This window comes from Castellaniella sp., assembly GCF_049650445.1.
Lineage (GTDB): Bacteria > Pseudomonadota > Gammaproteobacteria > Burkholderiales > Burkholderiaceae_B > Castellaniella.
Genome location: NZ_JBASAD010000001.1, coordinates 1 through 57360, shown reverse-complemented (window position 1 = coordinate 57360; position 57360 = coordinate 1). Strand labels below are relative to the sequence as shown.

General features: G+C 65.5%; 49 protein-coding genes and 1 pseudogene (1 of these 50 only partly in view). 24 read left to right on the top strand and 26 right to left on the bottom strand.

Going from position 1 to position 57360, the window contains the following annotated elements; genetic code table 11:
* A protein-coding gene (locus tag WA983_RS00250; RefSeq protein ID WP_424249066.1) for a homogentisate 1,2-dioxygenase crosses the window boundary here: on the bottom strand, positions 1–338 show its beginning. The gene continues 793 nt to the left of window position 1, outside the view; only the first 338 of its 1131 coding nucleotides appear in the window; it begins with the start codon at positions 336–338; its stop codon lies beyond the left edge, outside the window.
* 81 nt (positions 339–419) lie between these two features.
* Here WA983_RS00250 and WA983_RS00245 point away from each other — a divergent pair, with 81 nt between their 5' ends.
* Positions 420–1196 carry an IclR family transcriptional regulator gene (locus WA983_RS00245; protein ID WP_424311447.1) on the top strand — a complete coding sequence of 259 codons (777 nt, stop codon included), beginning with the start codon at positions 420–422 and terminating at the stop codon, positions 1194–1196.
* A gap of 68 nt (positions 1197–1264) precedes the next feature.
* On the opposite strand, the gene WA983_RS00240 is transcribed toward WA983_RS00245, so the two are convergent.
* From WA983_RS00240 to paaN, 7 genes are read right to left on the bottom strand one after another with little or no spacing between them, the layout of a single operon-like run.
* A complete protein-coding gene (locus WA983_RS00240; protein WP_424311446.1) occupies positions 1265–2410 on the bottom strand; it encodes an ABC transporter substrate-binding protein in 1146 nt (381 codons plus the stop codon).
* Positions 2407–3630 (bottom strand): 3-oxoadipyl-CoA thiolase, encoded by a 1224-nt coding sequence (gene pcaF, locus WA983_RS00235; protein ID WP_424251588.1) that lies wholly within the window; start codon positions 3628–3630, stop codon positions 2407–2409. The genes WA983_RS00240 and pcaF overlap by 4 nt, the downstream gene beginning before the upstream one ends.
* 10 nt (positions 3631–3640) lie before the next feature.
* The gene (paaK, locus tag WA983_RS00230) at positions 3641–4963 is read right to left on the bottom strand and encodes a phenylacetate--CoA ligase PaaK (RefSeq protein ID WP_424251590.1); all 1323 of its coding nucleotides are present in this window, start codon (positions 4961–4963) and stop codon (positions 3641–3643) included.
* Positions 4964–5003: 40 nt separating this feature from the next.
* Positions 5004–5459, bottom strand: coding sequence for a hydroxyphenylacetyl-CoA thioesterase PaaI (paaI, locus tag WA983_RS00225; protein ID WP_424251592.1), 456 nt, complete (start codon positions 5457–5459; stop codon positions 5004–5006).
* The gene (locus tag WA983_RS00220; protein ID WP_424311445.1) at positions 5449–6975 is read right to left on the bottom strand and encodes a 3-hydroxyacyl-CoA dehydrogenase; all 1527 of its coding nucleotides are present in this window, start codon (positions 6973–6975) and stop codon (positions 5449–5451) included. Before WA983_RS00220 ends, paaI begins: the two co-directional genes overlap by 11 nt.
* A gap of 4 nt (positions 6976–6979) precedes the next feature.
* The gene (gene paaG, locus WA983_RS00215; protein ID WP_424251596.1) at positions 6980–7774 is read right to left on the bottom strand and encodes a 2-(1,2-epoxy-1,2-dihydrophenyl)acetyl-CoA isomerase PaaG; all 795 of its coding nucleotides are present in this window, start codon (positions 7772–7774) and stop codon (positions 6980–6982) included.
* 30 nt (positions 7775–7804) lie between these two features.
* Positions 7805–9472, bottom strand: coding sequence for a phenylacetic acid degradation protein PaaN (paaN, locus tag WA983_RS00210; protein WP_424311444.1), 1668 nt, complete (start codon positions 9470–9472; stop codon positions 7805–7807).
* A gap of 364 nt (positions 9473–9836) precedes the next feature.
* Here paaN and WA983_RS00205 point away from each other — a divergent pair, with 364 nt between their 5' ends.
* The 11 genes and pseudogenes from WA983_RS00205 to WA983_RS00155 all read left to right on the top strand — a co-directional run bounded on the left by WA983_RS00205 (position 9837) and on the right by WA983_RS00155 (position 20306).
* Complete coding sequence (locus tag WA983_RS00205) at positions 9837–10862, top strand: hypothetical protein (protein ID WP_424251599.1); 1026 nt, start codon at positions 9837–9839, stop codon at positions 10860–10862.
* 80 nt (positions 10863–10942) lie between these two features.
* Positions 10943–11974 carry a 2Fe-2S iron-sulfur cluster-binding protein gene (locus WA983_RS00200; protein ID WP_424251601.1) on the top strand — a complete coding sequence of 344 codons (1032 nt, stop codon included), beginning with the start codon at positions 10943–10945 and terminating at the stop codon, positions 11972–11974.
* Positions 11975–12160: 186 nt separating this feature from the next.
* Positions 12161–13117, top strand: coding sequence for a phenylacetic acid degradation operon negative regulatory protein PaaX (gene paaX / locus WA983_RS00195; protein WP_424251603.1), 957 nt, complete (start codon positions 12161–12163; stop codon positions 13115–13117).
* A gap of 339 nt (positions 13118–13456) precedes the next feature.
* The gene (locus WA983_RS00190) at positions 13457–14332 is read left to right on the top strand and encodes a branched-chain amino acid ABC transporter permease (RefSeq protein ID WP_424251605.1); all 876 of its coding nucleotides are present in this window, start codon (positions 13457–13459) and stop codon (positions 14330–14332) included.
* 2 nt (positions 14333–14334) lie between these two features.
* Positions 14335–15267: a branched-chain amino acid ABC transporter permease gene (locus WA983_RS00185; protein ID WP_424251607.1), complete on the top strand. Its 933-nt coding sequence runs from the start codon at positions 14335–14337 to the stop codon at positions 15265–15267.
* Between the two features lie 4 nt (positions 15268–15271).
* Positions 15272–16033 (top strand): ABC transporter ATP-binding protein, encoded by a 762-nt coding sequence (locus tag WA983_RS00180; RefSeq protein WP_424251609.1) that lies wholly within the window; start codon positions 15272–15274, stop codon positions 16031–16033.
* A gap of 11 nt (positions 16034–16044) precedes the next feature.
* A pseudogene (locus WA983_RS00175) lies at positions 16045–16440 on the top strand (hemerythrin domain-containing protein); the annotation flags it as partial.
* 216 nt (positions 16441–16656) lie between these two features.
* Entirely contained in the window at positions 16657–17358 is a 702-nt protein-coding gene (locus tag WA983_RS00170) for an ABC transporter ATP-binding protein (protein ID WP_424251617.1), read from the top strand.
* Between the two features lie 20 nt (positions 17359–17378).
* Entirely contained in the window at positions 17379–18347 is a 969-nt protein-coding gene (locus WA983_RS00165) for an MBL fold metallo-hydrolase (protein ID WP_424251611.1), read from the top strand.
* Between the two features lie 61 nt (positions 18348–18408).
* Positions 18409–20076: an FAD-dependent oxidoreductase gene (locus tag WA983_RS00160; protein WP_424311443.1), complete on the top strand. Its 1668-nt coding sequence runs from the start codon at positions 18409–18411 to the stop codon at positions 20074–20076.
* Between the two features lie 5 nt (positions 20077–20081).
* Positions 20082–20306 (top strand): DUF2783 domain-containing protein, encoded by a 225-nt coding sequence (locus WA983_RS00155; RefSeq protein ID WP_424251613.1) that lies wholly within the window; start codon positions 20082–20084, stop codon positions 20304–20306.
* A 55-nt stretch (positions 20307–20361) separates the two neighbouring features.
* Here the strand turns inward: WA983_RS00155 and WA983_RS00150 are convergent, their stop codons facing one another.
* From WA983_RS00150 to WA983_RS00140, 3 genes are all read right to left on the bottom strand, one after another.
* Positions 20362–20907, bottom strand: coding sequence for a cytochrome b (locus WA983_RS00150; RefSeq protein WP_424251615.1), 546 nt, complete (start codon positions 20905–20907; stop codon positions 20362–20364).
* 118 nt (positions 20908–21025) lie between these two features.
* Positions 21026–21619 carry a phosphatase PAP2 family protein gene (locus WA983_RS00145; protein ID WP_424248458.1) on the bottom strand — a complete coding sequence of 198 codons (594 nt, stop codon included), beginning with the start codon at positions 21617–21619 and terminating at the stop codon, positions 21026–21028.
* 153 nt (positions 21620–21772) lie between these two features.
* The gene (locus WA983_RS00140; protein WP_424248463.1) at positions 21773–23083 is read right to left on the bottom strand and encodes a nucleobase:cation symporter-2 family protein; all 1311 of its coding nucleotides are present in this window, start codon (positions 23081–23083) and stop codon (positions 21773–21775) included.
* Between the two features lie 455 nt (positions 23084–23538).
* Between WA983_RS00140 and WA983_RS00135 the strand changes: the two genes are divergently transcribed.
* The gene (locus tag WA983_RS00135; protein WP_424248459.1) at positions 23539–25020 is read left to right on the top strand and encodes a diguanylate cyclase domain-containing protein; all 1482 of its coding nucleotides are present in this window, start codon (positions 23539–23541) and stop codon (positions 25018–25020) included.
* 36 nt (positions 25021–25056) lie between these two features.
* Here WA983_RS00135 and WA983_RS00130 read toward each other — a convergent pair whose 3' ends face one another.
* Positions 25057–25674 carry an FmdE family protein gene (locus tag WA983_RS00130; RefSeq protein ID WP_424248461.1) on the bottom strand — a complete coding sequence of 206 codons (618 nt, stop codon included), beginning with the start codon at positions 25672–25674 and terminating at the stop codon, positions 25057–25059.
* Between the two features lie 218 nt (positions 25675–25892).
* Here WA983_RS00130 and acnA point away from each other — a divergent pair, with 218 nt between their 5' ends.
* Together acnA and WA983_RS00120 are read left to right on the top strand one after the other, a co-directional pair.
* Positions 25893–28568 (top strand): aconitate hydratase AcnA, encoded by a 2676-nt coding sequence (gene acnA / locus WA983_RS00125; protein WP_424311442.1) that lies wholly within the window; start codon positions 25893–25895, stop codon positions 28566–28568.
* 22 nt (positions 28569–28590) lie between these two features.
* The gene (locus WA983_RS00120) at positions 28591–29988 is read left to right on the top strand and encodes an MFS transporter (RefSeq protein WP_424311441.1); all 1398 of its coding nucleotides are present in this window, start codon (positions 28591–28593) and stop codon (positions 29986–29988) included.
* 33 nt (positions 29989–30021) lie between these two features.
* On the opposite strand, the gene WA983_RS00115 is transcribed toward WA983_RS00120, so the two are convergent.
* On the bottom strand, positions 30022–30861 hold the full coding sequence (locus WA983_RS00115; RefSeq protein WP_424251061.1) for an aldo/keto reductase: 840 nt from the start codon (positions 30859–30861) through the stop codon (positions 30022–30024).
* Positions 30862–30961: 100 nt separating this feature from the next.
* Between WA983_RS00115 and panB the strand changes: the two genes are divergently transcribed.
* From panB to WA983_RS00090, 5 genes are all read left to right on the top strand, one after another.
* Positions 30962–31789 (top strand): 3-methyl-2-oxobutanoate hydroxymethyltransferase, encoded by an 828-nt coding sequence (gene panB / locus WA983_RS00110; protein ID WP_424251059.1) that lies wholly within the window; start codon positions 30962–30964, stop codon positions 31787–31789.
* 112 nt (positions 31790–31901) lie between these two features.
* The gene (locus WA983_RS00105; RefSeq protein ID WP_424311440.1) at positions 31902–32873 is read left to right on the top strand and encodes a LysR family transcriptional regulator; all 972 of its coding nucleotides are present in this window, start codon (positions 31902–31904) and stop codon (positions 32871–32873) included.
* Between the two features lie 75 nt (positions 32874–32948).
* The gene (gene rmuC, locus WA983_RS00100) at positions 32949–34337 is read left to right on the top strand and encodes a DNA recombination protein RmuC (protein WP_424251055.1); all 1389 of its coding nucleotides are present in this window, start codon (positions 32949–32951) and stop codon (positions 34335–34337) included.
* The gene (locus WA983_RS00095; protein ID WP_424251053.1) at positions 34337–35329 is read left to right on the top strand and encodes a 5'-methylthioadenosine/S-adenosylhomocysteine nucleosidase; all 993 of its coding nucleotides are present in this window, start codon (positions 34337–34339) and stop codon (positions 35327–35329) included. Before rmuC ends, WA983_RS00095 begins: the two co-directional genes overlap by 1 nt.
* Before the next feature lie 128 nt (positions 35330–35457).
* The gene (locus WA983_RS00090) at positions 35458–36474 is read left to right on the top strand and encodes a magnesium and cobalt transport protein CorA (protein WP_424311458.1); all 1017 of its coding nucleotides are present in this window, start codon (positions 35458–35460) and stop codon (positions 36472–36474) included.
* An 88-nt stretch (positions 36475–36562) separates the two neighbouring features.
* On the opposite strand, the gene WA983_RS00085 is transcribed toward WA983_RS00090, so the two are convergent.
* From WA983_RS00085 to WA983_RS00070, 4 genes are all read right to left on the bottom strand, one after another.
* Positions 36563–39937 (bottom strand): DUF748 domain-containing protein, encoded by a 3375-nt coding sequence (locus WA983_RS00085; protein WP_424311439.1) that lies wholly within the window; start codon positions 39935–39937, stop codon positions 36563–36565.
* Between the two features lie 175 nt (positions 39938–40112).
* Positions 40113–41741 carry a GMC family oxidoreductase gene (locus tag WA983_RS00080; RefSeq protein WP_424250406.1) on the bottom strand — a complete coding sequence of 543 codons (1629 nt, stop codon included), beginning with the start codon at positions 41739–41741 and terminating at the stop codon, positions 40113–40115.
* Positions 41742–41764: 23 nt separating this feature from the next.
* Positions 41765–43258, bottom strand: coding sequence for an aldehyde dehydrogenase family protein (locus tag WA983_RS00075; protein ID WP_424250404.1), 1494 nt, complete (start codon positions 43256–43258; stop codon positions 41765–41767).
* 7 nt (positions 43259–43265) lie between these two features.
* Positions 43266–44375: a mandelate racemase/muconate lactonizing enzyme family protein gene (locus WA983_RS00070; RefSeq protein WP_424250402.1), complete on the bottom strand. Its 1110-nt coding sequence runs from the start codon at positions 44373–44375 to the stop codon at positions 43266–43268.
* A gap of 136 nt (positions 44376–44511) precedes the next feature.
* On the opposite strand from WA983_RS00070, the gene WA983_RS00065 reads away from it, so the two are divergent.
* Positions 44512–46002: a PLP-dependent aminotransferase family protein gene (locus WA983_RS00065; protein WP_424250400.1), complete on the top strand. Its 1491-nt coding sequence runs from the start codon at positions 44512–44514 to the stop codon at positions 46000–46002.
* Here WA983_RS00065 and WA983_RS00060 read toward each other — a convergent pair.
* From WA983_RS00060 to WA983_RS00045, 4 genes are all read right to left on the bottom strand, one after another.
* A complete protein-coding gene (locus WA983_RS00060) occupies positions 45999–46817 on the bottom strand; it encodes an ABC transporter permease (protein WP_424250398.1) in 819 nt (272 codons plus the stop codon). The genes WA983_RS00065 and WA983_RS00060 overlap by 4 nt on opposite strands.
* Positions 46814–47698, bottom strand: coding sequence for an ABC transporter permease (locus WA983_RS00055; protein ID WP_424250396.1), 885 nt, complete (start codon positions 47696–47698; stop codon positions 46814–46816). The genes WA983_RS00060 and WA983_RS00055 overlap by 4 nt, the downstream gene beginning before the upstream one ends.
* A complete protein-coding gene (locus WA983_RS00050; protein WP_424250408.1) occupies positions 47691–48764 on the bottom strand; it encodes an ABC transporter ATP-binding protein in 1074 nt (357 codons plus the stop codon). The genes WA983_RS00055 and WA983_RS00050 overlap by 8 nt, the downstream gene beginning before the upstream one ends.
* 88 nt (positions 48765–48852) lie before the next feature.
* Positions 48853–49923, bottom strand: coding sequence for an ABC transporter substrate-binding protein (locus WA983_RS00045; protein ID WP_424311438.1), 1071 nt, complete (start codon positions 49921–49923; stop codon positions 48853–48855).
* A gap of 256 nt (positions 49924–50179) precedes the next feature.
* Between WA983_RS00045 and WA983_RS00040 the strand changes: the two genes are divergently transcribed.
* Positions 50180–51589 carry an NAD(P)/FAD-dependent oxidoreductase gene (locus tag WA983_RS00040; RefSeq protein WP_424247767.1) on the top strand — a complete coding sequence of 470 codons (1410 nt, stop codon included), beginning with the start codon at positions 50180–50182 and terminating at the stop codon, positions 51587–51589.
* A gap of 99 nt (positions 51590–51688) precedes the next feature.
* Here WA983_RS00040 and WA983_RS00035 read toward each other — a convergent pair whose 3' ends face one another.
* A complete protein-coding gene (locus WA983_RS00035) occupies positions 51689–51859 on the bottom strand; it encodes a plastocyanin/azurin family copper-binding protein (RefSeq protein ID WP_424247770.1) in 171 nt (56 codons plus the stop codon).
* A 171-nt stretch (positions 51860–52030) separates the two neighbouring features.
* Here WA983_RS00035 and WA983_RS00030 point away from each other — a divergent pair, with 171 nt between their 5' ends.
* On the top strand, positions 52031–52540 hold the full coding sequence (locus WA983_RS00030) for a hypothetical protein (RefSeq protein WP_424311437.1): 510 nt from the start codon (positions 52031–52033) through the stop codon (positions 52538–52540).
* Positions 52541–52569: 29 nt separating this feature from the next.
* Here the strand turns inward: WA983_RS00030 and WA983_RS00025 are convergent, their stop codons facing one another.
* A complete protein-coding gene (locus WA983_RS00025; RefSeq protein ID WP_424247819.1) occupies positions 52570–53295 on the bottom strand; it encodes a uracil-DNA glycosylase family protein in 726 nt (241 codons plus the stop codon).
* A 229-nt stretch (positions 53296–53524) separates the two neighbouring features.
* Here WA983_RS00025 and queG point away from each other — a divergent pair, with 229 nt between their 5' ends.
* A complete protein-coding gene (gene queG / locus WA983_RS00020) occupies positions 53525–54574 on the top strand; it encodes a tRNA epoxyqueuosine(34) reductase QueG (protein WP_424247862.1) in 1050 nt (349 codons plus the stop codon).
* Here the strand turns inward: queG and arfB are convergent, their stop codons facing one another.
* From arfB to WA983_RS00005, 3 genes are read right to left on the bottom strand one after another with little or no spacing between them, the layout of a single operon-like run.
* Positions 54575–54985 (bottom strand): alternative ribosome rescue aminoacyl-tRNA hydrolase ArfB, encoded by a 411-nt coding sequence (arfB, locus tag WA983_RS00015; protein ID WP_424247821.1) that lies wholly within the window; start codon positions 54983–54985, stop codon positions 54575–54577.
* A gap of 25 nt (positions 54986–55010) precedes the next feature.
* A complete protein-coding gene (locus WA983_RS00010) occupies positions 55011–56153 on the bottom strand; it encodes a diguanylate cyclase domain-containing protein (RefSeq protein ID WP_424247822.1) in 1143 nt (380 codons plus the stop codon).
* A complete protein-coding gene (locus tag WA983_RS00005; RefSeq protein WP_424311436.1) occupies positions 56153–57043 on the bottom strand; it encodes an amino acid ABC transporter substrate-binding protein in 891 nt (296 codons plus the stop codon). Before WA983_RS00005 ends, WA983_RS00010 begins: the two co-directional genes overlap by 1 nt.
* Between the last annotated feature and the right edge of the window lie 317 nt (positions 57044–57360).

Genomic DNA, 57360 nt, shown 5'->3' with positions numbered 1-57360 from the left:
AACAGGATCATGTCGCCGTCGCCATTGCGCGCCAGGTCCGGCATGGAGACGTCGAATTTCCAGAAGCAGACCTGGGTCTGGGCGTTGTGCATGAAGCGCCGTGCCTTCCAGGGGCAGGGGGCGCTGTCGTCCAGGCGGTTCAGGTCCAGCAGGGTGAGTTCCAGCGGGCCTTCCCATTTCGTCCAGCCGGTGGGCTTGTGCGTGTGCAGGATGTGGCTGGCCGGGCCGAAGAAGCCGTTGCGGCCGTGTTCGCGTTCGTACAGGCCGTCAGGGATGTCACAGTGGGCCTGACGGGTGTAGATGCCTTCGGCCTTGGGGAACGTAATCGGGTTTTTCATGGAGGTCTCCGCAGGGTTGTTATGCAATAATTAACAATGTTATTATTTAAGCAACATCGATAATCTAAGGCCAGGCGAAGGATGCGTCCAACAGTTTTTCCCCATGAATCGATCGGTCCGGCTTCTACCGATACGACTGACACGGACGGCCGATCCGGTGAGATTCAGGGCATTCAATCGGTGGAGGTGGGGCTGGACCTGTTCCGCCGGCTGGCGGACGGGGGGGCGCCGTGCGGCCTGTCGGACCTGGCCCGGCGCGCGGGCATGCACCGGGCCAAGGCCTACCGCTATCTGGTCAGTCTGGTGCGCATGGGCTGGGTCAGTCAGGATGCGCGCACGGGTCAGTACGACGTCGGCCCCGCAGTGCGCGATCTGGCGCTGGCCTGGCTGTCGCGCCAGGATCCCTTGCAACGGGCTGGTGAAGAAGCCCGTGCGCTGGCGCAGGCGCTGGGGGAAACGTGCTTCGTCGCGGTGCGTGGGCAGGGTGGGGTGACCGCCGTCCGGGTCTGTCAGCCCGGTCAGGGGGTGTCCATCGGCGTGGCCGAGGGTGCACTGTTCGACCTGGAATCATCAGCCACGGGGCGCGTCTTTGCCGCCTGGCAGGACCCGCCGATGCGGCGGTTTCCGGCCGACGTGCGGCGCGACATCCATGCGCGTGGCCTGGCGGTGGTGGAAGGCGAACACGTCCCGGGCATCAACGCGCTCAGCGTGCCGGTGCTCGATGCTCAAGGCCGGCTGCTGCTGGCTTTGACTCTGGTGGGACCCGCCGCGTCCCTGCGGGCCGATCCCGACAGCCCGGCCGCCGAGGCGCTGCGTGCGGCCGGCCGCCGGGTTTCGGCGGCGTCGGGGCATCCATAAGATAAACAATAAAAAACCCGGCCGCATCGTACAGAGCGGCCGGGTTTTCATCGCCTGGGTGGGTACGCTCAGTCAGCCAGCGCCCAGTCGCCCTTGCGGATTTCGAGCATGCGGAAGGCGCTCAGGTCCAGGCCCATGTGGTCGGTCGCGGACATGTTCACGACACCGCCCGTGCCGACGTAGCCCTTGGTCTGCTCGATCGCGTCGCGGACCTTGGCCTTGTCGGTGCTGCCGGCCCGCTTGACCGCGTCGGCGTAGATCATCAGGCCGTCATAGGCGTGGCCGCCGAAGGTCGAGACCTCGGACTTCCAGCGTTCCTGGAAAGCCTTGGCATAGGCCGTGACGACCGGCTTCTGGGGGTCGCTGTCGGGCAGCTTGTCGGAGACGACCAGTGCCGCGCAGGGCAGACGCACGCCTTCGGCCGCGTCGCGGGCCAGCTTGATGAACTCGTTCGAGCACACGCCGTGCGCGTGGTAGAGCGGCAGTTTCACGTCCAGTTGCTTGTAGTTGCGGGTGACCAGCGCCGGCCCCTGGCCCAGGCCGAAGACCAGCACCGCCTGAACGTCAGGCGTGTTCTTGATCTTGGTGAGCTGCGGGCTCATGTCGGTGTCCTTGGGACCATAGGTCTCGTTGGCCACGATCTGGATGCCGTAGTTGGGCGCGACCAGTTCGGTTTCCTTCTTGCCGGACTGGCCGAAACCGCTGGTCTCGCTGAGCAGGGCGATCTTGGTGTAGCCGCGCTTCTTCATGTCCTCGAAGACTTTTTCGGCGGCCATGCGGTCGGTGTGCGGCGTCTTGAACAGCCATTTTTTTACCGGATCGATGATGACGACCGCGCCCGCCAGGGAAATGAAGGGAATCTCGGCCTTTTCGGCCAGCGGGTCCATGGACATGGTGGAGCCCGTCGTGGTGCCGCCGATGATGACGTCGACCTTGTCGTCGTAGATCAGGCGTTTGGCGAAGCTGTTGGCCTTGTTCGCGTCGCCGCCGTCGTCATAGTGCACGAGTTGCAGTTGCCGGCCCAGGATGCCGCCCGCCTTGTTGATGGACTCGACGTACATTTCCAGTGTCTTGACTTCGGGGTCGCCCAGGAAGGCGGCAGGGCCGGTGGCCGACAGAACGGAGCCGATCTTGATGGGATCGGCGGCTTGCACGGTCAGCCCGAAGGTGGCCAGCGCGATGCCGGTCACCCAGCGGCAGGTCGTTGATTTCATGGTGTGTCTCCTTGGTTGTGGATATTTTCTAGGATCAGGGCGATACCCTGGCCCACGCCGATACACATGGCGCACAGGGCGTAACGGCCGCCGGTCCGGTTCAGTTCGGCGACAGCGGTGGTAATCAGCCGGGCACCACTCATGCCCAGCGGATGGCCGATGGCGATCGCGCCGCCATTCGGATTCACGTGCGGAGCGTCATCGGCCAGCCCCAGTTCACGCAGCACCGCCAGCGACTGAGCGGCGAAGGCTTCGTTGAGCTCGATGACGTCCATTTGTTCCAGTGTCAGGCCGGTCTGGGCCAGGACTTTGCGCATGGCCGGGACCGGGCCGATGCCCATGATGCGCGGCGCCACGCCCGCCGTCGCCATGCCCAGGATGCGGGCGCGGGGCGTCAGGCTGTGCTGGCGAGCGGCTTGGCCGGAGGCCAGCAGGACGGCGCAGGCGCCGTCGTTGACGCCTGAGGCGTTGCCTGCCGTGACGGTGAGGTCCGGGCCGTTGATGCCGCGCAGCCGCGTCAGAGCCTCGGCGGTCGTGTCCGGCCGGGGATGCTCGTCCGTGTCGATGACCAGATCGTCGGCCTTGCGGCGCGGGATGCGCACCGGCACGATTTCGTCGGCAAATCGGCCGGCCGCCTGCGCGCGCGCCCAGCGTTGCTGACTGCGCAGGGCGAAGGCGTCCTGGTCGGCGCGCGAGATACCGAATTCCTGGGCGACGTTGTCCGCCGTTTCCGGCATGGAATGCGTGCCGTGCGCCTGTGCCATGCGCGGGTTGATGAAGCGCCAGCCGATGGTGGTGTCATACATCGCCGCCTGGCGCGACCAGGCCTGTTCGGCCTTGGGCACGACAAAGGGGGCGCGCGACATGGATTCGACGCCGCCGGCGATCATCAGGTGGGCTTCGCCGGCACGGATGGCGCGAGCGGCCGTGCCGATGGCGTCCATGCCCGAGCCGCACAGGCGATTGATCGTGGCGCCGGGCGCGGACAGGGGCAGGCCGGCCAGCAGCGCGGCCATGCGGGCCACGTTGCGGTTGTCCTCGCCCGCCTGGTTGGCGCAACCCAGGAGGACGTCGTCGAGGGCCGACCAGTCGAGGCCGGGGTGCCGTTCCATCAGGGCCCGCAAGGGCAGCGCAGCCAGGTCGTCGGCGCGCACACCGGCCAGGGCACCGCCGTAGCGGCCGATGGGAGTGCGCACGGCGTCGCAGAGAAAAGCGTCCATAGGTGTTTCCTTATGCCTGCTTGGGGCGTTCGTCGAACACGCGGCGGGCCTTGCCGGTCTGGGTGCGCGGCAGTTCGCCGTAGCGGTGGACGGTGATCCGGGTCGAGATGCCGATATTGGTCTTGATGTGATGCTGCAGGCGGTGGACCGCCTGGTCGATGGCCTCGGCGCTGGCGCTGTTGGCCTCGTGCTGCAATTCGCAGCGGATTTCGACCTGATCCAGGTGGTTGGTACGCGACACGACGATCTGGTAGATGCCGTTGAAGATCGGGTCGCGCAGGATCTGTTCCTCGACCTGGGTGGGGAACACGTTCACGCCCCGGATGATCAGCATGTCGTCGCTGCGACCGGTGATGCGGCCCATGCGACGGAAACTGCGGGCGGTGGGCGGCAGCAGCCGGGTCAGGTCGCGGGTGCGGTAGCGGATGATGGGCAGGGCTTCTTTGGTGAGCGAAGTGAAGACCAGTTCGCCTTCTTCGCCGTCGGCCACCGGTTCACCTGTGGACGGGTCGAGGATTTCGGGATAGAAGTGGTCTTCCCAGATCACCGGGCCGTCCTTGGTCTCGATGCATTCGGAGGCGACGCCCGGGCCCATGACTTCGGACAGGCCGTAGATGTCCACGGCGTCCAGGCCCAGCTTGCGCTCGATGTCGGCGCGCATGCCTTCGCCCCAGGGCTCCGCGCCGAATATCCCGACTTTCAGCGAGATGTCTTCCGGGGCGATGCCCTGACGGTCGAATTCCTCGGCGATGACCAGAGAATAGGACGGCGTCACCATGATGATGTCAGGCCGCAGGTCCATGATGAGCTGCACCTGCTTTTCAGTCTGGCCGCCGGACATGGGGATCACCGTACAGCCGGCGCGTTCCGCCCCGTAGTGGGCGCCCAGCCCGCCGGTGAACAGGCCGTAGCCGTAGGCGACGTGAACGGTGTCGCCCGCGCGGCCGCCGGCGGCGCGGATCGACCGGGCGACCACGTTCGCCCAGGTGTTGATGTCATTCAGGGTGTAGCCGACGACCGTGGGTTTGCCGGTCGTGCCCGACGAGGCGTGCAGGCGGGCCAGGCGTTCCCGGGGGACGGCGAACATGCCGAAGGGGTAGTTGCGCCGCAGGTCCTCTTTGGTGGTACAGGGGAATTTGCGGATGTCTTCCAGGCGCTGCAGGTCGTCGGGGTGGACGCCGCGAGCGTCGAAGGCCTTGCGGTAGTGCGGAACGTTGTCGTAAGCGTGGCGCAGGGTCTGGCGCAGGCGTTCGAGTTGCAGCGCAGCGATTTCGTCGCGGCTGGCGGTCTCGATGGGCTCCAGATCCCCGGCTTGGGCGGTCTTGACGGGCATGATGTTGTCTCCTGGTCTTGTAATCGATGCGCGGGCGGTTTCAGCCCGGGGGCAGGGTGTCGGTCACCATGCCCTGAATGCGGTGGGACTTTCCCCGGAACAGCGCGACGTCGCGGCCCGCCGTCAGATTGTGCACCGTGATGTCGTACACCCCGGTACGTCCGCCCTGGGTACGCGCCTCTGCGCGCGCCTGCAGACGGTCGCCTTCGCGGGCGGGTGCCAGGAAGTCGATGTGGCAGGCCGAGGCCACCGTGTTGTGATTGTCGCTGTTGCAGGCGTAGGCGAAGGCGGTGTCGGCCAGCGTGAAGATCATGCCGCCGTGGCAGATTCCGTGGCCGTTGAGCATGTCGCCGCGCACGGTCATCGACAGCCGTGCGCTGCCGGGTGCGATGGAGTCCAGACGCATGTCCAGCGACTGCGCGGCATGGTCGCGAGACCACATGGCGGCGGCCACGGTTTCGGCCAGAGTCTGGGGGGCGAGTGCTTCATGCGTCATGGAGTGATTTTCCCGAGTGGATGGCGGATTGCAAGGCGCCGCAAGGACGGTAGCGTTCGCCGTCGCTGCTGCGTAGATGGGTCAGGACCGTGCCGATCATGCCGGCGCCGATGCGATCGCACCAGTCCAGCGGGCCCAGCGGATAGTTCACGCCCAGCCGCATGGCCAGGTCAAGATCGGCGGCGCTGCACACGCCCTGGTGGACCGTGTCGGCGGCTTCGTTGATCAGCATGGCGACGGTGCGCATCACCACCATGCCGGGCGCGTCCTGGGTCGGAGCGACCCCGAAACCAGCCGCCTGAAGCAGGCCGATGGCGTCCTGGCGCGCTGTGTCGGGGCACTGCCGCGCGGCGGCCAGCGGCAGGCAGGTGGCCAGCATCGGGTCCAGCACCAGGTCCAGCAGCAGCGTGGCGGGTCGGTCCAGATCGTGAGCCCGCCGGGTGGCGCTGCGGCCGTCGGTCAGGTACAGGACGGCCTCGCCGGCCTCGGCGATGCGCTGGTCCTGGGCTGCGGATGTGGTGTGGAACGCGATGCCGCGCGTCTGCAGGCGCGCGCGCAATGCCAGCGCCAGAGGGCTGTCGCCGTGGATCGTGATCGAGGTCGGACAGGTCTGAGGGGCGGCCAGGTGGGGCGTGGGCGCGGGTGCGCCTTCGCGGTAGTCATGAAAGCCGCGCCCCGACTTGCGTCCCAGGCGACCGCCGTCGACCAGCTCTTGTTGCAGCAGGGACGGTTCGAAGCGCGGGGCGTGATGGAAGGCCGTCCAGACGCTGCGGGAGACGGCGGCGTTGATGTCCTGACCGATCAGGTCGGTCAGTTCGCAGGGGCCCATGCGAAAGCCGCCGCAGCTCCGCATGACGTGGTCCAGCGTGGCCGGGTCCAGGACTTGTTCTTGCAGCAGGCGCAGGCCTTCGGCGTAGAAGGGGCGGGCCACGCGGTTGACGATGAAGCCGGGTGTGGAACGGGCGTGGACCGCAGTCTTGCCCCAGGCCGTTGCAGTGTCGGCCAGCGTGGTGGCCGTGGTCGGGGTGGTGTCCAGGCCGGACACGATCTCGACCAGAGGCATGCGCGGCGCGGGGTTGAAGAAGTGCAGGCCGCCCAGGCGTCCGGGATGGCGCAGGCCTGCGCCGATGGCGGTGACCGGGATGGACGACGTATTGGTGGCCAGCAGGCAGTCGGGGGCCACGATGGCCTCGAGCGCGTCGAACAGGGCCGCCTTGGCGTCGAGCCGCTCGACGATGGCTTCGATGATCAGGCCGCAGCCGCCCAGGTCCGCCAGGGCGTCGGCGGCGCGCAGACCGTCGAGGGCGGTTTCAGCGAGGCTGGCGTCCAGCCGGCCCTTGGACACCAGCGCGTGCAGACCCTGCTGGATGCCGGTGATGGCCTGGGCCGCGGCTTCCGGCCGGGTGTCGTACAGGAAAACGGGATGGCCGGCCAGGGCGGCGACCTGGGCGATGCCGGCGCCCATGGTGCCGGCGCCGATCACGGCGACGGTGGTGCGGGGGGCCAGGGCGGTCATGCGCTCATTCCCCCGTGAAGCGGGCGGGGCGTTTTTCCAGGAAGGCGGCGACGCCTTCCGCATAGTCGTGACGCCAGCCCAGTTCGCGCATGATGCCGGCTTCCATCGAGAGCTGTTGTTCCAGCGTGTGCGAGGCGGCGGCCTGCATGGCCTGGCGGGTACGCACCAGCGCCCGGGTCGGCGCCTGGGCCAGTTGCGTGGCCAGCCGTTCGATTTCGGTGTCGAAGGCGTCGTCGGCGACGCAGGACCAGATCAGGCCCCAGTCGGCGGCCTGGCGCGCGGGCAGTCGTTCGGCCAGCAGGGCCAGACCCATGGCGCGTGCCATGCCGATGCGCTGGGGCAGCAGCCAGGTGCCGCCGGTATCGGGGATCAGGCCGACTTTGCTGAACGCCTGCAGGAAGTAGGCGGATTCAGCGGCGACGACCAGGTCGCAGGCCAGGGCGATGGATGCCCCGGCGCCGGCGGCGATCCCCCGGACGGCCGCCAGAGTCGGCACCCGCAGATTTTGCAGTGTCAGGATCAGCGGCTTGTAGAAGCCTTCGACTGTGGCGCCCAGGTCGGGCGTCTGCCCCGCGTTGATCTGCATGGCGCGGTCGCCCAGGTCCTGGCCCGCGCAGAATCCGCGTCCGGCGCCGGTCAGGACCAGCACGCGGGCCGTGGCGTCACGCTGGACCTGGTCCAGCGCGTCGCGCACTTCGAGGTGCATGGCCTCGGTGAAGCTGTTGAGTTTGTCAGGGCGCGCCAGGGTCAGGCGGGCGATGCCCTGGTCGATGGAAAAATCGATGTTCTGGTAGGTCATGCCGAGTCTCCGAGGGGCGAGGGACGGATGTCAGGCGTGGGCGCGGCGCTGAACGACCCGGAAGCGGTTGGCCACGAAGGCCGAATCCGCGTACGAGGCATTGGCTGCCGGGTTGCCGCCCGTCCCGTGGAAGTCGGAGAAAGCCGCAGACTGGTTCACGAAGACGCCGCCCGTCAGGTTGAGGGACAGGGCGACCTTGGCGCGCCAGGACATCTGAACGGCCGCGTCCAGCACGGTGTCGCGGGTGCTGTAGACCGCGAGGGTCAGCGCGCCGTGCTTGCGCGTCAGGTCTTCGGCCAGCGCCAGCGCGGCGTCCGTGTCGTCGGCGCGTACCAGGAAGCTGATGGGGCCGAATTGTTCCTGGGCGTAGTGTTCGGTGTCTTGCGCGTCGCAAGCCAGCAGGACCGGCGTGCGGGTGCGCGCCTGCGGGAATTCCTCGTAGTGCAGCGCCTTGGGTGCCAGCACGACCCGACCCATGCCGCCGCCGGCTGCCTGGTCGATGCGAGCCAGCGTGGCGTCGGACTGGATCGCCCCCAGGACGGCCTGGGCGACTTCCGTTTTTTCCAGGAAGCGCTCGATCGCCTGGGCCAGATCCTGGCCGACCTGATCGAAGGTCTTGTGACCGTCGTTGGTATCGATGCCTTGCGCCGGGATGACGATGGCCTGTGAGGTGGTGCACATCTGGCCGGAATAGAGCGACAGAGTAAAGGCCAGGTTGCGCAGCATGCCTGCGTAATCGTCCGTAGAGTCGATCACGATGCTGTTGACCCCGGCGAGTTCTGCGTAGACCTGGGCCTGACGGCAGTGGTCCAGCAGCCACTGGCCGAAGACGTTGCCGCCGGTATAGTCGATCGAATGGACGTCGGGATGGGTGTACAGCGCGTGTGCCGTCTCGTGATCGGGCGGCAGGCACAGCGTGACCAGATTCGGGTCCAGGCCGTTTTCAGTCAGCACGGCGCGGATCGTGCGAACCGTGATGGCGGCGGGCAGGACGACGTGGCCGTGCGGCTTCAGGATCACGGGGTTGCCGGTCGCCAGGGCTGCGAACAGACCCGGATAGGTGTTCCAGGTGGGGAAGGTGGCACAGCCGATGACCACGCCGACGCCCCGGCCGACGATTTCGTAGTGCTTGCGCATCACCAGGGACGGATGTTTGCCCTGCGGTTTTTCCCAGACGGCCTCGGCGGGGATGGCCGACATTTCGCGCCAGGCATAGGCCACGGCTTCCAGTCCCCGGTCCTGGGCATGGGGGCCGCCTGCCTGGAAGGCCATCATCCAGCCCTGACCGCTGGTCATCATGACCGCGTGGGCGATTTCGAAGCTTTGGCGGTTCAGCCGTTGCAGGACTTCCAGGCAGATACCGACCCGGCCTTCGGCGCCCAGCGCCTGCCAGGCCGGCATGGCCGCCAGGGCCGCCTGCACCAGGGCCTGGGGATCGGACTGGGGATAACGGATGCCCAAGGGGGCGCCGTAAGGCGAGGTCTCGCCGTCATGCCAGCCACATTGGCCCGGCTGGTCGATTTCGAAGGGTTTGCCCAGATGGGCTTCGAAAGCGGCGCGACCGGCTTCGGGCGCGCCTTCGCCATAGGCCTTGGGACTGGGGGACTCGGCATAGGCCGACCAGTAGCCGCGCGTGGCAATCGTGTCGAGCGCGCGTTCGAGCAAGGGACGGTGCTGGTCCAGCAGAGGGTGTGACATGGTGCGTCTCCGGCGCCGGCCTGGTGGCGGCGTTTCTTTTAAAAAAATACGAAACTTTGAATTTGATGTCGATTAATGTATCACTTCAGGAAGGTGATTTTCCAAGTAGAGGTGATTTATCTGATTTCGTGATGGATTCATAGTTAAATCGAATAACAAGGAAAATCAATGGTTTCATAGGGTGGATTACATGGGATCGGCTGCATTCAAGTGATCATCCAGGAAAACCCTAGGCTTTAAGCGATACAAATAATTTGACATTATGGCTGTTAAAGTAACATGATGGCGTGGTGCCCGACTGAATCGGGTCCAAAGGACACAAAATCCGTCCGCCCCCCGTACATCACCCCAAAGGAGTCTTTACATGTCCAGCAAGGAACGCTTTGCCGACAAGATGGAATTTCCGCCGGAAATTGAACAACCCAACATCTATCCCCTGTCCTGGCACCGCAAGACAGAAAAACTGCAGGAAGTCTGGGAAGCTTCGCTGCGCGAGTACTGGAAGCCCGAAGAACTGCCCTGGGACACGTTCGACGTCGAGAGTTATTCCTGGGAAGAACGCGAATGCATCGCCTACTGGTGGACGCTGCTGTCGGTGTTCGATGCCTCCGCGCCCCCGGTGTTCGCCGAGGCCCTGATCAAGACCTACGAGGTCCACGAAGAAGACCCGGTCCGCAAGTGCTTCTTCTCCGTCACCAGCGATGAACAGAACCACGAGATCATGTGCGGCCTGGCGATCACCAAGCTGCTCGGCCATCCTGATCCCATCACCTACGAACCCAAGACCGACATCGGCCGCCGTCTGCAGAAAAACGCCAAGTGGCTGTATTTCAACGGCGCGCGCTACTGGACCGGCTACAAGACCGCCGTGCCCAAGTATGATCTGGCGGTGCTGTTCAGCTCCTTCCTGATGGGGGAAATCGCTGCAGCCACCATCTTCAAGCAGATGTACGAAAATTCGCGTGAGCCGGTTTTCAAGGAAGCCTTCAAGAACATCGGCCGCGACGAAGGCCGCCACATGGCGATCTGTATGGCGGTGATGGAACGCGACTACCCGGGCCTCAGCGATGAGCACAAGGCCGTCGTCACCAAGCAGATCCGCGCCGGCTACCTGTTCCTGTCGGCCGTGTTGTACGAACCGCCCGCCGACTTCTGGGACTTGCCTGCAGACTTCATCGCCACGCAGCGCGAGGCCGAGGCCATTGCGCGTGACGCCGGTTTCGGCATCCCCACCGTCGACGCCAAGCGTGAAAACTGGCGCCAGGCCATCATCAACCTGAAGGGGGTTCTGGATCACTACAACATCCCGTTCCCGGCCATCCCCGAAGTCGGGATCACCGGCCAGGAAATCTCCGACGTCGAGATGGACGACATCATCCCGGTGTTCTGACCGGACGGCAGCACCCGGCACCGGTCGCGTTTGCGCGGCTGGTGCCGTTGCCTTGATAGACAAAAGAAACGGAAATACTCATGTCACGCATCATCATCCAACCTTCCGGCAAGACCGTCGAATGCAAGGGCAGCGACACCGTTCTGATGGCCCTGGAAAAGGCCGGCTACGCGCTGCCCAACAACTGCCGGGCCGGCGCCTGTGGCGAATGCAAGGTCAAGGTGCTGGAAGGCCAGTACGACCAGGGCATGGTGCTCGACATGGCGCTCACTGCCGAAGAGCGCCGCCAGGGCATCGGCCTGATGTGCATGGCCAAGCCGATTTCCGACGAGATGGTCATCGAATGGGGCACGGCCGACGCGCGCCCCAAACTGTTCCCGCCCCGCGAAAACGCGCTGTTCGTCCTGATCGATCGCCGCGAGGTGGCCAATCGCACCCTGGAAATCCGCCTGCGCCCGGTGGGCCAGCCGATCCGCTACTGGCCGGGCCAGTACGTCACCATCGGTGACGATCGTGCCGGCATTCCCCTGCGGGCGTATTCGATCGCCAATGCGCCCCGGCCCGATGGCGAAATCATCTTGCAGGTCGCGCGCGCCGATGACGGTGTCACCAGCGCCTGGATCCATGATGTGTTGCGGATCGGCGACAGCGTCAAAATCAATGGCGCCTACGGCACCTTCATCGGCGATCCGTCCGCGGAAACCCCTGTGCTTTGCCTGGCGGCGGGCACGGGGTTGGCGCCGATCATGGATCTGGCCGAGGCCGCGCTGCGGCGGGGTTACCGCAAGAAAGTCGACCTGATCTTCTCGGCGCGCACCGTGGCCGACGTCTATGGCCAGGGCATGATGGCGTGGTGGCGCACCAAGCATCGTAATTTCGACTATAAAATAACCCTCACGCGCGAACAGCAGGAAGGCTATCTGGCAGGCCGCATCGACACGATCCTGCCCGGTTTGTACCCTGATCTGTCCGCGCATAGTATTTTCATCGCGGGCAGTCCCGAATTCGTGGACGCCTGTGTCGCGGCGGTCAAGGCCCTGGGCGCAAAGGACGAACTCATCCACAAGGAAGGGTTCTTCGCCATCCAGAACGCCCGCTCCGAGGGCCGCTAACCTGACCTCCATGTTCTGACCATTGGAACCTCTGAACAAGTCCTCACGTCGCGTACATCTGCGGACTCGGGCGGTCTGCTGCGTTGCTCATCCTCGCGATAGCTACGGCTATCGCTGCGGTTCGCGCCTTGCATCCCATCCCGATCCGCAGCGTCCGCTTTCCGCTCGACTTGTTCAGAGGCTCCTTTGATCCCCGCCATCCAGCATCGCATCGACAGTTTCCGCCAACAGCAGCGGGTTCGCGCGGGTTCGCTGATCATGTCGGTTTTCGGTGACGCGGTGCTGCCGCGGGGCGGGCGGATCTGGCTGGGCAGCCTGATCCATCTGCTCGAACCGCTGGGCCTGAACGAACGCCTGGTGCGGACCTCGGTATTTCGCCTGGGCAAGGAAAAATGGCTGCGGGCCGACACGCACGGGCGCCGGGCGGAATACGTGCTGACCGATTCCGGGCGCCTGCGTTTCGAAGAAGCCTCGCGCCACATCTATTCGTCCCATGCGCCGATCTGGGACCGCCGCTGGCGCCTGATTCTGGTCGTCGGCGACCTGGATGCCCGGCAGCGGGACCGCCTGCGCCAGGCCTTGTTGTGGCAGGGCTTCGGCAGCCTGGGCAGTGATTGCTTCGTGCACCCCTCGACCCACCTGGAGGCCGTGCACGATACCCTGGAGGCCGATGGGCTGGGCGACATGCTGGGCAATCTGCTGCCTCTGCTGGCGGCCGATGCGCGCATCGCCCTGACTGCATCCGACGCCGATCTCGTGGCCCGGGCCTGGAACCTGGAACGCCTGGCTGAATCCTATACTGCTTTCGTGGCCGACTATCTGCCGATCCTGGCGGAACTGCGGCGCGACCGCCGGGTCCGCCTGGAGCCCGAAGAGGCCTTTCTGGCGCGGGTACTGATGATTCACGATTACCGCCGCCTGTTGCTGCGCGACCCGGAACTGCCGGAAGTCCTGCTGCCGGCGGATTGGCCCGGACAGTCCGCGCGCATGGTGTGCCGCGAGCTGTACCGCCGCCTGGCCGAACCCTCCGAGTGGCATCTGGATGCCCACATGCGGCTGGCCGACGGCACCATGCCCGTGCGCCTGGAAGATGGTTTCGAGCGTTTCCCCTCCGACGATCCGCTGGTCTCGATCTCGCTCTGATTCTTTTCGATGCATCCTGAGCCCGTGCGGGCTCGGGCATCCTGTTTCAGGCTTTAATGATACATAATTAAATTAAAAAAACTGATTTACGTATTGTTCAGATATGCCTTGATCCAGAGGTTGATCTGATGAATGGATGAGTTGAACTTTGGTTTGTATTGATGGTTTTCCCCAATGACTGTGGGTTACACATCAGATAGACTTGCTCATTCGGCTCAAGTCCTCTATGTTTTCTCTGATACCAAATCCTATGTTTAAAAAATGGATTTGTAATACATCTGGATCGGACATCTCCCACCTCGGGCGGAATGGCACCGAATCCGGGCGAGGAGACATGCCGTGCATGCGGAATTCTTGCAGTTCCTGTTTTCGGGGTTGACCGTCGGGGCTACCTATGCCTTGGCCGCCCTGGGCTTCAACCTGATCTATAACGCCAGTCACGTGATCAATTTCGCCCAGGGCGAATTCATCATGCTGGGCGGCATGCTGGCGGTGTTCTTCACCCAGGCGGGCCTGCATTGGGCGCCCGCCTTTGCGCTGGCCGTGCTGCTGCCGGCCCTGGTCGGCGTGCTGCTCGAAAAGTGCGCCATCGAACCGGTCAAGAACGCCGACACGGTCACGCTGATCATCATCACCATCGGCGCCTCGCTGGTGCTGCGCGGCCTGATCCAGGTCTGGCTGGGCAAGGGGGCTCATAGCCTGCCGCCGTTTTCCGATCATGCGCCCCTGTCGGTCATGGGCGCGACCTTGTTGCCCCAGAGCTTCTGGGTGTTCGGGGTGACGGCCGTGGTGGTGGCGCTGCTCTGGTATTTCTTCAGCCGCACGATGTCGGGCAAGGCCATGCTGGCCACGGCCTACAACCGGGTCGCCGCGCAGTTGGTGGGCGTAAGCACCGGCTGGGTCCTGCTCATGAGTTTCGCCCTGGCGGCCGCGCTCGGCGCGCTGGGCGGCATCCTGATCACGCCGATCACGCTGACGTCCTACGACGTGGGGATCATGCTGGGCCTGAAGGGCTTCGTGGCGGCGGTGGTGGGCGGCCTGGGCAGCGGCCTGGGCGCGGTGGTGGGCGGTCTGCTGGTCGGTGTGCTCGAGGCCATGGGCGCGGGCTATATCTCGTCGGCCTATAAGGACGCCATTCCCTTCGTCCTGATTCTGCTGATTCTGTTCTTCATGCCGCGCGGCCTGTTCGGCGGTCTTTCCACAGAGCGGGTGTGATCATGCGCGGACGTTCCTTCATCGGTCTGGCCATCCTGGCCCTGGCCTTGATCGCAGCGCCCTTTGTGGTGCCTAACAGCTACTACCTGGACATCATCATCCGCATGTGCATCAATGCCGTGATCGTCCTCAGCCTGAACCTGCTGATCGGCTACGCCGGCCAGATCAGCCTGGGCCATGCCGGCTTCGTGGGCCTGGGGGCCTATGCTTCGGCGGTGCTGCCCAGCCATTTTGGCTGGCATCCGCTGCTGGCCCTGGTGGCCGGGGCCGTGGGTACCGGGCTGCTGGCGCTGCTGGTTGCACGGCCGATCCTGCGCCTCAAGGGGCACTACCTGGCCATGGCGACGCTGGGCCTGGGCATCATCATCAACATCGTGATCCGCAACGAGTCCGCCTGGACCGGCGGTCCGGACGGCATGCCGGTGCCGTCCATGGAACTGTTCGGCTACGAACTGATGCGTGATACCCAATGGTACTGGGTCGTGGCGGTGCTGCTGTTGCTGAGCGTCTGGGGTGCGCTGAACCTGATCGACTCCCCCTTCGGCCGTGCCCTGCGAGGCTTGCACGGCTCCGAGATCGCTTCTCAGGTCGTGGGGGTGGACGTGCCGCGCTACAAGACGGTCGTGTTCGTGCTGTCGGCCGTCGTGGCCAGCATCATGGGCAGCGTCCTGGCGCATTACGTCGGTTTCGTGACGCCCGAGGTCGCCAATTTCTTCCATTCGATCGAACTGGTCACCATGGTCGTGGTGGGCGGCATGGCGTCGGTCTTTGGCTCGGTGCTGGGGGCCGTCCTGCTGACGGCGTTGCCGCAGGCACTGGCGACGTTCGAGGGTTGGGAAATCGTGGTCTTCGGCGCGATCCTGATGCTGTTCATGATTTTCCTGCCGCGCGGCCTGGTGCCGACGCTGGCGGCTCGCCTGCGCCTGGGAGACTGACATCATGACCCTGCTCGAAGTCGATCGTCTGTCCATCCAGTTCGGTAACGTCCGTGCTGTTCAGGACGTCAGTTTTTCCGTGGACGCGGGGGTGGTGTATTCCGTGATCGGCCCCAACGGTGCCGGCAAGACGACCCTGTTCAATCTGATCACCGGGGTCTATCGGCCCACATCGGGCGTCGTCCGCCTGGACGGCCAGGAAATCCAGGGTCGCACGCCCTATGAACTGGCCAGCCGGGGCATGGCGCGCACTTTCCAGAATCTGCAGATCTGGATGAACATGAGCGCCTTGGAAAACGTCATGGTCGGGGCTCATCTGCACCTGGACGGCAGCCTGTTCAAGGCGCTGCTGCGCACCCCTGGTCTGCGGCGTCGCGACCAGGCGCTGCGCGAAGAGGCCGCCGACCTGATGGCATTCGTCGGCCTGGAATCCTATGTGCGATCGCGCGCCGACAGCATGCCCTATGGGGCGCTCAAGCGTCTGGAGATCGCCCGGGCGCTGGCCATGAAACCGCGCCTGCTGTTCCTGGACGAACCAGCCGCAGGACTCAATCCCAAGGAAACCCAGGAGGTCGACATCCTGGTGCGCCGGATCGCCGAGACCGGCGTGACCGTCGTCCTGGTCGAACACGACATGAAGATGGTCATGAACCTGTCGGACCGGATTCTGGTACTGGACTATGGCAAGCGCCTGGCCGAAGGCTCGGGGGAAGAGGTCCGCAGCAACCCGGACGTGATCGCGGCCTACCTGGGCGGCCACGCCTGATCGGGGACATCATGCACGCATTGGACATCATTCAGGAAGAACACCGCAATCTCTGGCGCATTGCCACCACCATGGACTGGGTGGCCGGCGAATTGCAGGCGGGCGAACCAGTCGAGGAAGGTTTCTTCCACGCTTTGTTCCACTACATCCAGGAATTCATGGATGGCTGCCACCATGCCAAAGAGGATCAATATCTGTTCCTGGCCATGCGGCGGCGCGCTCCAGAGGCCGCCGCCCCCATCCTGGACGCCCTGGAGGCGCAGCACCGTCAGGGGCCTGACAGCCTGCAGACACTGCGCAGCTTTCTGGGGCGCGGGAACCTGCTGGCGGAACAACCCGCGTTCATCGACGGTCTGCGCCAATACGCGGATCAGTTGAAGCAACACATCCGGATCGAGGAAAAGGACGCCTTTGCATTGGCTCGTGAAGTCCTCCTGCCCGAGGACTGGGCCGGGATCACGGCGGCGTTCTCCGATCACCGCGATCCTCTGTTCGGCGACCAGGCTCGCGCGGAATATCGCGAACTCTATCACCGCATCGTGTCGCTCGCCCCGGAGACGATCGGCCTGGGGGGCAGTCAGGCGGGGGCTTTCAGCCATCTGGCTGCAGCCGCGCGCGAACCGCTGCTCGAAGTCCGGGATCTCGAGTCCTGTTACGGACGCATCCAGGCGCTCAAGGGCATCAGCCTGGAAGTCTTCAAGGGCGAGCTGGTGGCCCTGGTTGGTGCCAACGGGGCGGGCAAGACCACCTTTCTGCGCACACTGTCCGGCATTCAGCCCATGAGCGCCGGACAGATCCGCTTCGCGGGTCGGGATCTGTCCCGAGTGCGGGCGGATCGGCGGGTGAAGGCCGGCATCTGCCACAGCCCAGAGGGCCGTCAGGTCTTCGGCCCTCTGTCGATCGAGGACAACCTGCGCCTGGGGGCCTACCTGCGGCCCGCTGGCCAGGTGGACGAAGATCTGGAACGTGTCTATGGGATGTTCCCCGTCCTGCGCGAAAAGCGCCGTCTGCCCGCCGGGACACTGTCCGGGGGACAGCAGCAGATGCTGGCCATCAGCCGGGCCCTGATGGGGCGGCCGCGCCTGTTGCTGCTCGACGAGCCGTCCATGGGTCTCGCGCCCCTGCTGGTCGAGGAAGTATTCAATGTCATCCGTACGCTCAAGGCCCAGGGTATTACCATTCTGTTAGTCGAGCAGAATGCCTTCGCTGCGCTGGGCATCGCCGATCGAGCCTACGTCCTGGAGACCGGCAATATCGTGTTGTCGGGCACCGGTCAGGACATGATCCGCAATGAACAGGTGCGCGCTGCGTACCTGGGCATGTGAAACACCAAGAGGAATCCGTCATGAGCAAGCAATTCGCATCCGTCGCCGATCTGGAGGAAAAGCAGGCCACTTTCGCCCGACTGTCCGAGCACTGCTGGTCCTATACCGCCGAAGGCGATCCGAACACCGGCGTCATCATCGGCGACGAGTCCGTCCTGATCTGTGACACGCTTGCCACCCCGGTGATGGCGCGGCGGCTGATCGCGGAAATCCGCAAGGTCACCGACAAGCCCATCAAATACGCCGTGCTGTCGCACTATCATGCCGTGCGGGTGCTGGGCGCCTCGGCCTATCGCGACGAGGGCCTGCAGGAAATCATCGCCAGCCAGGGCACCTACGAGATGATCGTCGAACGCGGCGCGCAGGACATGCAGTCCGAATACGAGCGCTTTCCGCGCCTGTTCCAGGCCTTCGAGTCCATTCCGGGCCTGACCTGGCCGACGCTGGTCTTCCAGGACGGCATCAGTCTGTGGATGGGGCGCGACCTGGAGGTCCGCATCTTCCATCCCGGCGCAGGCCATACTCGGGGCGATACCGTGGTCTGGGTACCGTCCGAAAAAGTCCTGTTTTCCGGCGACCTGGTCGAATACGACGCCGCCTGCTACACCGGCGACGCACAATTGGCCGACTGGCCGGCCACGCTGGATGCGCTGGCCGCCCTGGGGGCCGAAAAACTGGTGCCGGGCCGGGGCCCTTCGCTGGACACGCCAGAGCGGGTCGCCGCCGGCCTGGCTTATACGCGCGACTTCGTGTCCACGCTGTACACCTCTGCCCGCGAGGCGCATGCGCAAGGCATGGACCTGAAGCAGGCCATGGCGCACATCCGTGGCGCCATGGACCCGAAGTTCGCCCAGGTTTTCATCTACGAGCATTGCCTGCCCTTCGACGTGGTCCGAGCCATGGACGAGGCCAGCGGCATCCGTCATCCGCGGATCTGGACGGCCGAGCGCGACCAGGAAATGTGGCACGGCCTGCAATCGGGCAACTGACACGCGCAGCGGGCATCGCGGCACAAAGACCGCGACCCGCGCCGGTCCGGAGGAGACAGACATGCTCAGCACGTATCAGTACCAGAAATTCGAATACCGCCCGCCGCGCGAGCCGGGGGCGAGCACACCGGCCCGTCACCCGGTCGTGGTCGTGGGCGCGGGTCCGGTCGGCCTGGCGACCGCCATCGACCTTGCCCAGCAGAACGTGCCCGTACTGCTGCTCGACGATGACGACACGGTCTCGGTTGGCTCGCGCGGAGTTTGCTATGCCAAGCGGGCCCTGGAAGTGCTGGACCGTCTGGGGGTGGCCGACCCCTGCGTGAACAAGGGCGTCAGCTGGAACGTGGGGCGCACCTTTTTTCGCGGCGAAGAGGTCTACAGCTTCAATCTGCTGCCCCAGCCCGACCATCATCGTCCGGGCATGATCAATCTGCAGCAGTACTACCTGGAAGAATTCCTGGTCAAGCGGGCCCAATCCCTGCGGTCCCTGGACCTGCGGTTTCGCCACAAGGTCGTGTCCATGCGTGCGCGCGACGACGGCGTGGCGTTGCAGGTCGAGACGCAGGACGGTGCCTACGCGGTCGAGGCCGACTGGCTCATCGTGGCCGATGGCGCGCGCAGCTCCATCCGCCGGATGATGGGCCTGGAAGCCGAGGGCAAGGTCTTCATGGACCGTTTCCTGATCGCCGACGTGGTCATGAAGGCCGATTTTCCCGCCGAACGCTGGTTCTGGTTCGACCCTCCTTTTCATCCCGGTCAGTCGGTCCTGCTGCACCATCAGGCCGACAATGTCTGGCGCATCGACTTCCAGCTCGGCTGGGACGCCGACCCCGAAGAAGAAAAACGCCCGGAGCGCGTCATTCCGCGCATCAAGGCCATGCTGGGCGAGGAGCGCGAATTCGAGCTCGAATGGGTCAGTGTCTATACCTTCCAGTGTCGGCGCATGAGCAAGTTCCGTCATGGCCGGGCGTTGTTCGTCGGCGATGCGGCCCACCAGGTGTCGCCTTTCGGCGCGCGCGGCGCCAACTCCGGCATCCAGGACGCGGACAATCTGGCCTGGAAACTGCGGCTGGTGATGGAGGGCAAGGCGCCCGAGCGCCTGCTGGACAGCTATTCCGACGAGCGAGTCGTCGCTGCAGACGAGAACCTGCTGAATTCCACGCGCTCGACGGATTTCATCACCCCCAAGACGAAGACCTCGCTGGCCTTCCGCAATGCGGTGCTGGGACTGGCGCGCCACTATCCATTTGCCCGGGCGCTGGTGAATTCCGGCCGCCTGTCCGTGCCGACGATTCTGGCGGATTCCGCCCTGAATACGCCTGACGAGGCCGTGTTCGCCGGGGACATGGTGCCGGGCGCGGCCTGCGACGACAGTCCCATGCGGGCCCAGGTGGATCATTTCTGGCTGCTGGAGCGTCTGGGCAATCGTTTCCAGTTGCTGGCCTACGTGGACAAGCCGAGTGACGTCGCCCAGGCCGAAGCCCTGCAGGCGCTGATGTCCGGCCCCCTGCCGGTGGACGTCATCCTCGTGACGCCGTCGGGCGGGCGTTCGCCGCACGGTTTCCGGGTCTTCGAGGACTACACCGGCCGCTTCGCCGAACGCTATGACGCCCGGCCGGGGTCGGCCTGGCTGATCCGCCCCGACCAGCACGTCGCGGCCCGTTGGCGCACGCTGGATGCCGGGCGGGTCCGTCAGGCGCTGGCCCGTGCCACCTGCAACCAGGAATGAATCCCATGGGACTGAATCTGAACCTGAATTTCGGCGAGCCTGGCCACCGCTATGTGCGCGCCTATACCCCGGGCGATGACTTCTACGAGGCGCTGATCGAGCTGCACCGGGATCTCAGTGACGAGCAGAGCGCGCAGGCCAATGCCCGTCTGATCCTGCTGCTGGCCAACCATATCGGCGACCTGTCCGTGCTGCGCGAGGCCATGGCGATCGCGCGCCAGGACCTCTGAGATCGCGTCCGTCCGGCCCGTCCTGATCGACGTTGCCGGGCGGGGCGGCCGTTCGTCAGCCCCGGGTGCGGGCCGGCAGCATGCGGCGCAGGGTGTTGTCGCGGCTGATGTAGTGGTGTTTCAGGGCCGCCAGGGCGTGCAGGCCGATCAGGGCGTAGCCGATGTTGGCGATCAGCTTGTGGGTGTCGATGAGCGTGCGGCCCAGAGCCTTGTCCTCGCCGGTCAGGGCAGGCAGCGCGAAGCCCCAGGCCTTGACCGTGCCACCGAAGGAATTGATGCCGAACCAGGCCAGCAGGGGCATCGCGATCAGGAACGCATACAGCGCCACGTGCATCAGGCGGGCGCCGGCCTGTTCCCAGGCGGGAGGTGCCGGACTGATGGCCGGGCTGCGCTGGAACAGGCGTGTCGTCAGACGGATCACGGTCAGCGCCAGGATGGTCAGGCCACAAGAAGCGTGCACCATCTTCATGAGGGCGCGCTCGGGGCTGTCCTTGGGAAACAGACCTTTGAACTCCATCATGGCGTAGACCACGATGATCAAAAGCAGGGTGAGCCAGTGCAGGCTGATGGACAGGCGGCTGTAGCGGGCGGGTGCGGACATGCGGATTCCAAAGACAGTATGCAACGGGCGCATGATCGCCCATGTTGTATGAACCGAAGATGAACGCGGGTTGCGTCCATCCGCGCGTCCCTGGCGCGTGTCGCGCCCGGAGCTGCCTTCAGGCGTGCGCCCAGCCCTGGCGGATCGGCCAGGCGAAGACTCGCCGGTAGATGGGTTCGATGCAGCGTCGCAAGGAGGGAATCAGCGTGCCGCGCAGCGGCAGGCTGATCGCGGCGGCCACCAGGCCCGTCAGCAGGGCACCGGCCATGTCCAGCGGGAAATGCACGCCCATGTAAATGCGCGCCCAGGCGATCGGCAGTGCGATCAGGGCCAGGATCCACGCGGCCGTGCGGCGGACCGGATGCAGGGCCAGGCCGGCGCAGATCGACCAGGCGAAGCTCAGGTGATTGCTGGGGAACGAGGCGGTCGGTGCATGGGGCATGTACTGGTGCCCCAGGCCGACGACGAAGGGGCGCGGGTGGAACCAGGCCTTGGAAATCGCCCAGGACAGCAGCATGGCGATCATCGCGCTGATGGTCCCCTGCAACAGGGCTTCGCGGCCGGCGGCGTCCGCCCGCAGCCAGCTCAGTGCCAGGTACAGGGGGAACAGGTAGATCAGGCCGTTGGCCAGGACGCGGCCCAGCAGCAGGGCGGTGGCCGAGGGGTCACTGGCGTTGATCCACAGAAACAGGGTGTTGTTCAGGGCTTCCATGGCGGCGGTCGCGTCGGTGTCGTGTCGAGGGAAAGCAGCATAGCACCGGCCAGGCCCGGACAGCGTATCGGGATGAAAAAGAGGCTCCCGCGCTGCGCTTTTCACCTTGGGGCGGCCCCGCGGCGGCAAGCCCCCCGCGCCGCCGCGAGGCGGTCAGTGATTGTGGCCCGTGCCGGCGACGAAGACGGACGGCTGATCCGGATTGCCGGCGGTCAGATGATTGAACAGCAGGTTCAGGCTGATGGCCATGATGGCGGCCGAACTGATGCCGGAATGGAAGATGGTCGCGACCCAGGCCGGGAAGTGGGCGTAGAACTGGGGGGCGGCGATGGGGATCATGCCGAAGCCGATGGAGGTCGCCACGATGATCAGGTTCATGCTGTTTTCGTAGTTGACCCGGGCCAGGGTGCGGATGCCGCTGGCGGCCACGGTGCCGAACAGCACCAGGCCGGCGCCGCCCAGCACGGCCGTGGGTACGGCGGCGATGAAGCGTCCGATGACCGGCAGCAGACCCAGAGCCAGCAGGATCAGGCCGCTGGTGGCGACCACATAGCGGCTTTTCACGCCGGTGACGGCGACCAGTCCGACGTTCTGGGCGAAGGCGCTTTGCGTGAACGAACCAAAGACCGGCGCCACGACACTGGAAACCATGTCGGCGCGCAGTCCGTCACCCAGGCGGTGCGAGTCGATGCGGGTGTCGATGATGTCGCCCACCGCCAGGATGTCGGCCGAGGTTTCCACCAGCACCACCAGGATGACGATGAACATGGACACGATGGCGGCAGGATGGAATTCGGGCCAGCCGAAGTGGAACAGGGTCGGCAGGGCAAAGGCCGGACCGTTGGCGGCCTGGGAAAAGTCGGTCATGCCGGCGGCCCAGGCGATGATCGTGCCCAGCACCATGGCCAGCAGGATCGACAGGCGCGAGATCGTCGCGTTGCCGACTTTGCTGAGCAGCAGCACGATGAGCAGCGTGACGGCGGCCAGGCCGATATTGGCCATGCTGCCGAAGTCGGCCGCCTTGGGGTTGCCGCCCATGGACCAGTTTGCCGCCACCGGCATCAGCGACAGGCCGATGGTGGTGATGACCGACCCGGTCACCAGAGGGGGGAAGAAGCGGATGATGCGGGAAAAAATCGGGGTGATCAGCAGGCCGATCAGGGCCGCCGCCATGACGGCGCCGAAGACCGAGGCCAGGCTGCCGCCCGCACTCAGGATGGCCACGATGGTGGACACGCTGGCAAAGGACACGCCCTGAACCAGTGGCAACTGGCAGCCGAAGAACGGGATGCCCAGCGTCTGCAACAGTGTGGCCAGGCCGCCCATGAACAGGCAGGAGGCGATCAGCACGCCGATTTCCGCGCCGCTCAGGCCGGCTGCCTGGCCGACGATCAGCGGCACGGCGATGATGCCGCCGTACATGGTCAGGACGTGCTGGAATCCATACATCAGATTCGCCGTCATCCCCAGGGCTTCGTCTTCGGGGCGCGGCGGCGCGGTGCGGGCGGGTGTGTTCAAGGCGGTCTCCATCCTCTTGGTTCTGTCGTGGGCCGGACTCGATGCGGGCCGAGGGGGCGGGCAAATCCGGTTGCATGGCCTCCGGCCAAGCCGGGCCGGGGCGGGTGTTCAGGCATGAGGGTCGATGGACTCATTGTGGACCGCGCGTCCGGGTCCCGGGTGACGGCTCCGTCATATTGATCATCTTCATGTGTTTATGAGAAACCCTGTCCATTGGTATTTACGCTAGTCCGGCTCCGGGGCAACCGCCAGGCCGCCATCGCGCGACCGCTGTGTCATCGGGGCGCACCCCGCGCGTGGTCGATCGCCCTGTTTTTGGGCCTGCTTGCCTTGGGGGTAAGGGGCGCTGATCAGGGGATTTCATTTAGAATGCCCGTTTCTGAAGTGCGAGTGAGGCCAGGATGGACGAAGGGCAAGTGGTGCCGGCCGGATGGCAGCCTCTGGATAGGGAGAGCGGCCTGCCGGACTTCTTCGAAGCGACGCCGATGCCCTTATGGCTGGAGGACTATAGCGGCCTGCATGCGCAGTTCGCTCGCTGGCGCACCGAGGGCATCGTGGATTTGCGGGCCTGGCTGCTGCAGGATCGCGAACGGCTGCGGCATTGCGCCGGTCTGATCCGCATCCTGCGTGTCAATCGCCAGACCCTGACGCTGTTCGGTGCCCGTTCCCAGTCGGAATTGATGGATCGGCTTCCCGAGGTGTTGCGCGACGATACCTACGAAGGGTGGGCGAACGAACTGGAGCAGCTCTGGCGCGGCCAGGGAGGCTTTCAGAGTCAGACGGTGAACTATGCGCTGACCGGCCGGCGCCTGGACCTGTCCCTGAGGGCCGTGATCCTGGCCGATGATCGTCAACCCTGGGACCGGGTGCTGGTCGCCATGGAGGACGTCACCCCGCTGCAGGATGCGCGTCGTCAGGCCCAGGCCAGTGCGCGCGATGCCCGCGAGTTCTTTCAGCAGGCGCCCGTGTCGCTGTGGGTCGAGGACTTCAGCGCCATCAAGCTGCTGTTCGATGAACTGCATGAAAAGGACATCAGCGACTTTCGCACCTTCCTGGACGTGCATCCCGATTTCGTCGAACGCTGCCAGCAGGAAATCCGCGTCCTCGACGTCAACGACTACACCCTGACGTTATTCAAGGCGGAATCCCGGGCCCAGTTGATGGAGCGGCTGGGCGACGTGTTTGGCGAGGGCTCCCGCGCCTTTTTCGCCGAGCAATTGATCGATCTGTGGCACGGGAGGCTCTTTCACCAGAGAGAGGTCCGCAATCACACGCTGACGGGCGACGCCCTGCACATCCATCTGCAGTTGTCGGTATTCCAGGGGCATGAAGACGATTGGAGTCTGGTGCTGGTTTCCCTGACCGACATCACCGCCCGCAAGAAGGCCGAGGCTTACCTGGAGTACCTGGGCAAGCACGATGTGCTGACCCAGTTGAAGAACCGGTCCTATTTCGTCGACGAGTTGGGCCGGCTGCAGCGCAAGCACGCGCCGCTGGTGTCCTTCATCGCCCTGGATCTGAACAATCTCAAGCAGGCCAACGATGAGAGCGGTCACGCGGCCGGCGATGACCTGTTGCGCCGTTTCGGCGAGGTCCTGAACAAGGCGGTCGACCGCCCCTGTCAGGCTGCCCGTATCGGCGGCGACGAGTTCGTGGTGCTGTTGCCCGGCTACGACGAAGCGGCGACCCGCGCGGTGCTGGACAACATCCGTGCCCTGATCGAACTGAACAATCAGTACTACGGCGGCATCCCGCTCAGCGTGGCGGCCGGAGAGGCCACCTGCCGGGACGCCAATGCACTGGAGCAGGCCCTGAAGGATGCCGATCGGGGTTTGTACGCGGACAAGCGGCGGTATTACGCTATCCACGAACGCCGCAGGTAATCCGACGACTGCGCCGGCCGGCCGTGGGTCCGGAGTTCAGACCGCGCGCGGCAGCGGGTTGACCGTCACCAGGCCGGGCTGATCGATCGCCTCCAGGATGCGGCGCACGCGGTCTTGCCACAAGTGTCCGAAATCCTGCCGTTCGGCATCGCTGGCGCCGCCCGCCAGGATTTTTTGCAGCAGCGGCATGGCGGCGGGAGAACCCGGTACACCCTGAGCGCTGAAAGACACTGCCACCCGGTCGCCCGTGTCGCGGCGAGTGAAGACGATTTCACCCGGGACGTCGCCCTGGAAGTGCATCAGATCGCGCCGGTCGTGCCGGCCGCCCAGGCCCTTGAAGCCGGTGTCCGTGGTGGCACCCGTGACCAGACCGACCACATTGGCGATGACGCCGGTCACGCCGCGGGTCGCCTCGTCGGCGAAGATGACGTCGATGTCGCCGCGTTGCGGCACGGTGTCGGGGTACAGAGCGCGCAGCGCGCGCACTGTCATCAGCCAGGCACCGGCCACGGTGGGGCAGGAATGGCCGGCCAGCCGTACGGCGTCTTCGTAGCCGTATTCGATCAGGCCATCGTCGGACGCGCCCAGCAGCCCGGCCAGCGGGTCGTGCAGCGCGACCCGGGGGGCCTGGGCGAAGAATGCGGGAAATGCCATGATGGAACTCCGGAGAAACAGGGATCGGTCCAGTGTAGGCCGGCGCATCGGGGAAACCGTGCTTAACCCTGGGCGGCGTCCGGTCGTTGAGCGCTGACCAAGCCCCCGTGGTGCCGCACGCGGCCCGTGTGCGCAGGGGGGGTGTAAGATGGACCGGATCAGCGGCCCCGGGGCGCAGACGCCCCGGGGCCCGGGCTCGAACCACAGGAGGACACTTCATGGCACACCCCAACAGTTTCGGCGCGCGCGCAACCCTGGATGTGGGGGGCAAGTCCTACCGCATCTGGCGGCTGGACGCCTTGAAGGATCACGGACTCGATCCGAGCCGTTTGCCTTACGGCCTGAAGATCCTGCTGGAAAACCTGCTGCGCACCGAGGACGGCGTTGCCGTCCGGGCCGACGAGATCCGCGCCCTGGCAGGCTGGGACCCGGATGAGGAACCCAATCGCGAGATCGCTTTCACCCCGGCGCGGGTCGTGCTGCAGGACTTCACCGGCGTGCCCGCTCTGGTGGACCTGGCTGCCATGCGCGATGCCATGCGTGTCCTGGGGGGCAAGCCGGAGCGCATCAATCCCCTGGCGCCGGTGGAACTGGTCATCGATCACTCGGTGATCGTCGATGACTTTGGCCACAACCAGTCGTTCCGCCGCAACCAGGAAATCGAATACCGGCGCAACGTCGAACGCTACAAATTCCTGCGCTGGGGCCAGACGGCCTTCGACAATTTCCGCGTCGTGCCGCCGGACACCGGCATCGTCCACCAGGTCAATCTGGAACACCTGGCGCGCGGTGTGTTCACCCGCCAGGCCGATGGCGTGACCGAAGCCTATCCCGACACCTGTGTGGGCACGGACTCGCACACGCCCATGGTCAATGGCCTGGGCGTAGTCGCCTGGGGCGTGGGCGGGATCGAGGCCGAGGCGGCCATGCTGGGCCAGCCCATCTCGATGCTGATCCCGCGCGTGGTCGGCTTCAAGCTGTCCGGCGCCTTGCCCGAAGGCACCACCGCCACCGATCTGGTGCTGACCATCACCGACTTGCTGCGCAAGCATGGCGTGGTGGGCAAGTTCGTCGAGTTCTACGGCCCTGGTGTGGCCGCCGTGCCGCTGGCCAATCGCGCCACCATCGGCAATATGAGTCCGGAATACGGCTCCACCATCTCCATCTTCCCGATGGACGAAGAAACCCTGGCCTATCTGCGCTTCACGGGGCGCTCGGACGAGCAGGTCGCTCTGGTCGAGGCCTACGCCAAGGCGCAGGGCCTGTGGCACGACCCGGCGCACGAACCGAACTATTCCGAACGTCTGGAACTGGACCTGGGCACCGTGGTGCCATCGATCGCAGGGCCCAAGCGGCCGCAGGACCGGATTCCACTCACCGATGCCAAGCCCGCACTGGCCAAGGCTCTGGCCGCGCTGCCCGGCGCGGTCAAATCCAATCCGGCGGCCGTGCATCTGCCGGACGCGGGTGACTGCATGGTGGACCACGGTACCGTGGTCATCGCGGCCATCACCTCGTGCACCAATACCAGTAATCCGGCGGTCATGATGGCGGCCGGCCTGCTGGCGAAAAAGGCCGTGGAACGCGGGTTGCGCCGCAAGCCCTGGGTCAAGACCAGCCTGGCGCCGGGTTCCCGCGTGGTCACCGATTACTATGAAAAGGCCGGCCTGACGACCTACCTGGACCAGTTGGGCTTCAATCTGGTCGGCTACGGCTGCACCACCTGCATCGGTAATTCGGGCCCCCTGATCCCCGAGGTCTCCAAGGCCGTGCGCGACAACGATCTGGCGGTCGCTTCGGTGCTGTCGGGCAACCGCAACTTCGAAGGCCGCATCCACGCCGAGGTCAAGCTCAATTACCTGATGTCTCCGCCGCTGGTGGTCGCCTACGCACTGGCCGGCACCATGAACATCGACCTGCTCAACGATCCATTGGGGCAGGACGCCGAGGGGCGGGACGTCCGCCTGCGCGATCTCTGGCCGACGAGCGAGGAAGTCCAGGCCGCGATCCGGTCCTGCATCTCCTCCGACATGTACACGCGCGGCTACGCCAGCGTGTTCGATGGCGGCGAACTCTGGCGCGGCCTGGATACACCCGAAGGCAGCCTGTTCGACTGGCAGGACGACTCCACCTATGTGCGCAATCCGCCCTATTTCCAGAACATGCCCCGTCAGCCGCAGCCGGTAGGCGACATCCGCGGCGCGCGGGTGCTGGCGCTGCTGGGGGATTCGGTCACCACCGACCACATCAGCCCGGCCGGCTCCATCGGCAAGGACACGCCCGCCGGACAGTACCTGCGCGCGCACGGGGTCGAACCCCAGGATTTCAATTCGCTGGGATCGCGGCGCGGCAACCACGAAGTCATGATACGCGGCACCTTCGCCAACGTGCGTCTGCGCAACCAGATCGCCCCGGACACCGAGGGCGGCTGGACGCGCGACTTCACCCGCGATGGCGCACCGGTCGCCACGATCTTCGAGGCCTCGCAGAACTACTTGAAGGCAGGGACGCCGCTGGTGATCCTGGCCGGCAAGGAATACGGCTCCGGCTCTTCGCGCGACTGGGCGGCCAAGGGGACGGTGTTGCTGGGTGTGCGCGCGGTGATTGCCGAATCCTACGAGCGCATCCACCGCTCCAATCTGATCGGCATGGGTGTGTTGCCCCTGCAGTTCCCGACGGGCCAGAGCGCGGCCTCTTTGGGTATCCGGGGCAAGGAAACCTTCGAGATCACAGGGGTCCAGGCCTTCAACGGCGGCGGCATGCCCAAGACCGTGCGCGTCCGGGCTGGCGACGTCGAATTCGATGCCCTGGTGCGGATCGACACCCCCACCGAGGCTGCCTACTACCGCCACGGCGGCATCCTGCAGTATGCCTTGCGGCAACTGCTGGAATAGCGCGGACGGTTATCATGAGGGGATGAATCCATCATCCCCTGCCGCCTCCTGGGGCGACCTGCTGCGGGGCCGAAACGGCCTGCGTTCGCTCGCTCTGGCGGGCGGTGTGGCCGTGCATGCGGTCAATATGTTCATCGCCACCACCATCCTGCCTTCGGTTGTCCAGGACATCGGTGGTCTGCCCTGGTACGCCTGGAACACCACGCTGTTCGTGGCTGCCTCGATCATGGGGTCTTCGTGCGCGCCGCTGGGCATCCGGGGCTACGGCCTGAGGCGCACTTTTCTGCTGGCCCTGCTCGTGTTCATGCTGGGGACCGTGGTCTGCGGCCTGGCGCCCAGCATGCCCTGGCTGCTGTGCGGCCGGGTCGGGCAGGGCCTGGGCGGCGGCATGCTGCTCAGCCTGAGCTATGCCACCGTGCCCCTGGTGTTCGATCAGGCCCTGTGGTCGCGGGCCATGGCGCTGATCTCCGGCATGTGGGGCGTGGCGACCTTGTCGGGGCCGGCCGTCGGCGGCTTGTTTGCTGAATCCGGCCACTGGCGCTGGGCGTTCTGGGCCGTGCTGCCGGTGTGCGTGCTGCTGGGCACCTTGCTGGTGACGCAACTCGACTCGGAGGGCCGGGATCGCAGTGCCCCGCGAGAGGCGCCGTTGCTGCGCATGGGCTTGCTGGTGGCGTCCGTGCTGGTGGTGTCGGCGGCCAGTCTGTACACCTCCTGGGTGGTCCAGGCCGCCGGCGTGGCGCTCGGTCTGCTGCTGGCCTTTTGCCTGTCACGCCTGGATGCTCGGGCGCGACGGCGTTTCCTGCCCGAGGGTGCCTGGTCTCTGAGCCATCCCTTGGGCCGCCGCTATGCCATGATCGGGCTGCTGAGCATCGGTGTGACGACGGAAGTCTTCGTCCCCTATTTCCTCCAGGTTCTGCACGCGCAGTCGCCGCTGTATGCGGGGTATCTGTCGGCGCTCATGTCGGCCGGCTGGTCTCTGGGCACCTTCATCAGTTCCGGACGCGGGGCGTCGGGCGCCGGCCGTCTGCTGGCGCTGGGGCCGATCCTGTCGGCGGCGTCCCTGGCGGGACTCTACGTGCTCATGCCCAATCCCGCGGCGCCGACGGCCGTGCTGGCCGTGCTGCTGCTGGGCGTGGGGGTGGGTGTCGGCTTGTGCTGGCCGCACTTGCTGACCGGTGTGTTCCGCGCCGCGCCGCCGGAGCAGCAGAACATCGCTTCGGCGGCGATCACGACCCTGCAGTTGTACGCGATCGCCCTGGGCGCCAGCGTGGCGGGCATGGTCGCCAACGCCGCCGGGTTCACGGACCCGGGCGGCTGGCAGGGTGCGCAACGGGCCGCCTGGGCGGTCTATGGCGTGTTCGCGGTCGCGCCGGCCCTGGCGATCCGCCTGGGATGGCGCGCGCGGCGCGATGGCGTGTGAAGCCCTCGGGCCCGTGCGCGGGTCGGTGAGGGCTTATTTCAGCAGGTAAAACGTGTCCGGATCAGGGCCGATGCGGCCGTCGGCGCGGTCCAGGGTCGCGATCCGGGCCATCGCGGCATCGTCCAGATGCAGGTTCCACAGATTGAAGTTTTCCTGGAGCCGCGTCGGCTGCGAGGATTTCGGGATGACCATGTGCCCCATCTGGATGTGCCAGCGCAGGATGACCTGGGCGGGGGTGGCCTGCAGTTGGTGGGCCAGTTCCAGGATCACGGGGTCCCGCAACGCCTGAGTCCGGCCGAGCGGGCTCCAGGCTTCGGTGCGGATGTCGTGGTCCTGATGGTAGGCGCGCAGTTCGGCCTGCTGGAAGTGGGGGTGCAGTTCGATCTGGTTGACCACCGGCAGCACGCCGGTGCTGTCCAGCAGCTTTTGCAGGTGGCCGACCTGGAAATTGCAGACGCCGATCGATCGGGCGCGGCCCTCGTCGCGCAACTGGATCAGGGATTCCCAGGTGTCCAGGTAGCGCTTGTTCTGGGGCACCGGCCAATGAATCAGGTACAGGTCGACGTAGTCGAGCCCGAGCCGGTCCAGGCTTTCCTCGAACGCGGTCTTGGTACTATCGTGGCCATGCCGGTCGTTCCAGACCTTGGTGGCCACGAACAGGTCTTCTCGCGGGATGCCGCACTGGGCGATGCCGCGGCCGACCTCGGCCTCGTTGCCATAGATGGCGGCGGTGTCGATGGACCGGTAGCCGGCTTCGGCAGCCGCCTGGATCGCCGGGACGACGGCGTCGCCGGTCAGTTGCCAGGTGCCCATGCCCAGTTGGGGCGCGCGACGGTCATCATGAAATGTGATGTATGGTTGGTTGATGGTCATGCAAGTCTCCGGTGGAGGCAGGGCAGCATCCGGCTGCGGTCGGCCTGGCTGGCCAGTACCTGGCCGGCGGGCGATGAACGAATTCTTTGGAGTCAATCAAATGAGTGTACATAGTCAGGCGCAGCGCGTCACGGTGCCCCAGCTTGTCGCGTTCAAGGGGGAACGCAAGATCGCCGCCTTGACCGCTTATATTGCGCCGATCGCCCGTTTGCTGGACGAGGCCGTGGACATGCTGCTGGTGGGCGATTCCACCGCCATGGTCGGCTACGCGATGCCAGACACGCTGTCGATCACGGTCGAGATGATGTCCGCGCATGCAGCCGCCGTGGTCCGGGCCACCGAGCATGCCTGCGTGATCGTGGACATGCCCTTTGGCAGCTACCAGCAGTCCCCGGCCCAGGCGTTTGCCAATGCGGCGACCATCCTGGCGAGCAGCGGCGCCTCCGGCGTCAAGCTGGAAGGCGGCCTGCCGCTGGCCGAGACCACCCGCTTCCTGGTGGATCGCGGCGTTCCAGTGCTGGCTCACGTCGGGCTCATGCCACAGTATCGCAACACCATGGGCGGCTTCAAGGCCCAGGGAATGACCGATGCCGCCGCTCGCCGCATCCTGGAAGATGCCCAGGCCCATGCCCAGGCCGGCGCGTTTGGTGTGGTGCTGGAAGGCATCAGCGAACCGCTGGGGCGTGAAATCACCGAGGCGCTGTCGATCCCGACCATCGGCATCGGAGCCTCGCCCGCCTGCGATGGCCAGATCCTGGTGACCGAGGACATCCTGGGCCTGAGCGGCGACCGGATTCCGAAGTTCGCCCGGCGTTTTGCCGACGCGGGACAGGTGATCCGCCAGGCGGCCCAGGACTACGCCCAATCCGTGCGAGAGGAGACCTTTCCTACGCTTGCTCATTGTTTTGGTGTGCGGGCCAAGCAGTAAGATTCATATAAGTTTTATATCTATATGTATCGCCTGGGCCGTCATCGGCTGATCCGGGCGATTTCTGTCTCAGGGCCGTCTTAAGCAAAAAGCGCCCCTCGCATCCGGTGCCATGGAAATACGCCAACTCGAGGCTCTGAACGCCATCGTGACCAGCGGCAGCGTCACGGCCGCCGGCCGCGTGCTGGGCCGTTCGCAGCCCGTCGTCAGCCGCCAGATCAGCGATCTGGAGTCCGAACTGGGCTTCATGCTGTTTGCCCGTACCCGGCCCGCCATCACCCTGACTGAGCGGGGCGCCGAGTTCTACCAGGAAGTGCGCGGCATCCTGGCCGATCTGCACCAACTGGAATCGCGGGTCCAGGGCATGCGCAGCGGTCAGGTGCGACCCTTGCGGATCCTGGCGTCCGTCGATCTGGCGCGCAGCCTGCTGCCCGAAGCCCTGGCCCGGATGGACCGCTTCAGCCCCATCTTTCGCCAGAAGCTCATCATCGAGGAAGTCGTCCACGAACTGCCCGCCAATGTGCTCGCAGAAGGCCGGGCGGATTTTGCGCTCGTCAACCTGCCCATTGATACCGAGGCCGTGCGCGTGCACTGGTGCGGCCAGGCCCCCTGCCTGCTGGCACTGCCTGCCGCGCATCCGCTGGCATCCCGGGACGCGGTGCAGCTCGAGGACATCCGCAACACTGACGTCATCACGCTGCTCAGCCGCTATCGCATGCGGTATCACCTGACCAGCAGCCTGGCTCAGGCCACGGCCGGCGAGGCCCGGCGCCACATCGAGGTCGGCAGTCAGCAGACGGCGCTGTCCCTGGTGCGGCTCGGTCTGGGCGTGGCGCTGATCGATCCGTTCTCGATCCGGGGTGCCCAGCTCGATGGCGTTGTGCTGCGGCCCATCAAGACCGACATCGCCTACATGATCGGAGCCGTTTCCCAGGTGACGCATGAACTGCCGGAAGGCGCCCTGCGTCTGATTCAGGGCCTGCATCTGCACGTTCAGAACTGCATCCCCCATTATGTCGATACCGATCCCAGCGGTTTGCGCCCAGGGACGTCCGGCAAGGCCGAGACCCTGCGCCTGGCTTGATCCGCGGCGGGTCGCCGCCACCGGTCGGCGTATGCGATGATGTGGGGTCTTCTTCATACGGCATAGATCGGCATCGTGATCCCGTTTTCCCCGGAAATCCTGGCGGCGCTGGCGTTGGCGCTGCTGGTCGGCATCGTGGCCGGTGCCTGGCCCGCGCGGCGGCGCCTGCTGGCCCAGGCGGCGCAGGCTGCCCGTCAGGCCGAGCGCGCCGATCAGTTGCAGGAACGGATCACGCAGCTCGACCGGGACGCGGTGGCCCAGGCGCAGGCCCTGGAGGACTGGCGCGCGCGGGCGCAGGACGGCCGTCTGGAGCTGGCCCGGCTGCAGGCGGCCCATCAGGAAAAGCTCGCGGCCTTTGACGAATTGCGTCAGGTCTTCGAACAGTCGCGCGCCGCCATGCGGACGGAATTCCAGCAGCTTGCCGGCCAGGTGCTGGAAGAAAAAAGCCAGGGCTTTTCCCGGTCCAGCCAGGCGTCGCTCGACGGCCTGCTGCGGCCGTTTCGCGAACAGATCGAAGGCTTCCAGCGGCGCGTCAACGAAATCCACGATGCTTCGGTGCGCGGCCAGGCCCGGCTGGACACGGAGATCCGCCGGGTCCTGGACGTCGGCCTGAAAATGAGCGACGAAGCCCAGTCCTTGGCCACGGCCCTGAAGGGCAACAAGAAGGCGACCGGCAACTGGGGTGAGGTCCTGCTGGAACGCAGCCTGCAACTGGCGGGTCTGATCGCAGGCGATCACTACCAGGCCCAGGCGCCCTTCCGGGACGAGGCCGGCAACCGGCGGCAGCCGGATTTCGTCGTCCGGCTGCCGGATGGCAAGCACCTGATCATCGACAGCAAAGTCTCGCTGGTGGACTACGATCGGGCCGTGGCGGCGGCGACACCCGCTGACTGCGAGGCGGCGCTGGCCGCGCACGCGCGCGCCGTGCGTCATCACATCGACGACCTGGCCCGAAAGGACTACAGCGCCCTGATCGGCATGAAAAGCCCCGGCTTCGTGCTGATGTACCTGCCCATCGAACCCGCCTATATCGAAGCCATGCGGCACGACCGCGAACTGTTCGACCACGGCTACCGCCACAACGTCATTCTGGTGTCTCACACCACACTGATGCCGATCCTGCGCACGGTGGCGACGCTGTGGATGCTGGCACGTGGCAACGAGCAGGCGCGGGCCTTGAGCGACCAGGCCGGCGGCCTGTACCGGCAGGTGGAAGTGGTGGCCGATCGTCTGCAGAAACTGGGTCACGCCCTGGGGACGGCGGCCACGCACTACAACAGCACGGTCACGGCTGTGACGGGGCAGCGGGGCCTGTACGGCAAGGCAGGCCGCTTTGCTGAGCTGTCGGCCAAGGCCGGCCGCCCGCTGCCGCCGCTGGAACCCCTGCATGCGGACTTCGAAGTCCAGCGTCTGGACGGTGTTGCATCCGATCCCTCTCTTTCTTCCCCGGAGCCGAATCCGTGATGAGTCATTCCGTATCGCGCGCTGCCCTGTTGGCCGCCGCTGTCCTATGCTGGGTTGGTCCGTGGGCGAGCCGGCCGGCACAGGCCGCATCCGGTCCTGTGGCCGCCGACGCGGTGACTGCGTCGGTCGTCGTGCAGGCGGCCGGACGTGTGGACGACGTGCCGCGCCTGGCGATCCTGTCCGCTTTTGCGCCAGAACTGGAACTGCTGCGCGCACGCCTGAGCGCCGCCCGCGTCCACACCGTCCAGGGGGTGACGTTCACCACCGGGCTGCTGGAAGGCAAGCCCGTCGTCCTGGCGCTCAGCGGCATCAGCATGGTCAACGCCGCCATGAACACCCAACTGCTGTTCGACCGCTTTCACGTCACACATCTGGTCTTCAGCGGCATCGCGGGCGGCGTGAATCCCGAGCTGAGCATCGGTGACGTCAGCGTCCCGGAACGCTGGGGGCAGTACCTGGAGGTGGTCATGATGCGGGAAACGGCGCCGGGACAGTATCGTGCGCCGGACTCCAAGGGCGCCTTCGAGTTCGCTCCCCATGGCATGATGCAGCCGCGCGCCGTGCGCGTGCAGCCGGCCGACGGGGCCGGCATCCAGGAAAAATTCTGGTTCGAGGCCGATCCGCGCATGCTGGCGGTGGCGCGCGGCATCCAGTCCGTGCCCCTGCGCGGCTGCGACCACCAGGACCGCTGCCTGGACAAGCGCCCCCGTCTGGTGGTCGGCGGCAGTGGCGTGTCGGGTCAGGCTTTCGTGGACAATGCCGATTTCCGCCGTTACGCTTTCCGCACCTTCCAGGCCAATGTGCTGGACATGGAAAGCGCGGCTTGCGCCCAGGTCGCCTGGCGCGCGGGTGTGCCCTTCATCGCCTTCCGCTCGCTCAGCGACCTGGCCGGCGGCGGGCCGGGCGAAAACGAAATGAACGCCTTCCTGCACATCGCCGCGGACAATGCCGCTCAGGTGTTGCTGGCGTTCCTGCGCGCCTGGCCGGACTGAATTCGGCGCTTGGGCTCGCCATGCGGCGTTGCAAATCCTCGCGATAGTCTGACTATCGCTGCGGTTTGCGCCTTGCCTGACAAACCCATGCATCCGAATTTGAGCATTCAAAATGAGAGGAGCGCATGATGAATTCGCCGACATCCGCCGCTGACGCCGGCCTGGACGAGGCCTTCCGGCGATCCGCCGTGGCGTCCACCCTGTACATCTCAGGCCAGCCGGACCGCGAGATCGGCCTGGCCGATCTGGGGCCGGCCGCAACGGACGCCGGTCTGCTCTGGGTCGGCCTGAAAGAACCGGACGAGGCTCTGGTGCGCGACGTGGGCCGGCGGCTGGGCCTGCCCGACCGTGCCGTCGAGGAAATCATTGCCCCGCATCGACGCCCGAAGGTCATCGAGTACGACCAGTTGACGCTGGTGGTCGTGGTGACGGTCGAAATCGTCCAGGACCGGCCCAGTTTCGGCGACACCCAACTGCTGATCGGGCCGGGCTACCTGCTGACGATCCGCCGCCACGCCAAAGGGTCGCATCGGGAATTGCGCGAACTGTTGGCCGATTCGCCGGAGTTTCTGAGCCGGGGCAGCGATTACGTCGCTTCCATGCTGCTGGACCTCCTGGCGGACCGCTATGTCGAGGCGCTGGATCATATGGAGAGTCGCGTCGAGAACATCGAGCACCAGTTCCTGCTGCGCGGGTTCCGCGAAATGGAAATCCGGCGCCTGTACCGCCTGCGGCGCGACATGCTGCACATGCAGACGGCGATCGCGCCGCTGGTGGAAATCTGCCGTCGTCTGGCACGCGTGGACATCCGCAACATCGGTGCCGACAGCCGGGGTTATTTCAACGAAGACGCGGATCGCGTGCAGCGCATCGTCGAATCCCTGGCCGGCCTGCGTGAGGCGCTGGCCTTCGCGTTCGAGGCCAGCATGATGATCAGCCAGATGCAGCAGACCGACATCACCCGCAAGCTGGCCGCCTGGGCCGCCATTCTGGCGGTGCCCACAGCGGTGGCGGGCATCTACGGCATGAATTTCCATGACATGCCGGAACTGAGCTGGGCCTACGGCTATCCGGCGATGATGATCGGAACGGGCGCAGTCTGCGGTCTGCTGTACTGGAAATTTCGCCGGATCAAGTGGCTGTAGGGGAATAAAGGCGTTTGCGGTGCCGGGCGATGAAGCCTTCGTAGTTCAGCGGCGTGTCGAGAGACGGGGCCGCCGTGCGGCCCCGCACTCAGTGCAGCGAGAAATCCACGCGCGTCCCCGCGCCGCCGTCTTCGATGCCGTCCGCGTCAGGCCTGGGCGCGACGAGGAAGACCCGGTCGGTCAGATCGGGCGCTTCGGCCATGATCTGCTCGTACACGGCTTGCGCACGGGCCTCGGCCAGCGCGGCCAGAGGCTGTTTGCCCAGCGGGGCGGCGGCCAGCAGCAAGGCGTTCATCTGCTCGGGCGGGAGCGATTTGGCGATGCCGATGGCATTGCGTGGCTTGTCCTTGAGCTTGGTGTCGCCGTAGACCTTTTCCAGGTACTTGGCGCGGTCAGCGTCGGTCAGTGCGATGCCGGCCGTATCGGCTGGCTTGCTGCGTCCACCGGTGTCGCGCGCCTTGGCCGCACGGATCTTGTCGTCCACCCAGGTCTGGCGCAGACCGGCCTCGTCCGCTTGCGGGTCGGCGCGGCCGACGATGTCCATTTTCAGCGAAGGGCGGTCGGCCAGCGCCTTGGTCAGCGTGGCGATGTTCGATTTTGCTGCGTCGTCGAGCGTGGCGCTGCCCGGCGCGAACTCGACGTGCGACAGATCGTCCCCGCCACCGAAGGCGGAGGCCAGCAGTTTGAAGGGCGCGGTCACCGCCTTGGTGATCGTGTTCACGATCACCTGCACGATGATGCCGCCGATCGAAAACTGCGGGTCGTCCAGCGAACCGGCGATCGGCAGGTTGATGTCGATGTTGCCATTGGCGTCCTTCAGCAGGGCGACGGCCAGCAGCACCGGCAGCTTGAGCGCGTCGGGGCTGTCGGACGGCTTGCCGAAGGTGAGCTGGTTGAGCAGCACCTTGTTGCCGGCTTGCAGGGCACGATCCTTGATCTGGTAGTGCAGGTCCACCGACAGCTTGCCGCGTTCGATGGCGTAGCCGACGTACTTGGACGAATAGGTGGTGAAGCGGGGCAGGTCCACACCCTTGGCGGAGGCATTCAGGTCCAGTGCCAGATAGCGCGCGAACGGCTGCACCGTGCCCGAGACGGACAGCGGCGCGGTGCCGTAGACGCGGCCTGTGACGCGGACCTTGGCCGGCGCAGGCCGGGTCGAGGACACCGCCGTGAGCGTGCCTTCGATGGCCGAGAGTTCGGCGCGGTAGTTGGGCCGCACGAAATGGTCGTTGAACGTCATGCGGCCGCGCTTGAGCGTGACGCTGTTGATCGAGATGTCAGGCGCGGGCGCGGGGGCTGCTTTTGAGGTGTTGGCCCGGGTCTGCGCCGCGCCGGCCGCGTGGGTGCGGCGGGTTTGCGTGTCCTGAGTGATGGAGCCGGCGGCCGTGCCTTGGTCCACCAGGATGTCCATCACGTTCAGGCGCGCATTGCTGTTGAGCAGGATGTTGCCGTAGAAATCATCCAGCAGGATGTCGCCCAGATTCAAGCCGAGCTTCGGTCCCGCCACGGAGACGTGCATCTTGTCGAAGCCCAGATGCTTCCAGTTCAGAAACGCAGCCTGGTTGACGCGGTCCTGCAGATCCAGTCCGTCGACCTGAACCGCGCCGCGCCAGTCCGCCCGCATCGGCTTGCCGTCCTGCGCCGGGGCGAATTCGGCCTGACCGCGCGCACCCAGGGTCACACTGCGCACCGTGGCATTCAGGCTGGAGGCGATATAGGGTGCCAGAGAGGCCACGTCGAATTTGGACAGATCCACCGAGGTCTTGAGTGTCAGCGGCTGCGCCGTCAGTGTGCCGTCGAGCGCCAGCGTGCCGTGTTTCTGCAGGCCCTCGGCCCGCAGGGTGAAGTGCGTCGGCGCGGCGTCCAGGGCCAGCCGGTCGGCCGTCAGCGCCAGCGAGCTCAGGGACAGATCCACGCCGGGCTTGACGGAGGGATCGCGCGCAGCAAGCTGCTGCAGGCCGAGTTGCACGTCGCGGGCCTCGATCCGGGCATTGGCGACGTCAATGTGGCCTGCCAGGCTCAGCCGACCGTCCTTCAGTTCGATGGGGGCGTAATGGCGCACGGCCGCCGCGAACGGCGCCAGCGCCAGATGATCCAGGGTGACCTGGGCCTGGACCGACAGAGGCTGCAGCACGATCGGCGCCTGGACCCGCAGCGTGCCGCCGTCCTGGCTGTGGTCCATGCTCAGCCTGGCTTGCATGGGCTGGTCCGGGGCCTGCGGCCAGGTGATGTGCTCGACTACGGCGCTCAGGCCGTCCAGCGGATGGTCCAGGCCGCTGGGATCGTCGCGCAGATGCACGGCGCCGGCCTCGAGCTTGAAAGCGCCGAGGGCGATCTTCCAGGCAGGGGTGGTGGCAGTGGCAGGAGGGGCGGACTGCGGATCGGTCGGCGCGGGTTCTTTCAGTTTGGTGAAGCCCTCGGCCACGCGCTGCCAGTTCAGTTGCTGAGCATCGCGGTGCGCTTTCACCTGCGGCTTCGTCAGCGTTACCGTGCCCATGGACACGGTGCGGGCATCCAGATCGAGCGCCAGGCCCTGAGCCCGCAGGTCGTCCCAGGCCAGCAGCGGCGCCCCGGCGGCTTCGGTCACGTCCAGTTGGCGCAGGCCCAGGTCGCCCTGCACGCGGATGCGCGGTGCGGCGCCCGGCGGTTGTTCGAACAGCACCTCCAGCCTGGAATCCAGCAGGGCGCTTTTGACCTTGATGGGCAAGGGCAAGGGCCAGAAATCAGCCCATTTGTCGAGCGCCACGTCGTCCAGCGTCAGGTCCAGTGTGGATGTGGGCACTTTCTCGAATGGCCGTGCCGTGCCGCTCAGGTCGAAGGGGCTGCCGTTGATGCGCAGATGCAGCGCGGGCTGCACGTCGATGTCGGTGGCGTAGCCGAGCGAGGACAGAAAGGGGATGCCCAGCGTCAGTTCGTCGATTGTCTGCTGACGGCCGGTGACGTGGTCGTCCAGGCGGATGACGCCCCCCGTCAGCGACAGATTGTTCAGGGAGAAGCGCGGCGGCCCGGCGTCGGCCGATTCGGGCTCGGCGGGCTGTTCGGCCGCGCGTGCGGCCAGCCGGTCCACGATGTCGGAAAAGTTGAAGTGCGCGACGTCCTGGCGCACCAGCGCAATCCGGGGGCGGTCGATCCGGATGCGGTCGATCACGGGGGCGAACACCACCAGGGATCGCCAAGCCACGCGCAGATCGAGTTCCCCGACTTCCAGCAACGGCTCGGACTGTGGCTGTTCAATGACGAGATCCTGCGCGCGCAGCGCCAGGGTGAAGGGGTTGAAGCGGATTTCGCCCACCTGCACCGGACGGCCCAGCAGTTCGGAGACATCCTGGGTCAGTGCGCCACGCACGGCTTTCGGCACCAGCCAGGCGGCCAGCGCAGCCAACACCAGCAGCGTCAGCACGGTGCCCGCCAGGATCTTGAGCATCTTCCGGCTGGGTTTCAACACGGGCATCCGCAACCGCATGGCGTGCGCTCCTGGCAGGTTTTGTTTTTGTGCATGAGTTCGGACCGCAAGCATCCATGATGCGCTGTCTGCGGTGTGTGCTCATTATCGCCGCCGGGTTCCGGTGCGTCCATCGGGGCGCCCGGACCTTTGCATTTTTTTGCGATGTGGGGCAGGGCGTGGACCGGCGCGAACGTCAGCCTGCGGGGTTTCCGGCGTCGGCCAGGATCAGGTCGGACGCCTTCTCGCCCACCATGATGGCGGCCGCGTTGGTGTTGCCCGAGATCAGTGACGGGAAGACGGAAGCGTCCGCGATCCGCAGATGCCCGATGCCGTGCACCCGGAGCCGGTGATCGACCACGGAGGTCTCCGGATCGGGGCCCATGCGGCAGGACGAGCAGGCGTGAAAGACGCTCCAGGCACTGTCGCGGATGTTCCGGACGAGATCTTCGTCGCTGGCGCAGTCCGCGCCGGGCTGGATCTCCTGGGTGATGATGTCCCTGAGCGCGGGTGTCCCGGCCAGGCGGCGGATGAATCCGACGCCTCGCAGCAGGGCCTGCAGGTCGCGCTCGTCGGCCAGGTAGTTGGGCTGTATCTCGGGCGCTTCGCGCGGATCGCCGGAACGGATGCGGACGGTGCCCCTGGAATGGGGGCGGCAGTTCGACACGCCCAGCAGGAAGGCCGGGAAAGGGTCCGGATTCATCAGGGGCCGGGTGCCTGCGGGCGCCCGGGTGTAGCTGACCGGGGAAAAGTACAGTTGCATGTCGGGTTGGGCCAGGCCGGGGTCCGTCTTGAAGAACCCGCCGCCCTGGTTGACGCTCAGGCCCAGGGGGCCGCGTCGGAGCAGCAAATAGGCCAGCCCCGCCCGCAGTTTTCCCCACCAGGGGTTCAGGTCGTCATTCAGGGTCTTCAGCCGGCTGCCGAACAGGTAGTCGACGCCGAGATGATCCTGCAGGTTTTCGCCGACGGCAGGACTGTCGGAAAGAACCGCGATGCCTCTGGATGCCAGCAGACCGCGCGGACCGATGCCGGAAAGCTGCAGGAGTTGCGGCGTGTTGACGGCGCCGCAGCTCAGGACGACTTCCCGATGGGCCAGCGCCTGATGGATGCGGCCGTGCCGTTCGTATTCCAGGCCGATGGCCCGGCGGCCCTCGAACAGCACGCGGGTGGCGTGGGCGTGCGTCCGGATGGTCAGGTTGCGGCGGCCGGACGCCGGTCGCAGATACGCCTTGGCCGAGGACATGCGAAAACCGTTCCTGACCGTGAGTTGGTAAAGCCCGACGCCGTCCTGGCGGGCACCGTTGAAGTCGGGGTTGTAGAGCAGGCCGGCCTGCAGACCGGCCTGCAGATAGTTCTGGCATAGTGGATGGAGTGCCCCGGAAACGTCCGATACGGTCAGGGGGCCGTTCGTGCCGCGGTAGCCGTGCTCGCCGGCCTGGCAGGTTTCCATCTTCTTGAAGTACGGCAGGACGTCCGCGTAGCTCCACCCGGGATTGCCGGCTGCGGCCCAGCCGTCGTAGTCCAGCGCGTTGCCGCGGATGAAGACCATGGCGTTGATCGAACTGGAGCCGCCCAGCACACGGCCCCTGGGCCAGTAGCTGGGCTTGCCGTTCAGGCCGGGCACGGGCTCGGTCAGGTACCGCCAGTTGACGGCTTTCTGGTAGTAGGTCTTGCCGTAGCCGATCGGGACCTGCACCCAGAATCGCCGGTCGCTGCCGCCGGCCTCGAGCAGCAGGACCCGATGGCGTCCGTCCGCGCTCAGGCGGTTGGCCAGCACGCACCCGGCGGAGCCGGCGCCGACGATGATGTAGTCGTATTGGTCCATGTGCGCGCCCGGAGCCGTTGCCTTCAGATCCGGATCGTGACGTTTTTGATCCGGCAGTAATTGCGCAAGGCCTCCAGGCCCTTCTCCCGGCCGAATCCGGAGAGCTTGTTGCCGCCGAAGGGCGTGTAGATGCCGCCGGCGAAATACTGGTTGACCGTGACCTGGCCCGCGTCGATGTCGCGCGCCAGGCCGAGGGCCTTCTGGATGTCTTTGGTGTAGATGCAGGCCGCCAGGCCGTAGTCCGTGCCATTGGCCGCGCGCAGGGCTTCTTCGACCGTGTCGACGATCTGCACGCAGAGCACCGGCCCGAAGATTTCCTCCCGGACGACGGGGTCGTCGGCCGGCACGTCATCCAGGATGGTCGGCTGGAAGAACCAGCCTGCGCCGCTGTCGGGATCCACGGTGCGTCCGCCGCCCGCGGCGATCCGGATGCCCCGGGCTCGGGCACCGTCCACGGCTGCGGTGATCCTGTCGAGCTGCCGGCGGGAGTTGATGGCGCCGATGGCCGGATTCTTCAGGCCGTGGCCGATCGTCAGCGCCCGGGCGCGGGCGCTGAATTTCTCGATGAAGGCGTCGTGCACACTGCGTTCGATGACCAGGCGCGATCCTGCGGAGCAGACCTGGCCCGCGTTGAGATAGATTGCCTCCAGCATGTCTTCCACGGCGTGATCCAGGTCGCAGTCGGCCAGTACGATGGCGGGGGATTTGCCGCCCAGCTCCAGGGTGACGCTGGCGATGTGCCGCGCGGCGTTTTGCATGACGCGCCGGCCAGTGTCCACCGAGCCCGTGAAGGTGACGTGCCGGACCTCGGGGTGGAGGCTGAGCGGCTCGCCGACGGCCGCTCCCGTGCCGGTCACGACGTTGCAGACGCCCTGGGGCAGGCCGGCCTCGGAGAGGATGCCCGCGAGCAGCAGCGCCGTGATCGAGGAGGTCTCGGCCGGTTTGACGACGGTGGTGCAGCCGGCCGCGAGCGCGGGGGCGACGCCCCGCATCATGGAGAACATCGGGAAGTTCCACGGCACGATGTGCGCCGTGACGCCGACCGGCTCCAGTTGGTTGTAGGAGACGAAATTCCCGCCCAGCGGGATCGTGTCGCCCTGCAGCTTGTCGGCCGCGCCGCCGTAGTAGTCCAGGAGCCTGGCGACGGTTTCGACATCGTCCCGGGATTCGGCAAGCGGTTTGCCGCAGTTCAGCGTCTCGGCGACGGCCAGGTGTTCCACGCGAGCGCGCACGAGGCGGGCCGCGTCGCGCAGGATCGTGGCCCGTTGCGCGGGGGCGGCATGCCGCCAGACCTCCTGGTAGGCGCGCGCGGAAGACGCGACGGCGATGTCGACGTCCTCGGCGGTGCCGGCCGGGCACTCGGCGAAGGGCTTTTCCGTGCCGGGGTCGATGGCCTCCATCCGGCCGCCGGCAACGGCCGGCCGCCAGTGCCCGTCGATATGGAGCTGGTCGGGCAATCCCGGCAGCGTCCCGGTGCGCAGGGCCTGGGCAGCGTGATCCTGAATGGCGGTGCTCATGTGATTCCTAGTCCGTCTGGCTGATTTGATAGTCCGCGCGCGCGAGCCACTGAGGGTTGATCTCCACGCCCCAGCCCGGCCCGTCCGGGATCCGCACCTTGCCGTCGCGCGCCACCGGATAGTCGGCATAGATGCCATATTGCCAGGGATAGTAGTCGGCTTCCTCGATGGAGAGTTCGACGTAGGGCCCCGCGTTCTCGATGGCGCCCATCAGATGCAGGGTGAAGATCGTGACGAGCGACAGGTTGGCGGAGTGGGGCGTGCACGGCAGCCCTGCCGCCTGGGCCATTCTGGCAACCCGCAATGTGCGTTCGATGCCGCCCAGATAGCAGATGTCGGGTTGCACGACGTCTACGGTACGGGACTCGATCATGTGCTTCCACAGGGCGAGGTTGTTGTCCTGCTCTCCGCCGGTGACGTCCAGGCTCAGCGCCTCGGTGACTTGCCGGGTCCAGTCCAGCCGCCAGTAAGGGCAGGGTTCTTCGAAGTGGCGGACCCCGTGGTCTTCCAGCAGCCGCCCGACCTCGATGGCCTTCTCGGGCTGGTAGCAACTGTTGCCATCTGCGAGCAGGTCCACCTCGTCGCCCAGCGCTGCGCGGATCGTCGGCACGATCTCTTCCGTGCGGCCCGGCCATTCGTCCTGATTGTGCCCGCATTCCGCGCCTACGCGGAATTTGAAGGCGTCATAGCCGTGGGCATCGCGCAGGCGAAGGAAACGATCGGCCTCGGCCCGGGGCGTGATGTCGCGTTTCATGCTCGAGGCGTAGACGCGGATCGGCCGGGGGGTACCGCCCAGCAATTCGCAGACGCTTTTGCCTTGTATCTTGCCGTGCAGGTCCCAGAGGGCCGTGTCCAGCCCCCCCAGCGCCCGGCACATGTACGAACCCGGGAATTTGTATTCCTTCTCGTAGATCCGGCCGATCAGGCCGCCCAGTCCCGCGAGATCCGAGACGTCCGCGCCCAATGCGTGGACGGCGACCTGCCGGTGCAGCACCAGGGAGGCAATGTCCGAGTGATAGGTCGAAACCTGTCCCCATCCTTCGGCACCGTCGTCGGTGCGTACGCGGACCAGTCCGACATCCCGGGTGCTGAACGTTTCGATGCTTTTTATTTTCATGGTGGGATGCTTGCGCGAAAGTGAGCGCTCGGCATGGCTCACGGTAGCGATGATGGTAAGAAGAAAATGGTTGCGCGTTAATATCCATTCTGGATAAAGTTGCATACCAGTCCGGATGGAAGCGGGAGGGAGCACGATGGTGAAGGTAGCTGGGGGCGCCTTGCTGGCGTCGATCACGATAGACCGCGATTCCTCGAAGACCATCAGTACTCAGATCTGCGCGGCGATCCGCAAGATGATCTTCTCGGGTGCTCTCAGCGCCGGCGAACGCCTGCCGTCCAGCCGCACCCTGGCGACGGAGCTGAACGTCTCGCGCACCACCATCAACTATGTCTTCGAGCGGCTGGCCGAGGAAGGGCTGATCGACTCGCGTACGGGTTCGGGCTCTTTCGTGTGTGAGACCCTGAGCACCCATCTGTCCAGGCTGCCCGCGCCTTCGACCGAAAGGCTGGCGCAGCGTCGCAAGAACCTGCGCCTTTCGCGCTGCATCGCCCATTCGATCGAGCAGTTCGGCGCACGCATCCCCCACGAAAAAAGGGCGTTCACGACCGGGACGCCGGCGTTCGACGTGTTCCCTCTGGCGCAATGGTCGCGCCTGGTGGCCAGGCATTATCGGGAAAAGCGCGACCGGGTCATGGGCTATGGTGATCCGGAAGGGTTTGCTCCCTTGCGGCGGGCGATCGCCAGTCATTTGCAGGGCAACCGCGGCCTGTCCTGCGAACCCGAACAGGTTTTCATCGTCAGCGGCGCCCAGCAGGCGTTCAATCTGGCGTGCAGCGTCCTGCTCGATCCGGGCGACAAGGTCTGGTTCGAGAACCCGGGCGCCATCGGTGCGCGCAACAGCTTCAAGGCGCACGGCATGGATCTCGTTCCCGTTCCGATCGACGGGGAGGGGATGGTGGTCGAAGCGGGGCTGAAGCAGGCGCCCTATTTCCGCCTGGCGTTCGTCACGCCCTCGCATCAGCAGCCGATCGGCGTGACCATGAGCCTGGCGCGCCGCATCGAACTGCTGCAGGCGGCCGAGCGCAGCGATGCCTGGATCCTCGAGGACGATTACGACGGCGAGTTCCGCTACCACAGCAGTCCCTTGCCGACCTTGCAGAGCCTCGATACGGCGGAGCGCGTGATCTATGTGGGGACTTTCAGCAAGTCCCTGTTTCCCGCCCTGCGGCTGGGCTATTTCGTGGTGCCGCCCATTCTGGTCGATACCTTCCGCAAGGTTTCAGGCGCCTTTCTCCAGGGGGCGCCCTCGAATCTGCAGGCGGTGCTGGCGGACTTCATGGGCGAGGGGCATTTCGCCACGCACATCCGCCGTATGTGCAAGATCTACGCCGAGCGCCATGATGCCCTGATCGAGGCGTCGAACGCGCGGTTGCAGGGGCTGTTGGACGTGATGCCGACCGAGACCGGCTTTCATACCGTGGGGTATCTGGCACCCGGGTTCGACGAGCGGGCGGTCAGCCAGGCTGCGGGCGAACAGGGCATCTCGGTGTCTCCGATCGGGCGATATTGCATCGAGCCGATCGCCCAGCAGGGGCTGGTCCTCGGGTTCAGCACCGTCCGTTCACCGGAAATCCGGGCGGGTGTCGAGACACTGGCCCGGGTGCTGGAAGGCCTGCGGCGCTAGTGGTGCCTCGGTCGGCCGAAAGTCTGGGCCGCCACCAGCAGGCCGGTCGAGATCAGGATCATCAGGGTCGAGATCGACGTGATCGTCGGGTCGATCTGATCCCGCAGCGCATTGAACATATTGCGCGTCAGGGTGGCGTTGTCTCCGCCGGAAATGAAGAGCGCGATGACGACCTCATCGAAGGACGTCAGGAAGGCCAGCAGCGCCCCTGTAATGACCGAAAAGCGGATCTGCGGCAAGGTGACCCTCATGAAGGCGACGAAGCGCGACGCCCCCAGGTTGCGTGCCGCCATTTCCTGGCTGGGGTCGAAGCCCTTGAGAGCGGCTCCGACCACGATCAGCACCAGCGGCGTGGCCAGGAGCGCGTGGGCCAGCACCAGGCCGAGGATCGTGTTGAGCAGGTTGAGCTTCGCATAGACGTAGAACGCGCCGATCGCCAGCAGGATGACGGGGATGATCATGGGGGTGATGATCATCAGGTAGATCAGCCGGGTCGCGCGGATATGCGAGAGGTAGAGTCCGTACGCCGCCATGGTGCCCAGCGGCGTGGCCACGAGCATGGTCAGGACGGCGGCCTTGACCGACGTGAGGGTCGCCTGCATCCACTCCGGCGACTCCAGGTAGTGCGTGTACCAGCGCAGCGACCAACTGGTCGGCGGGAATTCCAGGTATTGCGAATTCGAGAACGACATCGGGATGACGATCAGCGTCGGCGCAATGAGAAACACCATCGCCAGGGCGGACAGGACGTACAGCCAGAGCCGCTGCCCGTGGGTGATCTGGGTCTCGGAGGCGGGTCGATCCAGCCAGCTCATGGCTCATTCCTCGGGGCGCCGGCGAGGCTCGAGCGGGCCAGCCGGTTTGCCAGGTACAGGATCAGCATCGTCAGGACGAAGAGCACGACGCCGAGCGCGCTGGCGGCGCCCCAGTTCACGAACAGCTCGATGTTCGAGGCGATGCGCATGGACACCAGGATGATCTTGCCGCCGCCCAGGATGGCGGGCGTCACGTAGAAACCCAGGCACAGGATGAACACCATCAGCATGCCGGCGAGCAGGCCGGGCAGGGACAGCGGCAGGAATACTTTCCAGAACGCCCGGGTGGGGCTGGCGCCGAGATTGGCGGCCGCTTTGAGGTAGTCCTTGTCGATGGCGCGCATGGCCCCGTAGACCGGCAGCACCAGGAAGGGCAGCATGATGTGCACCATGCCGATCAGGGTGCCGGTCATGTTGTGCACCAGGCTGATGGGGTCGTTCCACAGGCCCAGTTCCATGCCCCACTGGTTGATCAGGCCCTGGCGCTGGAGCAGCACGAGCCAGGCGTAGGTGCGCACCAGCAGCGAGGTCCAGAAGGGCACCAGCACGGCGATCATGAACAGGTTCGCCATGCGCGTGGGCAACTGGGACAGGAAATAGGCCAGTGGATAGCCGACCAGGACGCAGATCAATGTGGTCAGGATGCTGACCTCGAAGGTCAGCCGGAAGACCTGGATGTAGGACGAACTGGCCAGCATGCGCTGGTAGTTTTCCAGCGAGAAATGGCCGTTCTCGCCCACGAACGACAGCCAGAACAGCCAGGCCATGGGGATGACCATGATCACCAGCACGAGCAGCAGTGCGGGCGAGCACAGGCCCGCGAACGCCAGTCGTTCTTTGAGGGTCTGGCGCCGCAGGGCGGCGGCGTTGGGCTCAGTCATCGCATACCAGGATGGTGTCTTCGCGGCGCAGGCCGAGCGTGACCGGACCGCCGACCTGGATCTCCGTCGGATCGGGTTGGCTGGCCCCGCGCATGCAGATCACCTGGCCGTCCGGCAGGGTGACTTGCGTCAGCACGCTGTCGCCCTGGTAGACGATGTGTTTGAGTGTGCCGTTGAAGATGTTCATGCCGGCTTCGGCGTCACCATTCTCCAGGCGGCGCAGTTTCTCGGGCCGCAGCATCAGGAAGCTGTTGGCCCTGATCGGCGTGTCCGGCGGCAGCGCGAGGGGGCGCCCGTGGCAGACGGCCTCGCTGCCCGATGTCACGACGGGTAGAAAGGTGGAATCGCCGATGAAATCCGCCACGAACTTGCTTGCGGGCCGTTCGTACAGCGTCTCGGGGTCGCCCAGTTGCATCACGCGGCCCTGGTTGATCACGGCGATCCGGTCCGACATCGTCAGTGCCTCGCGCTGGTCGTGCGTGACGTACACCGTGGTCATGCCGAGCTTGTCGTGCAGGTGGCGCAACTCGATCTGCATGTGCTCGCGCAGTTTCTTGTCGAGCGCCGACAGCGGCTCGTCCATCAGCAGGATGCGCGGCTCGAAGACGATCGCGCGCGCCAGCGCCACGCGCTGCCGCTGGCCGCCGGAGAGCTGGGCGATGCCGCGCTGACCGTAACCGCCGAGCTGGACGGTTTCCAGCGCATGCTCCACACGCTGCGCGATTTCGTTTTTGGGCAGGTGCCTGAGGGTCAGGGGGAACGCGATGTTTTCCGCGACATTCATGTGAGGAAACAAGGCGTAGCTCTGGAAGACCATGCCGACTTCCCGTTTGTGCGGCGGGGTGCAGATGACCTCGGTTTCGCCAAACCGCAAGCTGCCGCTGTCGGGCCGGGTGAAGCCGGCGATGGTCATGAGCAGGGTGGTCTTGCCCGAGCCCGAGGGACCGAGCAGGGTCAGGAATTCCCCGCTGCGGATGTTCAGGTCGACGTGGTCGAGCGCCTTGGCGTCGCCGTAGGTCTTGGTCAAGCCCGTGATCGTGATGGGCAAGGAGGCTGCTGTTGTGATCGGCTCAGACACGCCAAGGTCTCCTGTCGTTTTTATCGATTGTCAGGGGGCGGCGGGTGCCTTGCCGATCGCCGCCCCTGCGGGGATGCTACTCCAACATCATGTCCTGATACAGGGCTGCGGCCTGCTTCTCGAACTGCTCGTACCACTCGATATCCAGTGGGATCTGCTTGGCGGCGTTGGCCGGGGACGAGGGCAGGGTTTTGGCGACGGCGTCGCTGATGAGCCCGCCTTCGTAGGCGTCCTTGTTGGTCGGACCGTAGGTGATGTACCGGGTCAGACTCGCCTGGTACTGGGCCTTGCTGATCTCGGCCAGGAACTTCATCGCCGCATCTTTGTGGGGCGCGCCCTTGGGGATGGCGAAGCAGTCGTAATCGAGCAGCCCCTGGTCGAAGGAGTAGGTCACCTTGGCGCCGTGCTTGGCGATGTCGTCGAAGCGGCCGTTCCATCCGGTGGCCATGTCGACCTCGCCGTCCTTCATCAGTTGCGCATGCTGGGCGCCGGAGGTCCACCAGACCGCGATGTTGGGCTTGAGCTGGCGGATCTTGTTGATGGCGCGTTCGATCCCGCCTTTCGACGAGAGCACTGCATAGACCTGGTCGGGCGGCACGCCGTCGGCCATCAGCGCCGGTTCCAGAGATCCGGCAACGCCGCCCCGATAGGCACGTTTGCCCGGGAATTTCTTGACGTCCCAGAAGTCGGCCCAGGTCTTGGGGCCGGGCTGGCCATCCTTGCCGTACTTGTCCGTGTTCCAGGCGAAGACGTTCGAGAAGACGTCGCCGCCCACGCAGAATTTGGACTTCATCGTCGGGTAGAAATGCGAGACGTCGATCACCGAGTAGTCCAGGGGTTCCAGCAGGCCCTCGGCACCGGCGCGGGCGGCGCTGCCCGAGCCGCTGGCCACGATGTCCAGGGTGACGGCGCCTGTCTGCACCTGCAGGCGCACATCGGACATGCCGTTGTAAGTGCTTTGCTTGACGTCCATATTCAGGGCCTTGGCGGCCGGCACGAACAGGGCCTCGCTCTGCGCTTTCTGGTAGGCGCCGCCCCAGGACGCGATGTTGAGGTCGGCGGCGCTGGCCCCGACGCTGAAAAGGGAGAGGGCGCTGATGGCCGCCGTGGTGCACAAGGCCTTTCGAGTCTTCAACGTGTCCGACATGGTTTGCCTCCTGGCATGAGCTTCTATGATTTTTTGTCCAGCCTGGGTTTCATTAAACCGTTCTAATGGATTACACAAAAGGACCATTATGGAAATATCAACGATACCAATCCAGCCAGTGGTATGTGGAAATTTCCAGAATGGATGTTACCTTCCGTGTATCGGCCTTCTATGATGATCGCGCAGGGTTTGCGCCTGGGGCCGCCGCGTTGCGGTGCGCCGTTCCGGCAGTCATCGGGTGGGGTACGCGAGAGCGATGGACGATTATCGAGGGGTGAGTTTCTGGTTTGACGCCTTGGGCGAGGACGTGCGAGTGCGGCCCGCCCTGCCAGGGCCGGTCGATGTGGATGTGGTCATCCTGGGCGCGGGCTATACGGGGCTGTGGACGGCGTACTACCTGAAGTCGCTGGCACCGTCGCTGTCGGTCACGATCCTGGAGGCCGAGACGGCGGGATTCGGCGCATCGGGCCGCAATGGCGGCTGGCTCAAGGGCAGCATGGCCGGCGAGGACATGTACCTTTCGGACCAGCCGGCCGAGCGGCGCGAGACCGGCTACCGGCTGCTGCATGGCATCGTGGACCACGTCCGGACGGTCCTGGATCTGGAAAACATCGATTGCGGCTTCCAGCAGGGCGGTGTGCTGTTCGCGGCGGCGCGCTATCCCGAGCAACTGGCCCTGGTCCGCGCGCATCTGGACCGCCTGCGCCATGCCGGACACGCTGAAGACGACTACCGCTGGCTCGATGCGCAGGAACTCAGCCGACAGGTGCGCATGCACAAGCCCTATGGCGCGATTTTTTCGCCGCATTGTGCGGTCGTGCATCCGGGAAAACTGGTCAGGGGTCTGGCGCGCGCCGTCGAGCGGCGCGGCGCCGTCATTTACGAGCGGACGCGTGTGAGCACCATCCAGGGGAACACGGTCGTGACCGACCAGGGCGTCGTGCGCGCCCGGTGGATCGTGCCCGCGCTGGAGGGCTATGCGGGCTCGATCAGCAGCCTGGCGGGGACGGTGCTGCCCGTGCAGAGCCAGATCATTGCAACCGAGCCGCTGAGTGCGGCTCAATGGGACGAGGTGGGGCTGGAGAGTCGGCCTGCCTTCAGCGACGGGGGGCGGCTGATCACCTATGGTCAGCGCTCCGATGATGGGCGCCTGATTTTCGGCGCGCGCGGCGGCTACCGGTTCGGCGCCCGGCCCCGCAATGATTTCACGCTGAGCGGGCCCGAGTCGGCATTGCGGAAAAAGCTGATGGTGGAGTTGTTCCCGGCCTTGAGCAACGTGCGTGTCACGCACGGGTGGGGCGGCACCATGGGCATGGCGCGGCGCTTTGCGCCGCATGCCGTCTGCGACCGGCGTTCGGGTATCGCCACGGCGGGCGGTTATGGGGGCGGCGGGGTCGGCGCAGCCAATCTTTTCGGCCGGACCCTGGCGGATCTGATCCTGGAGCGGGACACGGAACTGACGCAGATGCCCTGGGTCGTCACGGGCGCCTCTCCGAGGCGCGCCTTGCGCCGCTGGGAGCCGGAGCCTCTGCCGTGGCTGGTCTACCGGGCCGTTCAGGCCGCCTATACCTGGGAGGAGAACCTGTGCGGCGCGGCCGATGCCGCGCCCTGGCGCAAGGCCCTGGCGGGCCGGATCAGCGCCACGCTGTCGAAGCTGCTGACCTAGGCATCGCACATCCCCGTGGCGGCGCGGGGCGTCCGCCCGGGCTCAGTCCGCCACCGAGGCGCGATCCATGATCTTGCCGTGCAGTGTTTCGGCGATGGCCTACCCGATCACGAAACGGCCCTTCATGCCGGCCTCGTAGTGTCCCGGGAGAGTACAGGCGAAATCGAGAGCGTCCCGGTGCGTGAACGTCCAGACCAGTTCTCCGCTTTGACCCGGATCCAGCGTGAGGGCGTTGGCCTCGTGATGCGGGCGGTCTGCGCCTGACACCACGGAAATCACGATCCACCTGTTTCGCCGAGAAACATTCAAGCTTAAAATTTAAAGATCGCCCGAAGCCGAGGGCGGCAAGAAAGCAGCGGAGGATCCATGGATGCATCGCTCGTTTCGCCCCCGGGCCCGCAGCCGGATTTCATTCGGTGGCACTATCTTTGGTATGTTGCAGTGGCGCTCATCGTTCTGGTGGCGGCCATTCTTGCCGGGAATGCCTGGTTTCTCAACTGGGTCCATGTCATGAGTGGTGTGCTGTGGACCGGGATCGACCTGTTCATGGGATTCGTCATCGGCCCGATCATCCGCAGCGTGTCCATTCCCGTGCGCAAGGAAATCATCATCCGGTTGACCCCGGTCACCCTGTTCCTGATGCCGGTCCTGTCCGTCTTGACGAGTACTGCAGGCTGGTTTCTTGCGGTGCAGCTCGGGCTGACGCAATTGCCATGGCCTGAGTTCGGCTGGATCGCTGCGGCGCTGGTGCTCGTGACGCTGATGACGATCCAGGGCCTGGGTTACCTGCTGCCGACCAGTGTGCGGGTGTGTCTCGAACTGCGCAAGCCCGCCCCGGATGGTCCGAAGATCAGCCGCATGATGAGCCGGTTTTATTATGTGGTGGCCAGCCAGGGCGTCATGCAGATCGCCATCATCGTAGTCATGGCGAAACTGGCGACGGGTGTGTAGGCGGGAGCAGGGCCACCGCTGCCGCGCCATTACAGCCAGGGTGCCAGGGTCTGATCCGCGGTGTCTGCCCAACCCCGGTTGGCCGTGGGGTTGGCCGGGCTGGGGTGCAGCAGATAGGCCGTCGGCACCTGGCCGTCCGTGATGATCTGCGCGCGGCCATGAGCGAATCGTCCGATGCCGATCACTGCGCGTGGCCTGCTGGCGTGAATCACGGCGTCCAGCGCTGCGTCGCAGATGCCGAACAAGGGCTCGCGTTCGGCCTTGTGCAGTTGTTCGGGGACCAGGTTGCGATTGTTGCGCAGGAACAGCAAAGGGCAGTAGTTCCAGACAAAAACGTCCTGAAAGAAGCGGTCAGGATTGTCGAAGCGACGCTGCGCCCAAGCCCAGAAGCGGTCGCCGCTGCCTTCGCTGCGGTGGCAGGCAAAGCCGGTGATCGGGTATTTGTCGTGCTGGTCCGGCAGCGGACCGCCCAGAGGTTTTTCGATCTTCAGCCAGTCGCGCGCCATGGCGACCGCTCCGAAGGGAACTCCGGTCTGGGCCATGCCCCAGGGGCCGGGGTTCATGCCAACCAGCAGGATGCGGCCCGTCCGGGCGCCGTGCCGCTGCAAGTACTCGCGGTGCGCCGACCACATGTAGATCAGGGGGTTATAGACGTGGCTGGCGCTGGGAAACGTCAGCACCTGCAGGCTGCCCGCGAGCACGCGTGCGATGGCAGTGAGGGCGTTGTCCGGGTCAGGATCGGGGCTGGCAGTCATGGGTTTTTGCCTGAGGGATGCCGGCATGAAAGGCCGCACTCTGGAAGCTCCCATTATGGGCAAGAGCGCCGCCGTCGTAAATTCATGGCCCGCGTCGTCAGGCAGGGTGTCGGGCCTATCATATGAGGCAGGACGAACTCACGATTCACACAGAACCTGCAGCATCATGGCGACCTCTTTGACTCCATCCGTGCCGGAAAGCGCCGACAGCGGCCAATGGCTGCAGCAGATACGGGCCTGGGCGCGCGAACTGGGATTTTCCGACATCGGCGTTTCGGGGGTGGACCTGTCCTCGGCCGAGCCATATCTGTTGCAATGGCTTGCCCAGGGTTATCACGGCGACCTGGACTACATGGAGCGGCATGGCCTCAAGCGCGCACGGCCGGCCGAATTGGTGCCCGGCACGGTCAGTGTGATCACCGCGCGCATGCCGTACCTGCCGCGCCATACCGCGCCTGACTGGCAGGCCCGCGAACTCGCGCGGCTGGAGGACCCCGGCGAAGGGGTGGTGTCGCTCTATGCCCGGGGGCGCGACTATCACAAGGTGGTGCGGGCGCGCCTGCAAAAACTGTGCGACCGGATCGAGGCGCTGGTCGGGCCGTTCGGCTACCGCGTATTTTCCGATTCGGCGCCCGTGCTGGAGAAAGAACTGGCCAGCCGCAGCGGCCTGGGCTGGCGCGGCAAGCATTCCATGGTGCTCTCGCGCGATGCGGGGTCGATGTTCTTCCTGGGCGAGATTTTCGTGGACTTCGCGCTGGAACCCACCGATCCGGTGAGCGCGCATTGCGGCACCTGTACCGCCTGCATCGACGTCTGTCCCACGGGCGCCATCGTCGCACCCGGCGTGGTGGATGCGCGCCGCTGCATTTCCTATCTCACCATTGAATATCACGGTGCCATCCCCGAGGCGCTACGTCCTCTGATGGGCAATCATATCTATGGGTGTGACGACTGCCAGACGATCTGCCCCTGGAACAAGTACGCCCAGACCACGGAACTGCCCGATTTCGACGAGCGGGCGCCGCTGGTCGGTCGTCAATTGGTGGACCTGTTCGCCTGGGACGAAGAAACCTTTCTCAAGCGGACCGAGGGCGGGCCGATCCGGCGCATCAACCACGAGCGCTGGCTGCGCAATATCGCCGTGGCGCTGGGCAATGCGCTGCGCGCCGCTGATGCGGCGCAGGCCGAAGCGTTGCGCGCTGCCTTGCTCAGTCGCGCCGACCATGCCAGCGCCCTGGTGCGCGAGCACGTGGCCTGGGCGCTGGCGCAGCGCGCGTGATCAGCCTGCCGTGACCTTGGTGCGCAGTTGCTTGAGGGCACTGCGTTCGGTCTTGGCCTGCTGGCGGCGGCGCCTGGCTCCTTGAGTGGGGCGTGTGGGGTGCCGGATTGCGGGGCTGTCACTGGCACGGTCAATCATTTCCTGCAGGCGTGCCAGCGCCTCCAGCCGGTTCTGTGCCTGGGTGCGACTGGATTGTGCCTTGATCACGATGATGCCCGTGGCCGTGATGCGATGGTCTCGCAGGCTCAGCAACCGTTCGCGGACAGGTTCGGGCAGCGTAGAGGCATGTACGTCGTAGCGCAGATGGACGGCACTGGAAACTTTGTTGACGTTCTGGCCTCCGGCACCTTGAGCGCGGATGGCGGTGAATTCGACGTCGTGCGCCTGGACCGGATATCGATGTCGTGTCATGGACGGGGTACGCGCCTGGCGGCCGTCAAAGCGACTCGCTCAGCACCGCAGCGTCGTGTTGCTGGTGCGCCATCGCTTTGGCTCGATACATGTCGGCGTCGGCCTGCGCCAGCAGGGTGCTGCTGGCGCAGTTGTCCTGACCAAACCGCGTCCGACCGATGCTGGGGGTGATGTGGATCGGGGTGTCCCGCCAGAGTATGGGTTGCGTCAGGGCCTGTGTGATGCGGGTCACCAACGCGTTCACGTCCGCGTCCTCGATGGTGTCGGGCGCGATGATGGCGAACTCGTCGCCGCCCAGACGAACCACGGTGTCGCCTTCGCGCGCACAGGCCAGCAGGCGCTGCGCCACCTCACGCAGCACCTCGTCCCCGGCGGCATGGCCGTAGGTGTCATTGACGGGTTTGAACCGGTCCAGATCCAGCAGCAGAATATGGCCTTGCAGACCGGCTCGTTTGACGCGGCCCAGGCGCTCTTCCAGCAACAGGCGGTTGCCCAGGCCCGTCAGCGGGTCACGCCGGGCCTGACGGCGCAGTTTTTGCAATTGGGTGTTGTAGGTCCGGGTGACTTCGGAAATCTCATCGGCCCAGTCGGCGGGGATGGGGTCCAGCGCCTGATGGCGGTGCATGGCCTGGCACAACTGCAGGAGGGGCTGTCCGATGGTGCGCTTGAAGGTCCATAGCGCGCAGGCCAGCACGACTGCCAGCATCGACAGAAAGACCGTCAGTTGTGGCATCAGGCTTCGAGAAACCGCGGTAAAGATCGAAATGGGCCGGAAGGCGATCTGCAGTTCGCCCAGTACGTGGGTAGCGCCCGTTTCATCCACATAATGAAGAGGGGTGCTCAGAGTGTCTTTGCTGTCTTTGTCGGGCTGTGTGCCCGCCACGATCAGTTTTTGGGCGCACTGGTCCGGCACGCTGACCCCTCGCACGTTGGGCTGCAGCGTCATCGCCTGAATGATGCCTTCCGCCGTCAGGCTGTTGCAGTCCCACAGCGGTTTGATCAGCACCTGCGCGAAGGTGTCCAGGGTCTGGTTGCGCTGGTTGCCCGCCGCCGTGTTCTGGTTCTGGTAATACAGCCCGGTCGTGAGGGCGGCAGTCAGCACGTAGGCCAGGGCCAACAGCGGCAATAGCTGACGCAAGAACCGTGTGTAGAGTTTTTGAGCAGGCATCACGACAGGTGCGGGTGCAGCAGCAGATGCTGATAGCGTTGGGGCACGATATCCGGGCTGTAAAAGGGATTTTCCAGGCTGATGACGGTGCGTTTTTGCCAGGTATCCGCAGGGGGCGTCTGGCGCATCCGGTTCCAGATGGACTCGAATTCACCGTTCTCGCAGATGATGTCGAAACCCTTTTGCAGCGCCAGATACAGCGTATCGGCGCTGGGGTGTGGGGACACCCAGACGAAACGGTACCAAGGGTATTTCAACATCAGGAATTGGTCCAGCGCGAGTTGCGGATAACGTTGTCGAAAGTGCGGCAGAAAATAGTTCAGGGATTCTTCCAGTCCCATGGGAAACAGGTCGATCACTCCGGTCTGCATCTGCTCTGCGAATTCCCCGTTGCGCCAGCCCTGGACCTCGCGGGTGGTGATGCCGGCCGTGCGGTAGATTTCCACGTCCCACCAACTGGAGCCTTGTCCGATCGTCAGGGTACGCAGGTCGTCCAGTGTACGGATCGAGCTCAGCCTGGCTTCGTGGCTTTGCAGCACGAAGGGTGTGCGCCAGCCCAGCAGGCCGCGCTCCAGCGGCACGGGAATCATGCGCAGGCGGCCTTCCTGCACCCGTTTCAGGCGAGTGGGAGAGGCCGGCAGCAGATTGATGTGGGTGCGCCCGGCGGTGATTTCATGCAGATTGCGCTGTTCGGTCGCGTGAGGGGCGTCGACCAGATCCGCGGGCAGTCCGCCGGCCTTCAGGGCCGCGTGCAGCAACGCGATGCAGTGCGACAGCGACGGTTCTGTCTGCACGGTGTATACGGGGCGGGTGGATGCATGGGACGGCAGACAGGCGCCGGCCATCAGGCCCAGCAGACTACGGCGATGAGGCGAAAATGAAGTATCCATAGGGCGGGCAGTCTGGCAGGGCGGTTTCCAGTCCTTGCATCATAGACGGGAATCGACCTCGCGCCATGCGCCGGGCCTGGCGATTGCGGCCTTCCGGGAGGGCGATTTCAGCCAAGAGATATAATATTATCCAGAATGATGGCGATTTTGGATCTATTGGCAATAGAGATTGGACAATGAACACGAACACGCGATCCACCGGCTCAGCTTACGACTGGGGGCCGCGAGCGGGGCAGCTACGGGATACCCAGCCGCGCACCGCCGCCGGGCGTACGGCCCAACGTCTGCGACACGATATCATTCATGGGCTCCTGGCC

Coding starts and splice junctions, on each gene's coding strand:
- WA983_RS00245 (WP_424311447.1), top strand. CDS start 420: ATGCGTCCAACAGTTTTTCCCCATGAATCGATCGGTCCGGCTTCTACC.
- WA983_RS00240 (WP_424311446.1), bottom strand. CDS start 2,410: ATGAAATCAACGACCTGCCGCTGGGTGACCGGCATCGCGCTGGCCACC.
- pcaF (WP_424251588.1), bottom strand. CDS start 3,630: ATGGACGCTTTTCTCTGCGACGCCGTGCGCACTCCCATCGGCCGCTAC.
- paaK (WP_424251590.1), bottom strand. CDS start 4,963: ATGCCCGTCAAGACCGCCCAAGCCGGGGATCTGGAGCCCATCGAGACC.
- paaI (WP_424251592.1), bottom strand. CDS start 5,459: ATGACGCATGAAGCACTCGCCCCCCAGACTCTGGCCGAAACCGTGGCC.
- WA983_RS00220 (WP_424311445.1), bottom strand. CDS start 6,975: ATGACCGCCCTGGCCCCCCGCACCACCGTCGCCGTGATCGGCGCCGGC.
- paaG (WP_424251596.1), bottom strand. CDS start 7,774: ATGACCTACCAGAACATCGATTTTTCCATCGACCAGGGCATCGCCCGC.
- paaN (WP_424311444.1), bottom strand. CDS start 9,472: ATGTCACACCCTCTGCTGGACCAGCACCGTCCCTTGCTCGAACGCGCG.
- WA983_RS00205 (WP_424251599.1), top strand. CDS start 9,837: ATGTCCAGCAAGGAACGCTTTGCCGACAAGATGGAATTTCCGCCGGAA.
- WA983_RS00200 (WP_424251601.1), top strand. CDS start 10,943: ATGTCACGCATCATCATCCAACCTTCCGGCAAGACCGTCGAATGCAAG.
- WA983_RS00185 (WP_424251607.1), top strand. CDS start 14,335: ATGCGCGGACGTTCCTTCATCGGTCTGGCCATCCTGGCCCTGGCCTTG.
- WA983_RS00180 (WP_424251609.1), top strand. CDS start 15,272: ATGACCCTGCTCGAAGTCGATCGTCTGTCCATCCAGTTCGGTAACGTC.
- WA983_RS00165 (WP_424251611.1), top strand. CDS start 17,379: ATGAGCAAGCAATTCGCATCCGTCGCCGATCTGGAGGAAAAGCAGGCC.
- WA983_RS00160 (WP_424311443.1), top strand. CDS start 18,409: ATGCTCAGCACGTATCAGTACCAGAAATTCGAATACCGCCCGCCGCGC.
- WA983_RS00155 (WP_424251613.1), top strand. CDS start 20,082: ATGGGACTGAATCTGAACCTGAATTTCGGCGAGCCTGGCCACCGCTAT.
- WA983_RS00150 (WP_424251615.1), bottom strand. CDS start 20,907: ATGTCCGCACCCGCCCGCTACAGCCGCCTGTCCATCAGCCTGCACTGG.
- WA983_RS00145 (WP_424248458.1), bottom strand. CDS start 21,619: ATGGAAGCCCTGAACAACACCCTGTTTCTGTGGATCAACGCCAGTGAC.
- WA983_RS00140 (WP_424248463.1), bottom strand. CDS start 23,083: ATGACGGCGAATCTGATGTATGGATTCCAGCACGTCCTGACCATGTAC.
- WA983_RS00135 (WP_424248459.1), top strand. CDS start 23,539: ATGGACGAAGGGCAAGTGGTGCCGGCCGGATGGCAGCCTCTGGATAGG.
- WA983_RS00130 (WP_424248461.1), bottom strand. CDS start 25,674: ATGGCATTTCCCGCATTCTTCGCCCAGGCCCCCCGGGTCGCGCTGCAC.
- acnA (WP_424311442.1), top strand. CDS start 25,893: ATGGCACACCCCAACAGTTTCGGCGCGCGCGCAACCCTGGATGTGGGG.
- WA983_RS00120 (WP_424311441.1), top strand. CDS start 28,591: ATGAATCCATCATCCCCTGCCGCCTCCTGGGGCGACCTGCTGCGGGGC.
- WA983_RS00115 (WP_424251061.1), bottom strand. CDS start 30,861: ATGACCATCAACCAACCATACATCACATTTCATGATGACCGTCGCGCG.
- panB (WP_424251059.1), top strand. CDS start 30,962: ATGAGTGTACATAGTCAGGCGCAGCGCGTCACGGTGCCCCAGCTTGTC.
- WA983_RS00105 (WP_424311440.1), top strand. CDS start 31,902: ATGGAAATACGCCAACTCGAGGCTCTGAACGCCATCGTGACCAGCGGC.
- WA983_RS00095 (WP_424251053.1), top strand. CDS start 34,337: ATGAGTCATTCCGTATCGCGCGCTGCCCTGTTGGCCGCCGCTGTCCTA.
- WA983_RS00090 (WP_424311458.1), top strand. CDS start 35,458: ATGAATTCGCCGACATCCGCCGCTGACGCCGGCCTGGACGAGGCCTTC.
- WA983_RS00085 (WP_424311439.1), bottom strand. CDS start 39,937: ATGCGGTTGCGGATGCCCGTGTTGAAACCCAGCCGGAAGATGCTCAAG.
- WA983_RS00080 (WP_424250406.1), bottom strand. CDS start 41,741: ATGGACCAATACGACTACATCATCGTCGGCGCCGGCTCCGCCGGGTGC.
- WA983_RS00075 (WP_424250404.1), bottom strand. CDS start 43,258: ATGAGCACCGCCATTCAGGATCACGCTGCCCAGGCCCTGCGCACCGGG.
- WA983_RS00070 (WP_424250402.1), bottom strand. CDS start 44,375: ATGAAAATAAAAAGCATCGAAACGTTCAGCACCCGGGATGTCGGACTG.
- WA983_RS00065 (WP_424250400.1), top strand. CDS start 44,512: ATGGTGAAGGTAGCTGGGGGCGCCTTGCTGGCGTCGATCACGATAGAC.
- WA983_RS00060 (WP_424250398.1), bottom strand. CDS start 46,817: ATGAGCTGGCTGGATCGACCCGCCTCCGAGACCCAGATCACCCACGGG.
- WA983_RS00055 (WP_424250396.1), bottom strand. CDS start 47,698: ATGACTGAGCCCAACGCCGCCGCCCTGCGGCGCCAGACCCTCAAAGAA.
- WA983_RS00045 (WP_424311438.1), bottom strand. CDS start 49,923: ATGTCGGACACGTTGAAGACTCGAAAGGCCTTGTGCACCACGGCGGCC.
- WA983_RS00040 (WP_424247767.1), top strand. CDS start 50,180: ATGGACGATTATCGAGGGGTGAGTTTCTGGTTTGACGCCTTGGGCGAG.
- WA983_RS00025 (WP_424247819.1), bottom strand. CDS start 53,295: ATGACTGCCAGCCCCGATCCTGACCCGGACAACGCCCTCACTGCCATC.
- arfB (WP_424247821.1), bottom strand. CDS start 54,985: ATGACACGACATCGATATCCGGTCCAGGCGCACGACGTCGAATTCACC.
- WA983_RS00010 (WP_424247822.1), bottom strand. CDS start 56,153: ATGCCTGCTCAAAAACTCTACACACGGTTCTTGCGTCAGCTATTGCCG.
- WA983_RS00005 (WP_424311436.1), bottom strand. CDS start 57,043: ATGGATACTTCATTTTCGCCTCATCGCCGTAGTCTGCTGGGCCTGATG.